This is a genomic window from Robertkochia marina (genome assembly GCF_004799345.1).
Classification (GTDB): Bacteria; Bacteroidota; Bacteroidia; order Flavobacteriales; family Flavobacteriaceae; genus Robertkochia; species Robertkochia marina.
The window spans coordinates 1,441,598-1,499,268 of record NZ_SSMC01000001.1 but is presented as its reverse complement, the minus strand read 5'-3'; the positions used below and the strand labels follow the sequence as shown (position 1 = coordinate 1,499,268).

The window sequence follows — 57,671 nt, the reverse complement described above, 5'->3', positions numbered from 1 at the left end:
CTAATTGTACTTGACGGGGTTGCCATTTCCAATACATCTGTAGGATCGGGTGTAGGTGGTGTTGTTCAACAGTCTCGTCTTAATGACATCAACCCTGAAGACATTGAATCGGTAACAGTATTGAAAGGTGCAGCAGCTGCTGCAGTTTGGGGTACCGGTGCTGCAAACGGGGTACTTGTTATCAAAACTAAAAGAGGTCGTGGTGCCGGAGGCAGTCGCATGTCTGTAAACGTTAGATCGAGTGTAGCTTTTGACGAGATCAACGTAGAATGGGACAAACAAGACAAGTTCGGGCAAGGTCTAAGTGGAGCCTGGGCAGAAGATTTCGCACTATCCTGGGGAGATAAGATCGCCGATCGTCCCGGAGGAGCTGATGTATTTGACACCTCTGGAGAGTACTTTGAGGCAGATTCAGGAAACCTCATCTACCCTATCACAGAGAAAAGATCTCGAGAGGTTTTTAATGATGTGAACAGAGATCAGGTGTTCCAGACGGGAGTTACCTTAGACAACTCTGTAAGTATTGGTTTCAGTGGTGACAACAGCAACACCCTGTTATCACTTTCAAATCTTGACCAGGAAGGTATTATCCGTGGACAGTCTTCGTACAACAGAAAGACTTTCCGTTTGAATCACGAGGTGAACCTTACTGAAAAACTTACCGCTAGAATCAATACCAACTATTCGACCATCAAGTCGCAGCGTATACAGCAAGGTTCTAATATCAATGGTTTATACCTTGGATATTTAAGAACTGCTCCTGATTTTAACAATACGGATTATAAAGGAACTTACTACGATGCCAATGGGGTGGCTTTCCCTAATGCTCACAGAGCCTATCGTGGTAGTGTAGGTACCATTCCTGTTTATAACAACCCGGGATGGACCATCAATGAGCAGACCAACCCTAACCGTGTAGAGCGTTTTATCATCAACCCTGAAATTCAGTGGCAGATCACAGATAATATGATCTTTACAGGTCGTTACGGACTGGATTATTATACTGACGTAAGAGAAACGTACTTCCCTGCTAACTCTTCAGGTATTCCTGACGGTAATTATGCCCGTACAGAAATTGCTGAAAAGAATTCTACCTGGAACTTCTTCCTTTCATCTAACTACGATCTGGGAGAAGCTTTCAATCTGAGCTGGATCCTTGGTACGCAATTTGAAGAGTCTGATTATCACAGTATCGGAGGTACTTCAAATAATTTCACCAACCCATTCTTAGGCGACCTGAGATTATTTGGAAATGCAGATGCCGCAAACGAACTGCCATTCCTGTTCAAACAAAAAACTCGTAAGAACGGTGCTTATGCTGTAATTAACGCTGAGCTCTTCAACCAGTTATTCGTAGAATTAACAGGAAGATACGAGCGTCCTTCTACTGTAGAGGACAATGTATTTTACCCTTCTGCATCTTTAGGATGGGCTTTTAGTAACATCATTCCTGAAAACAATTTCCTTAGCTTTGGTAAGTTAAGAGCTTCTTACGGAGAGATCGGTATCGAGCCACAGCCTTATGCAACAAGAACAACTTTCGGTCCCGGAGGCGTTGGATCTTCATGGGGAGATTTCCTTGCTGCAGGTACCTATGGTAACCCGTTTACACGATCTACTACCTTAGGTAATCCTGACCTTACCATTGAGAGAATCAAAGAATTCGAGGTAGGAGCAGATTTCCGTTTCTTCAACAATTACATGACGCTTGGATTCACCTACTATGACAGGGTTACTGAAGATGCGATCCTGCCATTAGACCTGGCGCCTTCTTCAGGATTCTCTAACGTACTTGCAAACGCTGCTGAGATCTCTAACAAAGGTATCGAGATCGATGCGAACGTGAACATATTCAACCAGGGAGATTTTAAATGGAGCGTGAACGCTAACTTCTCCCGTAACCGAAACATCGTTGAGAGTCTGAGCGGGGTGCAGTCTGTATTCCTAAACGGATTTACAGGAGCTTCTTCACGAGTTGTAGAAGGTGAGCCTTTTGGAGCTCTTTGGGGTGGAAGATTACTCCGGGATGCTGAAGGCAACCTTGATCTCGATGCAAACGGTTTCCCACAACTTGATCCTGAAGCCGGTTTGATCGGAGATCCTAACCCGGACTGGAGAGGTGGTCTTGGAACTACCATTTCATGGAAAGGCCTTACGCTTTCTGCCTTATTCGAGACCTTCCAGGGTAATGAAATGTGGGCAGGAACCAAGGGAGTGTTGAACTATTTCGGTATCAGCCCGGAAACTGCCAACGAAACCACAGCACCAACTGACCTTGTAAACGCTTCCGGTACAGTTATCCCGGCAGGAACCACCTTCCGTGGTAATATCGGAGATTTCGGTGCAGGTCCTGTTGCTCTTGATCAGTCTTGGTATTTAGGTCTTGCCAGTGGATTTGCTTCATCGCACGAGCTTTATATAGAAGACGCTTCATGGACTCGTCTCCGTGAATTATCTTTATTCTATAGCCTGCCAACCAACATGATGGAATCAATCGGTTTCAGAAGTGCTGAAATTGGTGTAACCGGTAGAAACCTGGTTCTATGGACAGATTTCGAAGGAGTTGATCCTGACCTGAACTTAACTGGTGCTTCCAAAGGACGTGGTCTTGACTACTTTACCAATCCAGGAACCAGATCATACCTGTTTACTTTAAGACTTGGACTTTAAAAAAATAAAATGATACGCATGAAAAAAATAATTTATTCAGCTTTAGCAGTTTCGGGGCTATTATTAGGTAGCTGTTCCGATTACACTGACGGGCTAAATGTAGATCCGAACAACTTTACCGACTCTCCCGGGAATTTAGTACTGGGGCAGGTAGGTCTTTCTGTGGCTTCACTTTCTGAAAGTCAGCCTTCCAGATATGCCGCGATATTTACCGACCAGTTCTCTGGTTGTGACAGACAGTATGAGCAGTATGAAGCTTATGTAGTAACTGCACAGGATTTTGATGATTCCTGGGATGATATCTACGCAGACGGAATTGCACAGGCCAAATTCGTACGTGAAAAAGCTATAGAAGAAGGTGACGCTCAGTTAGAAGGTGCTGCCATGATCCTTGAAGCCCTGCTTTTCGGAGAAACCGCCGCGCTTTACGGAAACGTGCCTTTCTCTGAGGCCGGAGATCCTTTTGAATTTCCAAACCCTAGTTATGACAGTCAGACCGAGGTTCTTAACGGAGTGCAGGCAATGCTTTCTGAGGGAATCAACAAAGTCGGATCTTCTCAGGTATTGCTTAATGCCGTAGGTGTTTTCGCTACCAACGATGCCACCTGGGCTGAAGTTGCTCATAGCTTGAAAGCTCGTTACTACCTGATCGCAGGAGACTATCCAAATGCTCTTGCAGAAGCCCAATTAGGGATCTCTTCTCCAACCGGGAACCTGGAGGCCTTCCATACGGAAACCAACGGACAAGAGAATTCTTATTACCAGTTTATTGTAGAGCAACGTGCCGGGTACCTGGCCTTGTGTAATAATCCATTATTGCTTCGTTTAATGAATGGCACTACCCCTCGTGCACTCGCCACTCCGGGAGATGCTGAGCGTCTTGCTGTTTATTTTAACGACGATTTTACCGAGCCTAACACCGCTGCCGGAGGAATTTTTGCCGCCGATGCCAACTTCCCGATCGTTTCATGGATCGAAACCAAACTGATCCAGGCAGAAGCGGCCGCAAGAACCGGTGGTGATGCCCTGACTCCATTCAACGAAGTACGTGCTTACCTGGAAGCTACTTACGGAGGAAGCTTTCCGGCTTCATCTTCAAGCGGACAACAGTTGATTACTGAGATCCTTGAAGAGAAGTACATGTCTTTACCCGGATCACTTCAGGTATTCCACGATATGAGAAGAACGGATGACATTCTGGGAACTTTAAAGGGTAGTGGTTCTTCTATCCCTCAGCGTTTCCTTTACCCACAGGTAGAGATCAACGCTAATGAGAACTTCCCGGGTCTGGAGGACTTGTTTACTCCTACTCCGGTTAACCAATAGGATCCAAACACCGATCAATATTTAAATTAGCTTGATAAAGCCATCTCTGAACTTTCAGGGATGGCTTTTTTATTTCACTTACCAATATATTTGACATTTTTTTCCTACATTTAAGAAGGAATAATACCTTATGAACTCCTTCTTGTTCAAAAATCTTAGACCTGTCATCTTCACAGTGCTCTTCTTTTTACTGATGAGCTGTTCTAACTACAACAGCGATACAACTACAACCCCTAATGACTTCACCTCTATGCCCGGAGAAGAGATCATTGGCCAGATTGGTTTGGCTGTTGCCGAATTATCATCAGGCCATGCTTCAAGAATAGGCAGTACATTTTCAGATCAGATATCTTTCTGTGCCAGGTGTTGCGGACCACCCTATGAATCCTATACTGTGTCTCCCCCCGACTTTGATGTTATATGGTCTAATGCGTATACCGATGGCATAGCAAATTCAGTTTACGTACGAGAATATGCCGTTGCTAATGGTGACACCATCCTTGAAGGGGTCGCTATGATACTGCAGGCCATGCTCTTTGGAGAAATGGCTGCACTATTTGGTGACATTCCGTTTTCCGAGGCTGGGAATCCTCTTCAATACCCACATCCCAGGTATGACCCCCAGCATTTGGTTTTTAGCGGGATACAACAAATGCTATCAGAGGCAATCGCCAAAGTGGATTCTGCTCCAGTATCCATTTCTCAGATGGAGGTTTTCACATCCAATGAGGCCAGGTGGGCTTCGATAGCTCATAGCCTGAAAGCACGATATTACCTGATCACTAAAGATTACAACAATGCCCTTCTGGAGGCTCAGAGGGGAATTGGAGCTCCCAATGGGGGCCTTTTAATCAATCATAGTAACACTGAGGGCGCAAAAAATCTTTACTTTCAGTACACCGTAGAACAAAGAAAGGGCCATATTGGTACTTGTAACAACCCCTTGTTATTCCGATTCTTAAACGACACCCAACCAAGAATTATCTACACCCCCGGAGACCAGAGTAGACTATACCATTATTTTGATGTTGATGCCTCCGTACTCAATACGAACCCGGGAGGCCTTATTGCTGCTGATGCAAATTTCCCGGTGATCTCCTGGGTAGAAACCAAACTGATCGAAGCGGAGGCAGCAGCCAGAACCGGAGGGGATGCCCTAACCCCATTTAATGAGGTGCGAGCACATCTGGAAGCTACCTATGAAGGGCATTTCCCAATCTCATCAACTACCGATACAACACTTTTGATCACTGAGATCCTTGAAGAAAAATACATCTCAATGCCCCTATCGATTCAAACGTTCCATGATGCAAGAAGAACAAATGACATCCTGGGCACCCTCAAAGGAGATCATTCTACCATTCCCCAGCGATTTTTGTATCCCCAAGCAGAGATCGATGCCAATGAGAACTTTCCCGGAATTCAGGATCTGTTTACACCAACCTCAGTCAATCAATAGGATGCAATCTCCTTTCTTAATTTATGTTAGCCAGGTCAAGGAATACCCGATCAGGGAGACTTTTTTATGCCAAAAAGCCAAATGAATTAGATGAATTCGCAATAACCACCTGCTGCACCATAGCGTATTTATGTATCTTTGCCCCATGAAGAACGACTACCAGATCTTTGGCATCAGGGCTGTGATCGAAGCGGTGAACGCAGGCAAAACCATCGACAAAGTATTTATCCAAAAAGGGTTGAAAGGCCCTTTATTTGCAGAATTGCAAACCCTGCTCCAAACACAGGGCATCTCTGCCTCTTATGTTCCCGTAGAGAAGCTAAACCGCATTACCCGAAAGAATCACCAGGGTGTTGTAGCGAATATTTCTCCGGTAGATTTTCACGACCTGGAGAATCTGGTCATGAATGTTGTGGAAAGCAGAGAAACTCCCTTGTTTTTGTTATTGGATCAGCTTTCTGACGTTCGTAATTTCGGGGCTATCATTAGAACTGCTGAATGTACCGGGGTTCATGGGATCATTATTCAAAAAAAGGGCGCTGCACCCGTTACTGCCGACACCGTTAAAACTTCGGCCGGCGCAGTATTCAGAGTTCCCATCTGTCGTACCGACCACATCAAAGACGCCGTATATTACCTTCAGGCATCCGGCATAAAAGTTATCGGGGCTACTGAAAAAACTGAGAACAGCATTTTTGATATAGATTTAAAAGAACCGCTTGCTATTGTGATGGGGGCAGAAGACAATGGCATATCGTCTTCGGTATTAAAGATCCTGGATGACAGAGCCTCCCTACCACTTAAAGGAGCTATTGGCAGTTTAAATGTGTCTGTTGCCTGTGGCGCTTTCTTATACGAGGTGGTGCGACAACGCAGTTAATTACTTTTTTTCAGCATTTTTGTTCTCACGATAGTGATACCGTACCTCTAACCCCGGATCCTTGTCGCCCTCCCGGGTTTCTTCGGGAATATGCTCTATAAAATTGCCTTCCTCATCGAAGTGTTTCATGAAAGGATCTTCTTCCTCCTTGTAATCTTCCCGCTCCCAATGATAACGAACCGGCTTCAACACCTCATTTTTAAAGAACAACGACAGGATAAATCCGGCAATGCCACCAGACAGGTGACCCTCCCACGAGATCTTATCATCAACAGGAAGCACATACCATATCATACTGCCATAAAGAAAAACCACCAGTAAAGACAAGGCCATCAACCTGTAATTACGCGCGAACAGCCCTTTAAAAAATATAAAACTCACCAACATATAGATCACCCCACTGGCACCTATGTGCCATGCAGGTCGGGCAAGGATCCAGGTGAATATTCCGCTCATTAACAATCCCCAACCCAACACCTTCCAGGCAATACGATTGTAAAAATAGAACAAGGCCGTACTGAGTATGATCAATGGCAGGGTATTGTGATACAGGTGTTCTACCGAGCTATGCACAAACGGGCTCAGCACTATACCGGGCAAACCTTTGATCGACCTTGGATAAACGCCCCAGTGATTCAGATACCATCCGGATTCCAGTTCGATCCAGTATACGCTCCAGATGGCAATACCAAAGAAAAGAGGTATGATCAGGTACCACAAACTAAACGAAAGCTCCTGTTTTTGTTTCATATCACGGGTCGAACTCATGAACTCTAAAAATAATAAAATAAACCACCTGCCCCATCCCCTGCATCAGAAGTATTACAAATGCCATCAGAGTCAATTTTATTGTAATTTTAGACCATGAATCAACCTCTTGCAGAACGCATACGTCCACAACACCTGGAAGAATACATCAGTCAGCAACACCTGGTGGGTCCCACGGGTTCCCTGACCAATCAAATTAAAAAAGGCATTATCCCTTCGCTCATATTCTGGGGTCCTCCCGGGACCGGAAAAACCACCCTGGCCCAGATCATAGCCTCTGAAAGCGGACGACCTTTTTACACCTTAAGCGCCATCAACAGCGGTGTAAAAGACGTGCGTGAGGTTATTGATAAGGCCAAGCAGAGCGGCGGACTTTTTACCGCTAAGAATCCACTTTTATTTATCGATGAGATACACCGTTTCAGCAAATCTCAACAAGACTCACTTCTTGGCGCGGTTGAAAAGGGATGGGTTACGTTGATCGGTGCCACCACCGAAAACCCAAGTTTCGAGGTTATACCCGCCCTGCTTTCCCGGTGTCAGGTATACACCCTTAATGCCTTTGGAAAAGACGACCTGGAAAATCTGCTGAAAAGGGCCATGCACAGCGATGCGCAGATGTCTCAAAAGAATATTGAGCTCAACGAAAGTGAAGCCCTTATAAAACTATCAGGTGGCGACGGACGAAAATTGCTGAACATCTTCGAACTGGTCGTAAATGCCCTTGATGAAGACCCGATAGTGATCACCAATGATAAAGTACTTCAACTGGTTCAAAAAAACACTGTGCGCTACGATAAGACCGGGGAACAACATTACGATATCATTTCCGCCTTCATAAAATCCATCAGGGGCAGCGATCCTAACGGGGCGGTGTATTGGCTTGCCCGAATGATTGAAGGAGGAGAAGATGTGAAATTCATTGCCAGAAGACTGTTAATCCTGGCTTCAGAAGACATCGGCAACGCCAACCCTACGGCCCTTGTCATCGCCAACAACACCTTTCAGGCGGTTACCACCATCGGTTATCCGGAAGCCCGTATCGTACTTAGTCAATGTGCTACCTATCTGGCTACCTCCCCCAAGAGCAATGCGGCTTACCTGGCAATCAATAAAGCCATACAAACGGTAAAACAAACCGGAGATCTTTCGGTGCCTCTGCACCTTAGAAACGCCCCGACAAAACTGATGAAGGAATTAGGCTATGGCGATGATTACAAATACGCCCATGATTATCCTATGAATTTCGCAGCCCAGGAATTTCTACCGGAGGAACTTAGCAACACTACCTTTTATGAACCCGGCAATAATGCCAGAGAACAGTCTCAAAAGGAATTTCTATCTAAAAGATGGAAAGGGAAGTACGGCTATTAAAATTTAACATGAAAAGTCTCTTTTACCAGGGTGTCATTCTCATAGTATTCAGCGATCCAGGTACCATTATCCGATTTGTAAAGCAAGCCGTCTTTGCCAACAATGGCAAAGGTATTCTCCTTCCCTGTTTTTCGCACCTTAAAGCGAACGGCAGGACTCATATCGACCAATTGAAAGCCATTCTCTAAAGGTTGGGCATAAAGCACCTCGGGTTGGGCTGTATTATCGGCAATAACCTCTGCGGCCCGGGTTGTGGTATTATCCACGGCAATTTCCGTTTCTTCAATATTCTCGGCATTGTACGGTACATCCATCCCCTCCCCTTCGGCAGAAACGGTATCAACCGCTGCAGTGCTTTCTGCATTCAATTCTTCTGTTGAAGGCTGGTACTGGTAGTTCAACTTCTCAATATCTTTGAAAGCCATCTTAAAAGCCTCATGAAAGGAAGGTTCAAACTCTTTGATCTTGCTTCTGCCCTCCCCTGTGGTTACCACTGCATTACCTCTGCAATCTCTTAACACAAAAACCACCCGGGTGGTCAGCATTCCGGATTCATCCAAAAGGTCAGCTTTTAGAGCCTTACAAAGGTCATTGGCTAAAAATTCCGGCTGTTGTCCTTCAAAATAAACCTCAAAACCTTCTTTTTCCAACAAGAACTTGGTAAGGGTATTCAACCTATGCTGGTTCTCCTGTCGTTGAAACTCGTACTTACGAGGTACAATAACGTATTGAAAGTCATTAAGCGAAGTTGATTGAGCACTGGTAACCGTGGTTACTATAAGCGCGAACAAGACTAAAAAGAGATGTTTCATGAAGTGGTTTATCTGGAGCCCGGTAAAATATAATTAATTCCAAACTGCACTGATGCCTGGTTAGCTTTTGCCAGGTTGGTGAATTCCACCAAATTATCAGCGAGCAAATAGACGTTAAAATTAGCAAAATGCGTTGAAATACCAAGCCCGAGATTATAATAAGAATATGGGTCTACGGTATAGGTGAATTTAGAACGCAGCCAATTGAATACTCGTCGGTAATAAAAGGCTGTCAGGGCTGCATTGATATGCTGAGGCCTTTTAACGGCATAAAGTTGTAATCCCACTGAATTTTCATAGCCGGTATCATCTATGTCACAATCACACTTAAAGGTTTTACGGTAATTCAGATTCCCAAAATTATGTATTACAGCTCCGTTAAATTTCACAGGGCGAAAGGAAGTGAAATTCCTTGAGATCGTATCCAGTGGCAGCTGCTCTTCCAGGTCTGCCTTCAGATCTTCCCAATAGTCATTTAAAAAATCATCATCGGTAGCCTGCCCGAATAAGAACTGAATACCTTCAAGTTGGTAAGCCCCTTTCAGGGTATAACTTTCGGTATCATTCTGATGAAACATCATCCCTATGTCAGTAATGCTTCCGGTATAGGTCCAGGAGGAATTAGGAGTATAGGTAAAGCCAACATCGAGGCCAACCCCGTAATTACCCCCAAAAAAACTGTTGGGTGCAATGGCCTGAAAAAATTCGGATACGTTGTCAATGTCTCTATCCCAGAGCGAAGCATACCCTGAGGTATTGAGAGCCATATCGGCAATAACATTATGTGAATATATATTTTGCGTTCCCGGAACAGTGATAAACAGACCTTCGTTATTATTAGACGACCAGTGTATCATACTGCTGTATACTTTGAACCGAGCACCTGCCGTCCAGTCGGAATTAAAACGATGATTCACCCCAAAGTGCAGAGTGGTAAAGATCTCACCCTGTACATTGAGATCCCGGAGTTCATATTCCCTTCCTGTATTTCCTGCATTCCCTTCATACGCCAGGTAGGCCAGGTCTTCAGGCCAGTAATTGTAGAGGTCGAATTCCTGGTAGATCCCAAAACTGAAAAAATCCTTACTGTTTTCGCCCTTGCCCTTAAACCCCGCAAACAAGATCTCTACCTGTTGATTCATGTCAATGATATCATTCCTGTTGAGACTGTATAGTACATCCCGTACTTTGATATTAAAATTCACCCCATTATCTGCAAAGAGGTCATAGGCATTAAAACCACTGCTGCCAAAGCCCAGAGAAATTCCTGAAAGAAAGGGTACCCCTACATACCCGCGTTGATGGATCTGTGCCCCGGGATTGATCATTACCTGTTGCGGTATTTCCCTGAAATTATACAGTAACTGTTTGTTCTGGGATCGCAAGGGTAAGATGAAGGCACAAAGCAGCCCTATGTAAAGTAAGGTCTTGATCATTCAAACTCCATATAAAAAATTGCACTGGATTGAAATTTGATAGAGCCTTCAGAGGTATTGCTTAAGGGAGGATTGCCGGGCAACAAACTGATCTCTGCGGAGATCGAAAAAGTATTTTTAAGGATCCCGATCTGACTTTCATCAAAATAGATCAGGGTAACCACTTCCTTGGGTGACCCATCATAAGGGGGAATAAAAACCATAATAGTATATAGGGGAGCTCCATTGGCATCCCGGAAAATGATCTCTGCCTCAAAAGCCCTTTCCACCAAATTGGTATGTACGAGGGTGAACTCTGCAGCCCTGAGATTCTGATCAAAAAAGTCTTGCGAAAACAGGTCGGCCTGTGTTGAATCTACATAAGAGTTGGAATTTTCCGGATCGAACTCATCGAAATCGGAAGCCAGAAAATCAAAATACACAAGGCTTACCTCTATGGCCGGCTCGAGCACGAATTGATCCTTTTGGTCAAAATCAACATCTTTAACACAGGCATTGGATAGAAGCCCAATGAAAAGCAACCCCGTTAAGAAATATATATACCCCTGTCTCATCATACTTTTATAAACGTTATTTCTAAAACGCCTATTGCATGATCATAATAACTTTTTTATTTCCAGGAGGTTACCAATAGATTGAATATGCCCTGGTACGGTTTCGCCCTCCGGGTTAAAATAAAGGGCATGCATACCTGCATTCAGCGCTCCGAGAACATCGGCTTCAAAACTATCACCAATCATTAATGATCGTTCCGGGCGTGCTCCGGCGCGTTTCATGGCTAACTTAAAGATATAGGGGTTGGGCTTCTTAACACCGGCCATTTCAGAATTGACCACCACCTTAAAATAATGGTCGATCCCTGAATTTACTAATTTTCCTTCCTGGACATTTGCAAAACCGTTGGTTATGATATGCAATTTATAGGTTTGGTCAAGGTAAGATAAAATCGTACCGGTTTCCTTAAAAAGATGATTAAAGGTAGGTAAATACGTTAAATAGTCGTTCGCTATTTCCTTGATTAACAAATCGTTGCAAGGGTATTTTAACTCATCAAAAGCCGACCTCAACCGTATATATCTCAGCTCGGTTTTAGTGAGTCTGTTTTCCCGAAACATGCGCCAGAATTTCAGGTTTAAAGGCACATACACGTGGAGAAAATCATCAAGATCGAGAGCCAGTTCACGTTCTTCAAAGATCTTCTTAAAGGCCAAAGCAGAGTTTTTTTCAAAATCCCAAAGGGTGTGATCAAGGTCGAAGAAAATATGCTCTATCTGGTCTTTCATCTATGTAGTCGTTATTAGCTCTTTATACAGGGCCGTCATACTGTTATACTCGGTAAAATTGAGCACATCATTAGAGAAGACCATTACGAAAGTTCCGTTAACCTTCTCTACTTCCTCCCTGATAGATTTGATCTTTTCCCTTGCCCGTTTAATATTTCTGAATTGATACAAGGCAGAGTAAATTACAGCCACCGGATTGATCAAGACAGGTAACTGTTCTTCAAAGCTGATATCATAAAAATAAAAAGGAGTGCAGGTTCCGGCTCGAAACCCTACCTCATCGGGATATCCCATAGAATAATCTTCATTAAACTCAGCATCGACAACTGAACGATACGTTTCCGGTATCTGAAGTCTGTTGAAGCGCTGTCTGACCCTTTTTACCGGTCGGTTAATGAAGTTGATCAATCTTTTCCTTTCTTTTTTAAGAAGCTCCAGATCATTAAATGACATATAAGAAGCCATCAGTGAAACGATACTGTAATCGGCTACAGATTTGACCAGGGTTTTTACGATGGGTTTATATACCGAAATGTTCTTGTCATAATGCGAATAGTCTCCTAACAAGAAAAAATACATGGCCTGCACGTTATTTTGTTTGTGCAGTCGGGTTAGCTCATCAAAAACATCGTTGGGATCCTTTTGAATGCCCAGTAACACCGCATACCGCTTCACAAATTCACGAAACCGGAATCTCGAAAGATCCAGAAGAGTTCCTCCCAGGGTACGCAACATCCCCTTTTTACGGTAACGAAAAATAACCGGAACATCGATCACCGGAGTAAACACAGGTGATTTAAGTGGGAGCTCCATCTGAGGAAACTTATCCTGCAATTGAGCCTTAAACCGTTCTACCCAAATATCTACCACGGGCAGATCAAGAAAACCGTGTTTCCCGGCTAAACTTTCAGATGCAGGAAACCGCCCGTGATCATCTTTTACATGGGGTAAATACTCTTCATACCTGGTGATAAGGTAAAAACTGGCTGCAAAAATATCAAAAGGAAGACTACTCTTCTCTGAAGCCGAAAAAAAGCAGGGTACACCATCCCAGTCTGATACATTGATGTCGATATCCGAGATCCCATCATCAAATAAAAGGTCGTGACTTCGAACAAAGAATTCACTCTGCAAGGGCTGCCTTGCATAGGATAATTTTGGTCCGGAATGGGCTATGAAATCTTCTACGCGGGTGGTCAGATCAACATCGGTCTGAAGCATGCGTTTAAAGATATGCTTCATGATATATCGCAACCTGGGGGTGATCTTATAGGTGTAAACTAATACCATGTCAGAGAAGTCCTTCGTCTGCAAAGCTATAATATTCTTTTTCGGTTACAATAAGATGATCGAGTAATTTTATGTCAAGGCTGCCCGCTGCCGTCGAGAACTTGGAAGTAAGTCGTTTATCCGCCTCACTGGGCACCAGGGTGCCGGAAGGATGATTATGCGCCAGGATAATGGCTGTAGCATTGACTTCAAGTGCATACTTCAACGCCAGCCGAACATCAACAAGGGTACCGGTAATACCTCCCTTACTCAATTGCTGATGGCGAATAATACGATTGGAATTATTGAGGTACAACACCCAGAATTCTTCATGAGGAAGCTCCCCCATAAATGGCTGCAAATAACGAAATGCTGAATTACTGTTTACAATACGGAAACGCTCGGGTAATGCTTCTGCTGCCCTTCTTCTGCCCAGCTCGAGGGCCGCAATAATTCCCACGGCTTTAGCCTCTCCGACCCCGTGAAAAGACATGAGTTTTGACAAGGGTAATCTGCCCAGGGCATTCAGGTTATAATCGGTGGTGGCCAGGATCTTTTTAGAAAGGCTTACCGCACTATCCTTATCACTGCCACTACCTATAATGATTGCCAGCAGTTCAGCATCACTCAAGGCCATCCTTCCCTTCAGACGAAGCTTTTCACGCGGACGATCATCCAGGCTCCAACTTTTAATTGAGAAGGAATCAGACTTATTTCGCATCTAATAAATATAACAAACTTCAGTATAATGTTGTAATTTTCTTTCAATTAAAGCACGACCTATGAAATCTCTGTTTGAACCCGGCATCAAGGAAGAAATTATATCAAGGATGAATTCTTTAAGCCCCGGCTCACAACCTCAATGGGGCAGTATGGATGTTGCCCAGATGTTAAAGCACCTTAAAAAAACCATGAAGGTAGCTACCGGAGAAACCCAATTAAGTCAGCCACCATGGTATTTTAAGCTCATGATGCCATTCTACCGATCTTTGCTGTATAATGATAAACCCTGGAAACAGAGCTTGCCCACTGCCAGAGAATTAAGAATGACCGATCCGGAAAACTTTGAAAATGAGCAAAGAGAATTAAAGGAAACCATCAACACCTTTCTGCAGCTGCCATTTCCTGATGGCAAATTAAAACACCCGGTTTTCGGGTGGCTCAGCAAAGAACAATGGGGCAAGATGCAATACAAGCACCTCGATCATCATTTCCGTCAGTTCGGAGTCTAGCTATTAGAGCCTTGAAGTAATGCTTTCCAGGTTTAACCCTCCGTAGTTACCACTGCTCATAAGCAGCAGGGCTGTATCTCGAAGCGATGTATTTAGAAGAAATTCTTTAAATGCGTCCGGATCGGTAAATACCTCCAGGTCGGTTCTGCCAAAGGCTTCCTTTATATCGGCCGGGGCAATGGGATCTAATTTTTTCAGCGCTACTGCATCGGGAGAATAAAACACCACAGCCCTATCAGCCCTGTCCAGTGCACTTTTATATTCCTTAATGAAATCTGTGTTAAGGCTGCTGTAGGTATGAAGTTCCAGGCAAGCCAATACCGTCTTGTTCGGGTATTGCTCTTTAACAGCATTTGTGGTTGCCTGCACCTTACTCGGTGCATGGGCAAAATCTTTAAAAATAACACTGCCGTTCTTTTCAGCCAGTTTCTCCAATCGTTTCGAGGCTCCCTTAAAACTACCGATAGCCTCATAAAACTCATCCTCGTCAATTCCCATATGCTGACAGATCCATTTGGCTCCGGCCAGGTTGTTCAGGTTATGCCTTCCAAATACCTCCACCGGCATAGGCCCTTCATTGGTTTCCAGGTAGGTCTCGCCATCTTCAACAAAATACTCAGGAGTGGTGTATCCTATCTTTCTGATCGTATTTTCTGAGGCTTGCACGATCTCATGAAGCGTGGTGTCTTCCTGGTTGTAGGTAAGACTTCCTCCTTTTACAATAGAGTCTATAAAGATCCGGAACTGCTCCACATAATTATCCCAGGTAGGAAATACATTGATGTGGTCCCAGGCAATACCGCTCAACAAAGCAATATTCGGTTTGTAAAGATGAAATTTAGGACGTCGGTCGATAGGCGAAGACAGGTACTCATCACCCTCAAGTACAATGAATTCATTGCTGTCTGTTAGTTTTACCATGGTATCAAAGCCTTCTAACTGGGCTCCGACCATGTAATCAACATCAACGCCATGATAGTGCAGCACATGAAGGATCATTGAAGTAATGGTGGTTTTTCCATGACTACCTCCAATGACCACCCTGGTCTTATTCTTAGATTGTTCATAAAGAAATTCAGGATAGGAATACACCTTCAAACCCATTTCCCGGGCAGCCAGGAGTTCCGGATTATCCTCACGGGCATGCATTCCCAGTATCACCACATCGAGTTGGTTGGTGATCTTTTCCGGGAACCATCCTATTTGTTCAGGAAGCAGTCCCTTTGCTTCCAGTCTCGATCTGGAAGGTTCAAAAATGGCATCATCACTTCCTGTAACCTGATATCCTTTCTCATGCAAGGCCAATGCAAGGTTATGCATAGCACTCCCGCCGATGGCTATAAAATGAACTCTCACGTAAAATCCTGATTAAATTATTATGCCGGGTAAAGATATGAATTATGAAGTTTTCAGCAGTGCACACTTCATCTCTCCTTCCTTGAGATCCGGCCCTACGTTTTTGGGTAATTAAGATGGTTATTTTTTCAAATGTTTTGCAAAAAATCCCATCATGGCCTCATAAAGCGCTATACTGTTTTCTTCTTTAGCAAAACCGTGTCCTTCATCATAGCGTACCATGTAGGGCACATCAACTCCCCTGTCTCTTAACGCCATAACGATCTGATCTGATTCATCAATATTTACCCTGGGATCATTGGCCCCCTGCACTACAAAAAGCGGCTTTTTGATCTTGTCGATATGGAATACCGGAGATACCTCCTCCATAATTCGCTTTTCTTCTGGTATACTTTCATCATACCAGATCTCTTTAATGATCTTAAGATAGGGTTTCCAATAGGGGGGTATGGTTTTCATAAATGTGAAAATATTCGAAACCCCAACATAATCAACCCCACAGGCGTACAATTCGGGGGTTTTTGTAAGCCCTCTCAACACGGCATAACCTCCGTGACTTCCCCCATAGATCGCTGCTTTTTCAGGGGCTATCCAACCCTGATCGATCACATATTTTAATCCGTCTTCCACATCATCCATGGCTTTACGTCCGATCTGCTTAAACCCGGACTCTAAAAATGCCCGACCATAACCTCCTGAGATCCTGAAATTGACCTGCAGGGTCGCATACCCCCGGCTGGCAAACAACTGGGCTTCCGGATTAAAGCCCCAGCTATCACGTATACCCTGGGGACCTCCGTGAGGATTTACAATAACCGGCACTTTTGTGCCATTTGCTGCTTCCTTCGGAAGGGTAATGTAACCATGTATGATTATGCCATCGCGACTTTTAAAGGATATTGGTTTCATAGGCGACATATCCTCCTCCTTGAGTTGGGGCATAAGGTCATACAACAAGGTAAATGAATCTTGTTGAGTATCATAGGCATAATACGTGCCGTACAACTGATCGCTTTGAACCAGTATCAATAATTTATCTTCTTCATCGGTTATATCTGCGATCCTGTACTGATATCCTTTAAATTCATTTTGAATCCTTTCGTGCCAAACCTTATAGGTGTTACTAACCGGGATCACTACCCGCTTCTCACCTTCGTAAACGAAATAGTCTATCTCATAGTTTCGCTTTCTCGAGCGGGACATCCCTTTTACATCGTACTCTTCTGTGGAAAACACCTTTTCTAAAACAACATCCTTTTTAAGGTCATACCGCACTATCTCTGCCTTATCACTATCCAGGTTAGAGATCATATAGGCTTCATACGGATTTTCACTGCTGTAATTAAACCCGATAATACCAAAAGTGTCTTTCCAGTCAAGGCTCTTTACCTTCTCATAGTTTCCGGGAGAAGTCTCGTAATACAGGTCATTTAAAATACCTTCTCTCAATCTGGTAAAGCCGCGAAGATTCCCATCCTTATCAAAATCATAGCCCATGATGGGATTTTCAGGATCCTCATTGGTATACAGTTGCGTAAGTTCCCCTGTATTCACGTTTATTTTATAGGGTTCAAAGACCTGAGCATCGTTCTTGTTCAAAGAAATGATCATATGATCTTTATCCTCTTTAAGCTCATTAATCATTTGGGCCTTTACCCCTTCAAAAGGGGTTAACTCTTTTTGATCTTTTCCATCGGCATTTGCTGCGAAAAGATGGTAATTTTCATCGCCCCCTTTATCCATCATAAAGATCAGGCGTTCACTATTTGCCCAGGCATAAGCCCGCACCAGCTCTTCGCCTTCTTCCACCGCTTTGGTAATAGTACCGGTTTCCAGATCTTTTACGTAGATATGTCTCTTGTTATTTTCATCCTTCTCTCTATATGACAAATATTTACCATCAGGAGAAAATTGAAAAGCACTTGCTTTGGGTCTGGCAAAGTAATCTGAAACCGAATAGGCATACTCCCCCTCATCCAGGGCAGCCAGGGCTTTGAACTTCTCTTCAGAGGTTACCAGTTCCGGTTTTCCAGGAAGCTTTTGTTCCTTTATATTCTGCTCTGAATCCTTATCTGTTTTAGACTTCACTGTCATCGTTTTTCCTAAAATTTGATTACTATCTGCGGCTTCATGAAATCAGTGGGGCCCAACTTCATTTAACATGGCTTATAACCCCATCACGGCACGCTGCAAGTTAAGTGTCTTAAGCTGTGAAGCCAAATCCACATTCATATTAAAAAAGGCTGTGCAAAAAACCTGAACAGAAGGTTATTCTTTAATGTACCCCCATACCATGTTTGCGAATTGAAACAATACGCAGAGAATATTTCGAGGGATGAGAGCAGTAGAATGATAAACTCCCGGGAGAATTCAATACTGAGTATGAATAGCCTTATTTGTTAACGCCGGGCGGAGGAAATTCGCTAAAAGCTTTTTCGATGATCTTATACATTTTTTCATCCCGTTTTTCTGAGCTAAGCGACTCTTCATATTTCACCTCACATCGGGCCTGCCAGAATAAAGCGTCTTGTTTTACGTTCACAAGATCGAGAAAGATCATGCGCTTTACTACCGGATTTCCGGAGGCAGGTACCCCCACTGATATAGCGCCTCCCATGCTGTTACCAGTACCTCCGGCACCAATACTGACTGTACTGTTGGCCGGAACTTCCTGGAACATTTCACTCTTAATGTTTACAAAAAAGTCAGCATCCTCAACCTTTTCGGCTTTCTCAAAACCGTTAGCCTGTAGCACCTGATCAATGGCTCTTAAAGCTCTTCTTGTATCAAGTTCACCCAGACGTGTCTCCATGGGCGAATAAAAGGCATAGGTTTTGTATTTGGAGTAATCCTCCTCCTTATCATAGTCATAAACCACCTGAACACTGCTGCAGGAAGTTAAAAGGAAAACAATAAGAACCTTAAGACACTTCATTTTCAATGCTTTACTTAAATGTAAAGATTTTAAATGATTTACGGTAATAAGTTTCAGCGAGGAGTTTGAGGGACGAGTTTCAGGGACGAGTTTGAGAGGACCGAGCGTTTGAGAAAGGTCCGGTGGACCGTTTTAGCTAAGGGGCCAGCTGGCGCGCGTTCAAATAGGGAACAAGCCAGGAGTTTCAGGGACCAGTGCGGAACCAGGATTGAGTCAAGCTACATGCCTACATGCATACATCCCTACTTCCCCAATTCCCTAGGAATGAATAGTCTCTTCATTCAGCATATTCCAAAGCTTGTCTTTCAGCTCTTGTATACCTTGCTGAGCTACTGAGGATATAAAAATATGATCGAGGTCGTTCAAGCCCTCCTTTATCTCTGTGGCCAGCTCTTGTTTGAGTTCCTCATCAAGCATATCCGATTTGGTAATGGCCAGAAGACGTTGCTTATCGAGCATCTCAGGATTGTACTTCTTCAACTCATTGAGCAGGATACCATACTCTTTCACAACATCCTTACTATCGGCGGGCACCATGAAGAGCAAGGTTGAATTTCGCTCGATGTGACGCAGAAAATAATGCCCCAAACCTTTACCTTCAGAGGCACCCTCTATGATTCCCGGAATATCTGCCATCACGAACGACTGAAAGTCACGGTACTGTACGATCCCAAGGTTTGGTTTCAGGGTGGTGAATTCGTAATCGGCAATTTTTGGTTTCGCGGAAGTGATCACCGATAAAAGGGTTGACTTACCGGCATTGGGAAATCCTACCAGACCAACATCAGCCAGTACTTTCAATTCCAGGGTAATATTCATTTCCTCCCCGGGAAGTCCCGGTTGGGCATACCTCGGAGTTTGATTGGTAGACGTTTTAAAATGCCAGTTACCACGACCACCTTTTCCTCCTTTAACAAGCACCTTTTCTTCTCCGTGTTCGGTGACCTCCATGATCTTTTCTCCGGTATCGGTATTCTTCACCACCGTACCCAGAGGTACTTCCATATACACATCCTGCCCATCGGCTCCGGTACTTCGCTGCTTTCCGCCTGCCTCTCCGTGACCGGCTCTGAAGTGCCTTTTAAATTTAAAGTGAAAAAGGGTCCAAAGGTTCTTATTCCCTTTTAGAATAACGTGACCACCACGACCACCATCACCCCCATCGGGACCGCCCTTGGCGACATACTTTTCCCGGTGCAGGTGGGCAGACCCCTGCCCCCCTTTTCCTGAGGTGACGTATAATTTAACGTAGTCTACAAAATTTCCTTCGGTCATATGATCACGCTTCTGTTAAATAAAGAACCATTAAAGGGAGCCTTCTCAGACTCCCGCTTTTTTGTATAATGAGTCGATCACTGCACTCAATCGCTCTGTGATCTCTTCAATGCTTCCAATACCGTTTACCTTGTGCAACTTTTCCTGCTCCTGATAGTACTCCATCACCGGTGCGGTTTTCTCATTGTATTCCTGGAATCGGTTTCTGATCTTTTGTTCGTCCTGATCGTCACTTCGGCCACTTACCTTACCTCTTTCCAATAGTCTTTCTATAAGCACCTCATCATTAGCCTCCAGAGCAATAGTGGCATTGATCTTCATCTGCTTCGACTTCATAAGTTGATCCAGCGCCTCTGCCTGAGCCTTGGTTCTTGGGAAACCGTCAAAAATAAAGCCGTTTGCTTCCGGGTTCTTCTCCACCTCAGCATTCAGCATATCAATGGTAACGGCATCAGGAACCAACTCGCCCTTATCGATATACGATTTGGCCAGGGTACCAAGTTCTGTACCGTTCTTTATGTTGTAACGAAAAACATCTCCGGTTGAGATGTGTTTCAGGTCATACTTCTCTTTTAAAAAATTTGCCTGGGTTCCTTTTCCGGCACCAGGCTTGCCGAATAGCACTAAATTAATCATAGGTTTATCATTTAATTGATACACTTCAGGCAGGTTTCGTCCCAGTTCATTATAATCAAGACCATATCCAACGATAAAACGATCAGGGATCTCCATTCCTACGTAATCGATATTATACTCTCCCCGATACGTATCGGGCTTGTAGAACATAGAGGCAATTTTAAAACGTTTGACGTTTATTTCAGAAAACATCAGGATGAGTTCTTTTACCGTGGTACCGGTATCGATCACATCCTCAAGAATGATCACACTGCGACCTTCAACATCTGTTGGAACATCCAGCAGTGTTTCTACGATGCCCGTAGATGACAATCCTCTGTAAGAGCTCAGCTTAACAAAGCACACCTCGCAAGGTGCGTCATAATGTTTCATAAAATCTGAAGCAAACATAAACGCCCCGTTGAGAACCGCTATAAAAATGGGCACCTCATCCTTAAAATCAGCCTTTATCGCCGCTGCCATTTTTTGAATGGCTGCATCGATCTCTGCCGCTGATACGAAGGGTTTAAAATATTTGTCGTGAAGCTTGATCACCTACCTTAAAATTGTAAAGTTGCAAAGATATAATATTGAACGGTCCTAACGCCTGAAAAAGGCTGAAATTCATGCCCTTTTTCATAATTAAACGTATTTTTGCTCTTGAATTGAAAGAAGCATTCCATTCTAAACTAATAATAAAATTAATGAATTATTTTTCTTCTGATTTTAAGCTGGGAATCCTTGGAGGCGGACAGTTAGGTAAAATGCTGTTATACGACACCCGCCGCTTCGATATTCAAACAGTGGTTATGGACCCCAGCGCAGAAGCACCCTGTAAAATTGCATGTAATGAATTTATTCAGGGTGATCTCATGGACTTTGATGCCGTTTACCAATTCGGGAAAAAAGTTGATCTGCTAACCATAGAGATCGAAAATGTCAACGTTGACGCACTGGAAAAACTGGAAGATGAAGGTTTACCGGTTTACCCCTCCTCAGCTACCTTGAGAAGGATTCAGAACAAGGCTGTTCAAAAACTTTTCTACACAGACAACAACATACCCACAGCCCCCTTTACTCGTTTCGCCTACGCTGCAGAGATCGAAACCGCCCTGAAAAATGAATCCTTAAGCTTTCCGTTTGTATGGAAAAGTGCACGTTTCGGTTACGACGGACAGGGAGTAAAGATCATAAAGACCTGGTCTGATCTCGAAGGTATTCCGGCACAGGAATGTATCGCAGAAGAGATGATCCCCTTTAAAAACGAACTTGCTGTTATTGTAGCCAGAGATGTTAAGGGTAATGTAGCTACCTACCCGGTGGTGGAAATGGAGTTTCATCCGGAAGCCAACCAGGTTGAATATGTGATCTGCCCTGCCAGGATAGACAAAGAAGTGGTTAAAAAAGCCCAGTTGATAGCCCTGAAAGTATCTAAAGCCTATGAACATGTCGGGTTACTGGCTGTGGAAATGTTTCAAACCAAGGATGATAAGATCCTTGTTAATGAAGTTGCGCCAAGACCGCATAACAGTGGACACTATAGCATTGAAGCCAGCTACACCAACCAGTTCGAACAACACCTGCGGGCCATTCTCGGTTTACCTCTGGGTAAAACAGACAGCACGGTTGCAGGGGTTATGGTGAACCTGGTTGGAGAAGAAGGCTATGAAGGCCAGGTGAAATACGAACGTATCGAAGAGATCATGGCTATGGAAGGGGTTAACCCTCATATTTATGGCAAAAAGATCACCAGACCATTCCGCAAAATGGGGCACGTGACCATTGTTGATGAAAACATGGACGCTGCCCGTAAAAAAGCGGCCATTGTAAAACGAACTATCAAAGTAATTTCAGAAAAATAATATACCTCATGGCAACAATAGCTATCATTATGGGAAGCACCAGTGACCTTCCTGTTATGCAGGAGGCCATCGATGTCCTCAAAGAATTAAATATTTCCACCGAGGTAGATATTGTATCTGCCCACCGAACCCCTGAGAAAATGTTTGAATTTGGAAAATCAGCCCATAAGCGTGGGGTGAAAGCCATTATCGCCGGAGCCGGTGGCGCCGCCCACCTCCCGGGTATGGTAGCCTCCCTGTCGCCCCTGCCGGTTATAGGGGTTCCGGTAAAAAGCAGCAACTCAATAGACGGATGGGACTCTGTACTTTCTATTCTGCAAATGCCGGGAGGCGTTCCCGTAGCAACCGTAGCCTTAAACGGCGCTAAAAACGCAGGGATCCTTGCCGCTCAGATCGTTGGTGCGTCAGACCCTGAGGTTTTAGAACGCATCATTGCCTACAAGGAAGGGCTAAAAGAAAAAGTGATCAAGGGAGCCGCCCAGGTTAAGAAATAATCCCTTCGCTTTATTATTGGCCGGAAGCGTGATAAACCTTTAAAATCAGTCGCTTTTACGATCCCTTTGTCATCACTAAAAATCTGACAACATGAATCTCCTGAATAAACCATTTGATACTCCTTTTCAGACTCCTCCTTTCTCAAAAATAAAAACCCCCATGTTTCGGGAGGCAATTTTACAAGAGATCTCAAAAACCAGGAAGGAGATAGATCATATCACCAACAATCCGGAACCTCCTGATTTTAAAAATACCATAGAGGCACTGGATTTCTCGGGTGAACAACTGGAAGTGATCACCTCTGTTTTCTTTAACCTGAATAACGCAGAGACCTCCAAGGAAATGCAGGAGTTGGCCCAGGAACTCTCTCCTGCCCTTTCAGAATTCGCCAATGATATCAGGTTGAACAGCGATCTCTTTCAGCGCGTCAAGGCCGTTTATGATGCTAAAGACACCCTTGATCTGAACCCGGAGCAAGAGATGCTGCTCGATAAGAAGTATAAAAGCTTTTCGAGAAACGGAGCCAATCTCCCGGAAGCAAAAAAGAAAGAACTTCGGGAAATAGACCAGGAGCTCGCTAAACTATCACTAACCTTTGGTGAAAATGTGTTAGCAGAAACCAATGCCTATGAGCTTCATATTATGGAAGAAGAAGCCCTAAAAGGCTTACCGAAGTACGCTATGGATGCCGCAGCCGAAGAAGCAAAGAGCCGGAATAAGGAAGGGTGGGTTTTTACACTTAACTACCCCAGCTACATTCCATTCATGACCTATGCTGAAAATCGCGACCTGCGTAAAAAACTCCACCTTGCATTTTCAAGGAAAGGTTTTCAGGACAACGAGCATGACAACACCGATATTATCCTGAAGATCGTTAACCTCAGACACAAAAGAGCTCAATTACTGGGGTATCAAAGTCATGCACATTTCATTCTGGAAGAACGTATGGCCAAAACACCTGAAGAAGTAAATCGCTTTTTGGAAGACCTCCTGGAGAAGGCAAGTCCGGCCGCTAAAAGAGAATTTAAGCAACTCTCTGATTTTGCGCGGGAAACCGACAGCCTGGATCACCTGGAGAAATGGGATGGCGCCTATTACACCGAAAAGCTTAAGCAAAAGCTTTTTGAACTGGATGACGAAAAACTAAAACCTTATTTCCAACTCGAAAAGGTGATCAACGGAGTTTTCGATATTGCCGGAAAGCTTTATGGATTATACTTCACACCTGCTCCGGAGGTAGAGACCTATCATCAGGATGTAAAAGCATACAAGGTGGTGGACGAAAATGAAGAACTGGTTGCCATTTTTTATGCCGATTTCCACCCCAGAGAAGGGAAAAGAAACGGAGCCTGGATGACCTCTTTCAAACCGCAATACATGAGAGAAGGTAAAAATTCCAGACCTCACATTTCAATTGTGTGCAATTTCACCAAACCCACAGCTAACGAGCCCTCCTTACTGACCTTTAACGAAGTAACTACCTTATTCCACGAATTTGGGCATGCCCTGCACGGAATGCTGGCCAACACAGAGTATCCAAGTCTAAGCGGCACTAGCGTCTATTGGGATTTCGTTGAGCTTCCGAGCCAGGTATTAGAAAACTGGTGTTACGAGAAAGAGGCCCTGGAACTCTTTGCCCGGCATTATAAAACGGGGGAGATGATCCCGATGGATCTTGTTGAAAAGATCAAAGAATCGGCCACCTTTATGGAAGGCATGCAAACACTCCGACAACTGAGCTTTGGAATGCTCGATATGAGCTGGCATGGTTATGACCCCTCGGGTATTAAAGACGTTAAGGCCCACGAAAAGGCAGTGTTTGAAAAAACCGACCTCTACCCTGACAACCCGGAAACATGTATGAGTACAGCCTTTGCTCATATTTTTCAGGGCGGTTACTCAGCCGGCTATTACAGCTACAAATGGGCTGAAGTACTGGATGCAGACGCTTTCGAACTTTTTAAGGAGAAGGGTGTTTTTGACCGTGAAACTGCCATACGTTTTAAAGATCACGTATTATCACGCGGGGGCACCGAAGATCCGATGGAGCTCTACCGTCGCTTTAGAGGAAAAGACCCACAGCCTGAAGCCTTGCTTAAAAGGGCCGGATTATTAGAAAAATAAACTTAAAACCCCGCTTCTGCGGGGTTTTTTATTCCTGGTTTTGAGCCTCATCCCAGGCCAAAAAGCCTCCTTCAAGGTTGTAAACCTTTCGGTACCCTAAAGAATCCATAATGGCTGCAGCCCTGGCGCTTCTGCGTCCGGAACGACAATAAAGCAGTACGGCTTTATTTTTTCTGATCTTTGCAATACGCTCCGTAAAATCGTCTGTGTTCACATCTATGTTCAGCGCCTCAGGAAGATGACCTTCGGCGTATTCGCCCGGTGTTCTGACATCAACAAGAACTGCTTTCTTTTTTAAATTTTCAGGCACCTCATTGATCGGGATATTTCTTACCTGTGCCTGCAACCCCAGGCAGAAGAAAACAGATAACAAGAAAAAGAGTCGTTGCATTGGAATATTTTTTATTGATTCGTGTAAATTTACAAATTCAGTAATAGAAAAAAGGCGTACTGCCAACAAACTCTGATAATGGGGAAAGCAACTCTTGATCCTTCCAAATGGGTAGACCGATATGCAGACTACCTGTACAATTACACCATTGCCAAGGTGAATGATCAGATCCTGGCTGAAGACCTCGTACAGGAGACTTTTCTGGCCGGCCTGAAATCAGCCTCCGGCTTTAAAGGTGATGCCTCTGAACGCACCTGGCTGATCTCTATACTGAAAAGAAAGATCATTGACCATTACAGACGCTCCAATTCCCGAAAGGGAAAAGCTGAAGTAAAGATCAATTTCACCCAGGACGGTCAGCAGGAAGGCGACTGGCTGGAAGAAAGGGTTGCCGATGCGGGCCGCATTAATATTGAAGAAGAGATGCAAAATGAAGAATTAGGCATCGCCATCGAGGAGTGCATCGCAAAATTGCCTGAAAAACAGGCCCGCGTTTTCAGAATGAAGACCATTGAAGGCATAGAAACTGAAGACATTTGTAAAGAACTTAATATCACCCCGTCTAATTTGTGGGTGATCATTCACAGAGCCAGGACAGCCCTGATGAGTTGCCTGGAAAAAAATTGGTTTTAATCATACACCAACCACCTAAACAGATAAATAAATATGCTTATAAGTTGTACCCAGGCTTTAGAAATTTGCAACAAGGCTCAATATGATGAGGCCGGCAGCTGGCAAATTTTCAAATTAAAACTACACCATGTTTATTGCCGTAATTGCAAGGCCCATGCCGGTAAGAACGGAAAACTGACAGAATTATGCTCAAAGGCCGACCTTAAGTGTATGGATCATCAAAAGAAAGAAAAGCTCAAAGAAGAGATCGAAAAAAAGATCACCACAGACCGTTAAAAGACTTTAAGTAAAACCAACCAAAACAAAGGAAGACTTTCCACCACCAAACTACTGTAATACCCGGGCTGATTCCTTCCTGCGTTGCCCAACAGCAAAAGTGACGCTATTACCAATACTCCTTCTTTTATCCACACCTCTCCATTATCATTAGGAGAATTCCAAATGCCCAGCACCCAAAAAACCAGCAAAGACACATACCCTATTAGCCTTGCCCCCCTGACTCCGAATTGCTGAGGAAGTGTATACAAGGAAGGTTGATCAAGCTCAAGGTCACGTATTTCAAATGGAATGGTGATGGCCAGTATAAAAAGTGCTCTTCTAAACGCTTCGGTCATCAATTGATAATCGACCCTTAAACCGGCTTCCATGGCGGGAAGAATAACAGTTGCCAAAGCCCATACCACGGCTACCACATACACCTTAAGCCCCCTGATATTCCTCAGGTTACCTCTTAACCGCTGCAGGGGAAAAACATAAAAAAATACCAGCCCCCCGATCACCACTATACACAACAAAGCGTTTAAGGAAAAATAGGTAAGCAGGTAGGCGGCAACAATAAAGTTGAATGCACTAAACAATTGCATCCCCCGAAGATACCTCCCTTTTACCAAAATAAAATTATCAGCCAAAGGAGCATACTTGATAAAATTGTACCCCACCACCGAACCACAAAACAGACATAAGGTTAAATACAAAGGAGGCGTTATGTCAAAATACCAACCCGTCACATAACACAACACCGCAGCCGAAAGGGCTACATGAAGACTGCTATCGATATACAAATCAAGTATTTTTTTCAAAGTCCGTTTCCGGGTTTTCAACCCTGATTCCCTGAAGGTTAAACAAGGTGAAAAGTTTCGTTAAAGCGTACTCAAAAGTACTTTTAAAAACCAATTAAATACGTACTTTTGCGCAAAATTAAAATAACACATTTTAGTCACTTATAATGAGAACAGATTCTTTTGCTATTCGCCATATTGGCCCAAAAAAAGAAGATCTTTCAAAAATGCTTGAAAAGGTTGGTGTTGACAACATTGACCAGCTGATCTACGAAACCTTCCCCGATGGGATCAGACTTAACAGTGAACTGGACCTGCCGGAAGCCATGACAGAATATGAGTACCTGTCTCATATCCAGCAACTGGGAGACAAGAACAAGGTATTCCGTTCTTTTATTGGATTGGGGTATCACGAATCGATTCTTCCATCGGTGATTAAAAGAAATATTTTTGAAAATCCGGGTTGGTATACCGCCTACACTCCTTACCAGGCAGAGATCGCTCAGGGCCGTCTTGAAGCTCTTCTGAATTTCCAGACAGTGGTAAGTGACCTGACAGGAATGGAATTGGCAAACGCCTCGTTGCTCGATGAGAGTACGGCCGCAGCCGAGGCTATGACCATGCTGTTCAGCACCCGTGACAGAAAACAAAAGAAGGATGGCGCTGTAAAATTCTTTGTTTCTGAAGAAATACTTCCTCAAACCCTTTCTCTCCTTCAAACAAGAGCTTTACCCCTGGGTATTGAACTGGTAACAGGAGATCACAGAAACTTTGAACTCTCTGAAGACTTCTACGGGGCACTTCTTCAGTATCCCGGAAAAACCGGAGAGGTATTTGATTATTCCGAATTCACTGCCGGCGCCAACCAAAAAGGTATCCGCGTTGCTGTAGCTGCCGACATTTTAAGCCTTGTTAACCTGACTCCTCCGGGAGAATGGGGCGCAGAAGTTGTGGTAGGTACTACCCAACGTTTTGGTATCCCTCTTGGATACGGAGGGCCGCACGCTGCCTTCTTTGCAACCAAAGAAGCCTATAAAAGAAATATTCCCGGACGTATCATTGGAGTAACCAAGGACACAGACGGTAATTATGCCCTCAGAATGGCGCTGCAAACAAGAGAGCAGCACATCAAGAGAGATAAGGCCACCTCAAACATTTGTACCGCTCAGGTATTACTGGCCGTAATGGCAGGAATGTATGCCGTTTACCACGGTCCTGAAGGCCTGAAATATATTGCAGGAAAAGTACACCATCAAACCACAAGCCTGGCAATTGCTTTGGAGAAGATGGGTTACAAACAACTTAACGAAGTGTACTTTGACACCATCAGGGTAAAAGCAGATGCAGCAACAGTAAAAAATATTGCTGAACTGCAGAAAGTAAACTTTTACTACCCCGATGAATCAACGGTATCTGTTTCTCTGAATGAAACCGTTACCACCCAGGATCTGAACACCATTGTACAGATATTTGCGGATGCCGCCGGTAAAAATGCGGTAGCCGTTGAAAGTACAGAGGCCAGCTCAGTTATACCGGAAACATTGGTGAGAAAAAGCGCTTTCCTTGAAAACGCTGTTTTTAATCGTTACCATTCTGAGACCGAACTGATGCGTTACATTAAAAAACTGGAACGAAAAGATCTTTCTTTGAACCATTCCATGATCTCACTTGGTTCCTGTACGATGAAATTGAATGCCGCTTCAGAAATGCTGCCTCTTAGTAATCCACAATGGGGTAACATTCACCCTTTTGCCCCTGTTGACCAGGCGGAGGGCTACCACCAGGTATTAAAAGAACTGGAGCACCAACTTAATGTGATCACCGGTTTCCACGGTACTTCCCTTCAACCTAACTCAGGAGCCCAGGGAGAGTATGCCGGGTTGATGGTCATCATGGCATACCACCAGTCACGAGGGGAAGGGCATCGTAATATATGCCTTATCCCGGCATCAGCCCACGGTACGAACCCCGCATCTGCTGTTATGGCAGGGATGAAGGTGATCGTTACCAAAACAGATGAAAAAGGAAATATAGACATTGAAGATCTGCGTGAAAAAGCAGAGAAATACAAGGATGAATTGGCCGCCCTGATGGTAACCTATCCATCAACACACGGGGTTTTTGAATCGTCTATTAAAGAGATCACCCAGCTTATTCACGACAATGGCGGACAAGTATATATGGATGGTGCAAACATGAATGCTCAGGTTGGATTAACAAATCCTGCCACCATTGGAGCTGACGTCTGTCACCTGAACCTTCATAAAACCTTCGCTATACCTCACGGTGGAGGTGGCCCGGGGGTTGGTCCTATTTGTGTTGCAGAACACCTGACCACCTTCCTGCCAACTAACCCGGTTATTGCAACAGGAGGCGACCAGGCTATCACAGCCATATCTGCTGCTCCATGGGGTAGCGCTTATGTATGTCTTATTTCTTATGGATACATTAAAATGCTCGGATCTGCAGGCCTGAAACGCTCAACAGAAATGGCGATCCTGAATGCAAACTATATCAAGAACAAACTGGAAGGTCATTACCAGGTGCTTTACACCGGTGAATGCGGAAGAGCTGCGCACGAGCTTATTATTGATTGCCGCCCCTTCAAAGTGAATGGCATAGAAGTTACCGATATAGCGAAACGTCTCATGGACTACGGATTCCATGCTCCAACAGTTTCTTTCCCGGTAGCCGGCACCATAATGATAGAGCCTACTGAAAGTGAAAGCCTTGCCGAATTAGACAGGTTCTGCAATGCCATGATCGCGATCAGAGAGGAGATCGAAGAGGCCAGCGCCGAAGAGCCAAACAACGTACTTAAAAATGCACCTCACACCTTAAAAATGGTCACTGCAAACGAATGGAACTTCCCTTACAGCAGGGAAAAGGCAGCCTATCCATTAGAGTATGTGGCAGACAATAAGTTCTGGCCTACCGTTAGAAGAGTTGATGAAGCTTATGGAGATCGTAATCTGATGTGTACCTGCGCTCCTATCGAAGAGTATGCTGAAGCATTGTAACTACTTGTTTTTCATGCGCATATAACCAAAAAGCTCCTGTTTTCAACAGGAGCTTTTTTTATTCTCAGAACGTATTCTTGCGACTTGAACATCGTAGCACTTTTTACAAACAGCAACACCAAACTTCATCGTTTGATTAGCTTGCAGAAAATTTCGAAGTATGAACACCAGGATTAAAGGAACAGGATGCTATATCCCTTCACATGTAGAGACCAATGAAGAATTTGGCGAACACGAATTTCTGAATTCAGACGGCTCTGTATTCAACCATTCTAATGAGGTGATCATAAAAAAGTTTTCTTCGATCACAGGTATTGGAGAACGTCGCTATGTGACCCCCGAATACAAAACATCAGACATTGCGTATTTCGCAGCTGAAAGGGCCATTGACAATGCAAGGATCGATAAAGAAACTCTTGATTACATCATTGTTGCCCATAATTTTGGAGATGTCCAGCACGGAAGCACTCAAGGAGACACCCTCCCCAGCCTGGCTGCCAGAGTTAAAAACAAACTGGAGATCAAAAATCCAAAATGTGTTGCATACGATCTTATCTTCGGTTGTCCGGGATGGCTGGAAGGTCTTATCCAGGCACATGCATTCATTAAGGCCGGCTTGGCCAAAAGATGCCTGGTTATAGGCGCAGAAACACTTTCCAGAGTGGTCGACAAGCACGACCGGGACTCCATGATCTATTCTGACGGTGCCGGAGCAACAGTCGTAGAGGCATCAAACGAGAGCAATGGCATACTGGCCCACGAAACTGCTTCATTTACTCAAGAAGAGGCTTTTTTCCTGTTTTTTGGCAAGTCGTACAAAAAAGACGCTGCCGATACGCGGTATATTAAAATGCATGGACGAAAGATCTATGAATTTGCAATCACCCAGGTGCCAAAAGCCATGAAAGCCTGTTTTGACAAAACAGGAAGAGACATCAAGGACCTGAAAAAGATCTTTATTCATCAGGCCAATGAAAAAATGGATGAAGCCATCGTTGATCGATTTTTCCGCCTATACAACACCGAAACGCCTGAAAAGATCATGCCCATGAACATTGCCACCCTCGGCAACAGCTCCGTAGCAACCATACCAACCCTTTTTGATATGGTTACCAGGGGCGAGTTGATCGGACATGAGATCAAAAAAGGTGATTGCATTATGTTTGCCAGCGTAGGTGCCGGAATGAATATCAATGCCATGATCTACGAGGTTTAGGTTTTCTGGTTTTGACTTTTTATCGGTTTTGGCTTTAATACTTCCTATATTTGGAGCCTAATAAAAGCCCATGTACGAGAATACTTTTCCGGAAAAAAGATACCGGATCACCCTTGATTTTATAAAAGAAATTTCCCCGAAGGGCACAAAGATCCTTGACCTGGGAACGGAAAACCCTTTTGGAGAGATCCTTAAAAAGGAAGGCTATATTGTAGAGAATACACAGGGGGAAGACCTGGATGATGACCAAACGGCAGTGGCAACCACCAACGCCGACCTGGTAACTGCCCTGGAAATCTTTGAACACCTGCTATCACCCTACGAGGTACTTAAAAGCATAAAGGCCGATAAACTGATCGCCTCGGTACCCCTGAAACTTTGGTTCTCACCTGCCTATCAAAGCAAGACCGATCCCTGGGACCGTCACTACCACGAATTTGAAGACTGGCAGTTTGACTGGTTGCTGGAAAAAAGCGGGTGGACCATTAAAAAGAGAAAGCAATGGACTCATCCCGTGAACAAGATCGGAATAAGGCCTTTGCTCAGAAGGTTTACACCCCGCTATTATATGGTTTATGCTGAAAGAACCCGCTAGAACATGACAAGCCCGTTTACCTATAGTGTTGTAATTCCAGCCCATAACGAAGAAGAATTCCTCGCCGGTACCCTTGACTCTTTATTAAACCAAACGGTCGCACCCGAAGAGATCATTATCGTTGATGATAATTCAACCGATAGCACGCCCGATATTCTGAAAGAATACAGCACAAAGTCGACCCTAATCAGGGTGATCAACAAGTCTTCAGAGAACAAACATCTACCCGGGAGTAAAGTGGTCAGAACCTTTAACACCGGGTATGAGCAATTACAAAAGTCATGGGATGTGGTTGTAAAGCTGGATGCAGACCTCATTCTTCCTGAACATTATTTTGAAGAGATCTTAAATTGTTTTGCCCGGCAACCCAAAGCCGGGATCGTAGGCGGCTTTATATACGAAAAAACGGAAAAGGGAGCCTGGAAATTGAACCACCCCATGCATAAAGACCACGTACGCGGAGCCATCAAAAGTTACTCCCGAAGTTGCTTTGAAAAGATAGGAGGCTTACGTACTGCCATGGGCTGGGATACGGTTGATGAGCTTTTGGCAAGGTATCATGGTTTCGACATCATCACCCTGCCCGAATTAAAGGTAAAACACCTGAGACCTACAGGAAAGGCATACAACAAAAAAGCCCGGCTACTTCAAGGCGAGGCCATGTACCTCATGCGCTACGGGTGGTTGATCGCCGCCATCGCCTCAGCTAAAATGGCCTTTAAACAAGGAAAAATAAAGACATTCTTTGACAATATGGCGGGCTACCGAAATGCCGTTACAAAAAAAATTCCTCCGATGGTAACACCGGAGGAAGGTAAATTTATCAGACAGTATCGCTGGAAAGGCATGCGTTCTCAACTGCCCTTCTAGGTTTAAATTACTGGCCAAAGATCTCGGCGCGCACCTTTCCGGTTACCCCGCTGGGAAATGGAATACCCAGTAATACTGATATGGTAGGCGCTATATCAGGTATCTCTGACCTTAATGCAGAAGACCCTTTTGGTATTCCACTTCCGTACAAAATAAAAGGAACGTGGGTGTCATACACCCATGCCGTACCATGAGAAGTACCTCCCCGGCTATACCCCGAAGAGATCAGACCCGGGTTAAAAATGATACGCAGGTCGCCGGACAATTTAGGATGATATCCGTTTCGGGCTAATCGGGCTATTCCTTCCTGATACTCATTTTCCATCAACATTTTAGATGTATATACCTTTTCCACCTGATCGTAGGTGATTAATTCTTCAGCCAAAATTTCCTCAACCTCATCCTTATCAAAACCCAATGAGTCCAGCACCTCTTTCCGAAGGTAAATTTCTCCACCTCCAACGCGACGCAAGATACGTGAAGATCCGAACCTCGCTGTTGTAAACTCATTAATAGCGGCGATCATTTCTTTTGACTTAAAGAAGCCCCCGGGCATCTTGTTCGCTGTCAAATAGTTCGGGTTGTATGATGCTCCATGATCTGCGGTGAGAAATACCAGGTACTCCCCTTGCCCTATTTTTTTATCAAGAGTATGTAACAGACGTTCGAGATCCTTATCCAACCTGAGGTAGGTGTCTTCCGTTTCTACCGCCTTTACGCCCCATTTATGCCCCACATAATCAGTACTGGAATAACTAATCGACAGGAAATCTATATCAGCATCATCCCCCAGACTTTCTCCTTCCAGGGCCGCAATAGCAAAATCAGTGGTAAGACTGTTACCAAAAGGAGTTGCTTTTATAATATCATACCCTCCGTTATCTGCCCATAATTCGGGCAGGTCATATGGAAAAACCCTGCTGTCTTCTCTCTCGAAACGCGAATCATCGGGATTACTGCTGGTATAAGTATTTAGGTCATACAATGGCTCCCAAACTTTTTTATAGGCAGCGGCCGCCCCGCCCTTATTGAATTGATCAACCCAGGATGGAAGTGATTCCTTATAGTAAGAACTGGTGATCCATCTGCCTTCATCCTTCCCGTAAAACCAGTAAGCGTCGCCTGTAAACCCCGCTGGCAGGACTGCACCCCTGTCTTTAATGGCAATGGCTACTGTTTTACCACGGTAATTAGTATAAGCCCGCAACTCATCTGTTACAGTAGTCTTCATTAGCCGATGGGGCGACATTTGTCCGGCGTCACTTTTAGTACCTACCGGATCATAATTCGTGTCAGACACGCAATAAACCACCTTGTCGGTATAGACATCAAACCATTCATTACCGATGATGCCATGTTCAGAAGGTGTGGCACCGGTGTATACAGAAGCATGTCCCGGAGCCGTTGCCGTAGGGACATAATTGAAATGGTGGTTCTTAAAATTAAAGCCCTCGCCTACCAAACGCTTAAAACCGCCTTCTCCATAGCGGTTCCAATACCGGGTCAGGTAATCATAGCGCATTTGATCAACCACGATTCCCACCACTAATTTAGGTTGAACAGCAATGGAAGTTTCCTGAGAAAAGCCTTTGAACAAGAAGGCAAGCAAGCATATTGATGTAAATATTTTCTTCATGATATAATGATAGATTGAGAGACAAACATACAATATCTCAAAGAACGGAATTTTAAAATTCGGTTAAAACAGGGGTAAGCTAATTTTTCTTACTTTTAACGTCTATTAGCAAGTAAATGCAGTACCTGGAAAACTTCGGAAAATACTTTTTAATGCTGAAAGAGGTCTTCAGAAAACCCACCAAGTGGCCTATTATGAAGACCCTTATCCTGAAAGACATCGATGACCTGATCTACGGCTCTCTGGGTATTATCATTTTTATCTCCTTTTTTATAGGAGGAGTAGTGGCTATTCAAACAGCCTTAAATATAGACAGCCCGTTGATCCCGAAGTACCTGGTTGGTTTTACGACCCGACAGTCGGTGATCCTGGAATTTGCTCCCACCTTCTGCTCCATTATTATGGCCGGAAAAGTAGGTTCTTATATTACCTCCAGTATTGGTACCATGCGGGTAACTGAACAGATAGACGCTTTGGAGGTAATGGGGGTAAATTCTCTTAACTACCTGGTATTTCCCAAGATCATCGCCCTGCTTCTTTACCCATTTGTTATTGCCATTTCCATGTACCTGGGCATCCTGGGCGGATGGTTGGCGGCAGTAATGGGAGAGTACACGACGAGTGCTGATTTTATCAAAGGCTTGCAACTTGACTTCAAGCCCTTTCATGTATTATATGCTTTTGCCAAAACCATGGCTTTTGCTTTTATACTGGCCACCATACCATCTTTTTACGGATATTATATGAAGGGTGGAGCACTGGAAGTAGGAAAGGCCTCCACCACCTCCTTTGTATGGACCAGTGTGGTGATCATTATCGTTAATTACCTGCTAACACAAATGCTGCTCGGCTGATGATAGAAGTTAGAAACATACATAAAACCTTCGGAGAGAATCACGTTTTAAAAGGGATATCCACTCTTTTTGAACCGGGAAAGACCAACCTGATCATTGGTCAAAGCGGCTCAGGGAAAACGGTTTTTCTGAAATCGCTGTTGGGACTTCACCAGCCCGATGAAGGAGAGATCCTATACAGTAACAGGGTGTACTCTGAGATGAGTGAAGATCTGAAAAGAAATCTCCGACAGGAAATGGGTATGGTATTCCAGGGGAGCGCACTCTTCGATTCCATGACCGTGGTAGAAAATGTCATGTTCCCTCTGAAAATGTTCTCCAGTATGAGTGAATCAGAGATGAAAGACAGGGCAGATTTGGTTTTAAAAAGAGTGAATCTGAAAGATGCTCACCATCGACTTCCTGCAGAGATCTCCGGAGGGATGCAAAAACGGGTGGCCATTGCCAGAGCCATTGTCAATAAGCCCAAATATTTATTCTGCGACGAGCCCAACTCCGGCCTCGATCCAAAAACAGCCATCGTTATAGACAATCTCATTCATGAGATCACCGTAGAATATGACATCACTACAGTGATCAACACCCACGACATGAACTCTGTAATGGAGATCGGTGAGAAGATCGTATTTCTAAAAGACGGTCATAAAGCCTGGGAAGGCAGCAATAAGGAGATCTTCAAAACCGATAACGAAGCTGTAACCAACTTTGTATACTCCTCTGAGTTATTTAAGAAGGTAAGACAAATGTACCTGGAAGAGCGCAATTAACTGTCTATAGACACCTTTCCCGTCTTAATATTCGGGTTGCCTGTTCTTACTTTCAGCCAATCCAACATCTTTTTCATGTCTTGTTCCTGGCTTCTGGACGATTTCCCATTCTTCCATTTGATGTAGAATACAGGTATGGTATCTGTTTTACTGAAATTGGTTATGATCTCATTGGCAAACCCAACTTCTTCAACCCCTTCATATTGTAATCGTATCTCGTTAGAGATCTGCTCGAAGGGCACATCGTTATAGGCAAACTTTCGTAAACGCTCTACTTCATTTTCCAGTAAACTGATTCGCTGATCTTTGTTTGCGATCTCCTCTTTCTTAGCTTCATAAAGCTCCGTAACATATTGATAGCGCTCCGCATCATCACTCCTTCCTCCTTGTATTTGCAGGATGGCATCTTCGAGATACGGATACGAAGTCATTTGTTGCTTCCAGGTTTCAATTACCGTTGAAGGAATAGATTCATCACCCATAAAAAACAATTGAACTACAGAGTTTTCCCCATCGTTGAAGCTAATATTAGTAGCCCTGTCCATAAAGTATCCGCCCTGACTGAATTTATAGGGTTTAACGCTGGTATTTATAAACTCAGTTGCCTGCCTTTTAAAGATCGATTCCCGCCATACATTATAAAATGTATAGATCGCAGGAAGGGTCACCAGGACCGCCAAAATAGAGGCTATCTGCCCAATTCGCTTACGTTTTTTAGAATTTGCGTATCGCACCATTGGAAAACGCAGGTACTTAATGACAAGAAATGTAGCAATTCCAATAAAGATGGTATTAATGATAAACAGATACATGGCTCCCCCGGCATATTCCAGGTTACCGATAGCCAGACCAAAACCTACCGTACACAAAGGCGGCATCAGGGCAGTAGCAATAGCCACCCCAAAGATCACACTGGCTATGGTCCCTTTCTTAGCCCGGGCAATAACCAGGGCAAGCCCACCGAAAAATGCGATCAACACATCTCTCACATCCGGAGCAGTACGTGCCAGTAGTTCAGAGTTCTCATCCTGGAGAGGAAAGAACCTAAAAAAGAGAAAGGCCGTAATAATACTCAACCCTACCATGACCCCGAAATTCTTCAGGGACCTTCTTAAAAGATCAATATCGTTGATAGCGATGGCAAACCCGATCCCTAAGATCGGCCCCATTAACGGAGAAATAAGCATGGCCCCTATTACTACCGCCGTTGAATTGGCGTTAAGACCTACCGAAGCGATCAGGATTGAACAGATCAGGATCCAGGCCGTATGCCCTTTAAAAGGGATATCCTTCATAATTCCCTCCCGGGTATCAGCCTCATCGGTATTATCTCTGATATTGAGTAATTCCGAAAGAAAAGAACGGATCGACCCCAGAGCCGTACCCACGTCTTTCCTCACCTTGCGTTCCTCTTGCTTTTGTTTTTCAGAACCAGGATCCTTAGTTCCGGTTGCAGCAGTATCTGCTCCTACCGAAGCCTCTTCAGACTGATCACTCTTCGTAGCGGACGAATTATCATTTTGCATCATTCAGGTATTGATTTAAGTCTTTGGTTTACTATTCTTTGAATTTACCCGGTAAGGTTTTGACATCCTGTTCCTTTTCACGAGGATAGATCAACAAGGTATCTCCATGGTCTACCACAATATAATCACTCAACCCCCTTAGCACGACCTTTTTTCCTTCTGCCCCGTAAACGATATTCCCATCGGCTTCCTGAAAAACTACCTGAGCATTAATGGCTACATTTTCATCTTCCTGATGCGGTAATTCTTTGTAGAGCGAACCCCAGGTGCCGAGGTCGTTCCATTTAAAAGCTGCCGGCAGTACATAAATATTATCTGAAGGCTCCATGATAGCATAATCGATTGAGATATTAGCTGCTTCCGGATATCTTGAATCAATAAATCCACGTTCCTCCTTAGTATTATACAGATCAGCCCCCTCAGCGAACAGCGTATACATGACGGGCTGAAACTTCTGAAAGGCTTCAATGATCTGTTCTACACCCCAAATAAAGATCCCTGCATTCCAAAGATAACCTCCCTCTTCAAGATAGGCATTGGCTGTGTCCTGATCCGGCTTTTCATGAAACTGTTTTACCTTATAGAAATCGTCGTCTTGTTTCTGTTTGTCATATTGAATATATCCATATCCGGTATTTGCAAAATCAGGCTGCACCCCCAGCGTCATTAAAACATGATGTTCACTGCAGTATTTGTAGCACTTTTGAATATTATCAATAAATATATTTTCATTTTCTATCCAATGATCACTGGGAGCCACTGTCATCACTGCCTCCGGGTTTACCGCAGCGATCTTCATGGCTGCATACAGTATACAGGGAGCCGTATTGCGCATGGCAGGCTCGGTTAGCACCTGGTCATTTTCGATTTCAGGAAGTTGCTCCAGAACAAGATCAAGATATTTTTCATTGGTCAGGATCAAAATGTTCTCAGCAGGGACCACTCTTCTGAAACGCTCATAGGTAGTTTGCAGGAGGGTTTTCCCTACACCCAGCATATCGTGAAACTGTTTGGGAAATTGCTCTGAACTTACCGGCCAGAAACGGGAGCCAATTCCCCCGGCCATAATTACTGCGTAATAGTTATTATTCATTTCTAGTATAATTGCTAATCGGAAAGGAGCTCTACCTCTGCATTAGGTTGAAAAAGATAGATCTTTCCACTGGAAACCTCAATACATTCAAATCGCTTCACCCGCTTGTTCCCTTTTTTAAAGACCTTTCCGTTATAGATGCGAAAAAGACTCCCATGAGGTATCTCAAAGATATAATTTTTATCATTGTCAGGATCAAATGCCTTGAGAGCTACCGACAACCGGGCATCGGTATCACTGCTCGCCTTAGGATTTCTAAAGTGATTAGCTATTACAGGAAGCAAGGACGACGGGAAAATCTCAGGCCGTATATAGGGCAGCATCAATTGCTGAAAAACATATTTCCATTCCTGACCGTGAGGCTTAATATTTCTGCCAAACTTTTCAAACGCCACCAAATGTGCTATCTCATGAATGAGGGTAATTAGAAAACGATATTTATTCAGGTTGGCATTTACAGTGATCTGGTGCCAACCGTCAGGCATACGCCTGTAATCTCCATGACGGGTTACCCGCTCGTTCACCACCCTAAGATGCACCCCATTAGCCTTGATCAGTTCAAAACAGGGTGAAACAGCCCGTTCAGGCAAATATTTACCCAGAATCTCTTGCATAAACAGCGCTGTTAAGGAGTTGAGTTACTTACCTGCAACAATTTACCATTATAGAACTTGTGACCTGTCAAAGTAAAATGCGCAATATATTCGGCCATTTCAGAGGCGGTTATCGGCGCTTTATAACCCGGGAAAGCCTCTTCCAGCATTTCTGTCTGAACTGCTCCAAGGGCCAGCACATTAAAGGATATGCCTGAATCCTTATACTCTTCAGCCAATAACTCAGTCATAGTGATCACCGCCCCTTTTGCTGAACTATAGGCAGCAAGTCCCGGAAACTTCATGCTTCCCTGAACCCCTCCCATACTGCTAACGGTAACCACGTGGCCATCTTTATTCATAAATGGCAATACCGTTTTGGTTAACATGGCAACTCCAAATACATTAACCTTATACACCTGTTCCCAGTCGTCTGCCGATAATTGTTCAAAAGGCCTTGCGATCAGTAAACCGGCATTATTCACAAGCATATCTACCTTAATATTCTCCTGTTGAAGATAGTTTTCAAGGGTTTTCACAGAAGCCTCCTTTGTCAGATCAAAAGAAAAAGCCTCTACCCCTTTTAAATTCAGTTTTTTAACGGGTTGATCATTCCTGGAGAGTGCAATAACACGATGACCTCCTGCCGAAAATATCTTTACCATTTCAAGTCCGATACCCCGGCTGGTTCCTGTTATAACTATCGTTTTTCCCATGACATGTTTTGAGTAAAATTTTACAACATTTTAATTTCATTCGCATCACTGTTCACCATTCCCTCTACCATTGGTAGCATTTTGTTGATGAATAGTGCCATGTGGTCCGGATCCATCAGCTTAAACTCATCTCCCGGTTGATGATAGTGGTCAAAATTGGTGAAATCAAAGGTACAAACGGTTTGGGAAGGAATATTGAATGCTGTAAAAAACGGATAATTGTCTGAGCGTTTAAACAATTGCATCTTGCCTGCCTCCGGCAGAAATCCGATGAGCTCTTCACCGGCATAAGAATTCAGTTTTTCAGCCATATTGCTCTTCTCATACCCTGTTAAGTAAGCCAGATAATCGCGATTCATAGGCACTCCTATCATTTCGAAATTAAGCATCGTATACACCTGAACACCTTCCTTCTTCAATCGTGCTGCCAAATGCTTGCTACCCTTTAACCCCTTTTCCTCTGCAGAGAACAAGACGAACATAACGCTCCTCCTGTTATTTCCCCTCTCAGCAATTTGACGGGCTATTTCCATCACCGCAGTAGTTCCTGATGCATTGTCATTGGCTCCATTAGCAATTGAATCGCCATTTACAGGCTTAACTGTACCTACATGATCAAAATGCGCCCCAATGATCACCCACTCATCCTTCAGATCCTGATCCTTTCCTTCTATAACCCCAACGATATTGGTTGCTGTCTCTTCATAATTACTCAAGGTGTCCCGGTATGATGAATAAAACGGTGCTATGCCTGCCGATTCAAAATAACCTTCGATATACTGACCGGCCATTTCAATCCCCTCAGATCCTGTATCTCTTCCCTTCAACTCATCTGAAGCGAGATATTTCAGGATGGCACCAACACTTTCAGGAGTCGTTGGCGTAACGGCCTTTGAAATTGATGACCCTGTACTTTGGGCGATACACGTATTACCGCATGATATAATAATAAGCAGGATAAAGAAAAAGGTGAGTTTTTGCATTGTTTAATTGATTGATTTATGATCTAAATATAGCAAAAATCCCGCCTGAAGCGGGATTTTGGTTTTTATGACTGTCTCTATGAAAGCCCGAATCATCAGGCCAGCATCGTTACCGGATTTTCAAGATAGGCTTTAAGCGTTTGCAGGAACTGAGCTCCTGTTGCTCCGTCAACCGTTCTGTGGTCACATGCCAGGGTTACCTTCATCGTATTCCCAACCACGATCTCTCCGTTCTTAACCACCGGTTTTTCCACAATGGCACCAACAGACAAAATTGCTGAGTTAGGTTGATTTATGATTGAAGTGAACTCCTGAATTCCGAACATACCCAGGTTAGATACGGTAAATGTACTTCCTTCCATTTCCTGAGGAGTCAGTTTTTTATTTCGCGCTTTTCCAGCCAGGTCTTTCACCTGAGCTCCAATCTGGGTAAGCGTCATCTGATCGGTAAATCTAAGTACCGGCACTACCAGTCCTTCATCTACAGCAACAGCTACACCTACATGTACATGGCGGTTATAGCGAGTTACATTATCATCCCACGAGGTGTTCACCTGCGGATGTTTCTTAAGAGCCATGGCACATGCCTTAACCACCATATCATTGAAAGATACCTTGGTGTCAGGAAGTGCATTGATCTGACCTCTTGAAGCCATGGCATTACTCATATCCACCTCGATGGTAAGATAGTAATGTGGTGCAGTAAATTTAGACTCCGCAAGACGGCGTGCGATGGTTTTTCTCATCTGAGAATTTTTCACCTCTTCCACCATCTCTTCTCCGGCTGGCACGAATGAACTTACTGCAGCAGGTTGTGAAGCTGAAGTTGTTGCAGCAGCAGGGGCCGCCGCAGGAGCCTCTTCCTTATAGTTCTCGATATCTCGTTTAACAATTCTTCCGTTCTCACCACTTCCTTTAACCTTACCAAGATCAATACCACGATCTTCAGCCATTTTCTTTGCCAGGGGAGAAGCAAACACGCGCCCTCCTGAGGCTGAAGCATTGGTTGCAGCTGGAGTGGAAGCAGTATCGGCAGATGTTGCAGCCGGTGCTTCCTTAGCTGCCTCCGGTGCTTTTTCTTCAGCAGAGGCGCTCCCTGAAGCACTACCCTTAAGGGCCGCCAATACCTGGTCTACATCGGTACCTTCAGGACCAATGATAGCCAGAACATCATCAACAGGAGCTGATTGCCCTTCTTCAATACCAATATGAAGTAAGGTTCCGGAATGGAATGATTCAAACTCCATAGTAGCCTTATCGGTTTCTATTTCAGCAAGAATATCACCTTCCTCTACCTGGTCGCCAACGCTCTTAAGCCAACCGGCAACGGTACCTTCTTCCATGGTATCGCTAAGACGTGGCATGGTAACCACTTCAACACCTTCCGGCATTGACGCTCCTGAGGCTGCCTCCTGTTTTTGTTCAGTTGCAGCAGGAGCTGCTGATTCTGAAGGAGCAGCTTCCCCGGCTCCGTTAAGAAGTCCGGAAATATCTTCACCCTGTTCTCCTATAATGGCCAACAAAGAGTCAACCGGAGCTCCTTCGCCTTCCTGTATCCCGATATGCAAGAGCGTCCCTTCGTAAAAAGATTCAAACTCCATGGTTGCCTTATCAGTTTCAATTTCAGCAAGGATATCTCCTTCCTCAACTTTTTCTCCAACACTTTTTAACCACTTTGCAACAACACCTTCTTCCATGGTATCGCTCAAACGCGGCATTTTAACAACAACTGCCATGCTAATTATAGTTTATGTGGTAAAAACGGGTAATCTTCCTGTTCATATACGGTATCGTACATAACATTAGCTTCAGGCCATGGTGACTCTTCTGCGAACTTCTCACATTCTTTCACCAGGTCTTTAACCCGTTTATCGATCTCATCCACTTGTTTTTCAGAAGCGTACTTTTTCTCAAGGATAATATCTCTCACCTGAGTAATAGGGTCGATCTTCTTGTACTCTTCCACTTCTTCTTTAGTTCGGTAATGCTGGGCATCAGACATTGAGTGCCCGCGGTACCTGTATGTTTTCATTTCCAGGAAAGTTGGTCCTCCACCAGTTCTGGCACGCTCAGCTGCTTCTGATACAGCTTCAGCTACCTTCACCGGGTTCATCCCATCAACCGGGCTGCTCGGCATGTCATACCCAAGTCCGAGTTTCCATATTTCCTGCTCTTTTGCTGTTCTGGCTACAGAAGTACCCATTGCGTAACCATTATTCTCACAAATAAAAATTACGGGAAGGTTCCATAATACAGCAAGATTAAAGGCTTCATGCAGCGCTCCTTGACGAACTGCTCCATCACCCATATAACAAAGGGTCACCGAATCTCTTTTAAAATACTTATCGGCAAAGGCCAACCCGGCTCCTAAAGGAATCTGACCTCCTACAATACCGTGGCCACCGTAAAAGTTGTGCTCTTTTGAGAAAATATGCATTGAGCCTCCTAACCCCTGAGAGGTTCCTGTTCCTTTTCCGTACAACTCAGCCATTACTCTTTTAGGGTCTACCCCCATACCGATAGGCTGAACGTGATTTCTGTACGCAGTGATCAAACGGTCTTTCTTAATGTCAATAGCATGTAAAGACCCTGCCAGAACAGCTTCCTGTCCGTTGTATAGATGCAAAAACCCTCTTACTTTCTGTTGGATGTAAACCGCGGCCAGCTTATCTTCAAACTTTCTCCAAAACAGCATGTCTTCATACCATTTCAGATAAACTTGTTTTGTAACTTTTTTCATGAACAAATATTATTTTATGCAATAGCTTCAGGGGCAAAAAAACATCATTGTTGATCACTTCATTTTAACAATAAAAGTCACCTGCATTTTTTCGCAACTACAAAAGTAGTACTTTCAGTAAAAGTGAAAAAACGAAAAGAAGGTTTTAAAGGGTAAAATCCGTTTTATCCTGCAAGCTGTCTCCGGTAAATATAAGCGGCAACAATTGAGCTATTGAATTTACCTTGTAGATCTCAGAGATCTCCCCCATAAAATATATATCAATAGGAGTACTTTGCCGATGCTCATATTCTGTTAAAACCTGCCTGCAGGAACCACATGGAGGCACAGGTTCTTTGACTACCCGGTCATCGGCAGCTGCAGTAATAGCTAAGGCTTTTATTGCAATTCCCGGGTATACTGCGCCGGCCTGACTTACTGCCACCCTTTCGGCACAAAGTCCTGAAGGGAAGGCTGCATTTTCCTGGTTGTTGCCCAGCACCACAGCTCCGTTCTCAAGAAGCACTGCAGCACCTACACGGAACCTGGAATATGGGGCGTAGGCCTTTTTACGGGATTGGATGGCCTGGTGCATTAAGCCTATTATCGGTTCAGGAAGGCTGTCCAACTCAGGATAGACCTCAATAACCGTCTGCAATTCTATCTTCTTCAATATCTGATATTTAACTGCTAAATATAGGGAGTTCCCCGCGAATAACCATGAAGTTTATCAGATCTCAGACTTGTTGCAGAAAAACAAGCGTGACACCTCAACGTATTCCTATCGATTACTGCCCAGTAAGAATGTAAGTGAAAAACGAAGGGTATTCTCAAGCGGGTTTCGCACATTAGAGGTAGAAAACAGATAAGACAGGTCTATACTGGTTGCGTTAAACCGAAAGCCTGCTCCCAGCGTAAAGAATTGCCGCGCTCCTTTTTCTTCGCTTTCATGAAAATAACCTGACCTCAGAAAGAATGCTTCATTATAGGCGTATTCGGCGCCAAGGGCCCAGGTAACTTCTTTGAGCTCTTCACTAAACCCGTCGGGGGCATCACCGAATGAAGAGAATATTCCACTAAAAAAAGATTCGTTGTAATAATCATCGAGACTATCTATTCGCCCATCACCATTACTATCACTTGGCGTAGGCACTAACAACTTATTGAACTCCAGGTTGAGCCCTAATTGATTTTGTGCATCGAATATAAAATCAAATCCTCCCCCCAACTTCAGATTGGTTGGAAGGAAAGTATCACGGCCTTCTGCGTCATATTTGATCTTAGGCCCAACATTACTGACGTTAAAACCAAATTTCCACAGGCCATTAAACCGGTCGTAGGCTACTTCTTCCGACTCGTAGTAACCGGCAACGTCTACCGCAAAAGAAGATGCTGACCTGGCATCGATACCTTCTTCCTGCAGCTTGAGATCAGACCTTAAAAATCTCCCTGCTACGGCCATCGAGAAAGTTTCGCTCAGTTTCAAAGAATAAGAGGCATCAACGGCCAATTCATTGGGTCTTTCAATAATAGGACGTAAACCTTGAATAGCTTCCGCTTCAGAGATAAATTCTATGTCACCAAGACTGAAATACTTGATACTCGCCGCCCAGGCACTACGCTCATTTATGCGATGATATACAGTGGCATTCAAGAGTGCAATATCATTAACCAACTGGCTCAGATAAGGCGTATAACTAATACCAATTCCGGTAGTCTCAGGTGCAAAAGCATATTTCGCCGGATTCCATTGTTGAGAAAAAGCATCAGGCGTAGTGGTAGCCCCCAGTTCACCCATACCCCCTGCACGCGCATCGGCGGTGATCAATAAAAAAGGTACCCCGGTGGTTATGACTCGGGAATTAGGGTCACTTTGAGAAAAAACAGTATAACAGGTAAGCAGGAAACCAAGTAGCAGATAATAGTTTCTCATACAACGTTTTTATAAAAATTAAATGTAAATATACTCAGTATCAGAGCCTTACTTTTTCGACCTTCAACCTACTTATTACCATATAACGTAATAAAGCCGAAAATAATGTGTAAAAGTACACTTAATATATAATTCGTACAATGTATAAACTAAAACCACAGGCCTTCAGCCTCTGAAAATTCAGTAATATCAGCTCAACACTACTCAATTTTCCTTTTAACCACCTTATAAATTCATACTCAGGTACAATAAACAAAACCGAAATACGTTTTGACAACAACAGTAGAATGTTTGACAACATTAGCCGTACAATTTATATGAATTTAATTGACTTGAAATACTTAATTACTATATTGCGTACTGTTTTCAAGACAACTCAAATCTTAATTATGAGAAAGTATCTATCTAATGCATTATTGCTGGGCGCTGTAGCAATTGCGGGCTTTACGAGCTGTAACAGCTCTTCGTCAAAGAACGTTTCGAGAGCTACCGGCTGGCAGATCAATTCTAAAGATGGCGGCTTCCAGTACAACACCAACTTCACCGAACAGGAGACCGCGCCCGGTCTTGTATTCCTTGAGGGAGGAACCTTTACCCGAGGTAGAGTACAGGATGACGTAATGCACGACTGGAACAATTCACCTACACAAATGCACGTGCAATCGTTCTACATGGACGAAACCGAGGTAACCAATAAAATGTATATGGAGTACCTGGACTACCTGAAGAAGGTATATCCACCGGAAAATCCTGCTTACACAAATATTTATTATGGTGCCCTTCCTGACACCCTGGTTTGGAGAAATCGTCTGGGGTATAACGAGGTGATGACCAACAACTACCTGAGACACCCCGCCTATGCCGAATATCCGGTAGTTGGTGTGAACTGGGTACAGGCTGTTCAGTATTGCGAATGGCGTACAGACAGAGTAAACGAACACATTCTTGAAAGAGAAGGATATCTTGATCGCAACGTTAAATACCAGGTAACCACCGGAGAACTGGATGGAACTTTCAGCACTGAAACCTACCTGAACAGTCCAAGCAATGTTTACGGTGGTCAGATAGACTCACTTCAAGGAAAAGTAAAAAGAGATTCTACCAATGTTTTCGCAAAACGTTCCAGCGGTATCCTTATGCCTGCTTATCGTCTGCCTACTGAGACGGAGTGGGAATATGCTGCACAGGCCATCGTAGGATCAAGAGAATACAACAACTACAGAGGACGTAAAAAATATCCATGGGACGGTCAATATACCCGTTCAGGAAAGAGAAAATATCGTGGAGACCAGCTTGCCAACTTTAAGCAAGGTAAAGGTGATTATGGTGGAATTGCAGGATGGTCTGACGACATGGCCGACATTACTGCCGAGGTTAAATCATACCCTCCTAACGACTGGGGTCTTTACGACATGGCCGGTAACGTAGCCGAATGGGTAGCCGATGTTTATCGTCCGATCGTTGACGATGATGCAAACGATTTCAACTACTACCGTGGTAACGTTTATATGAAAACTGCCATCGATAAAGAAGGGAAAGTTGATATCGTATCCCAGAATGACATGCGTTACGACACCCTTCCAAACGGAAGAATTATCGCCAGAGACCTTCCGGGAGAGATCGCAATGGTTCCTGTTGACGAAAACGATACTTATCTGAGAACAAATTTTGATTCCAGTGATAACCGTGATTACCGCGATGGAGATCCAAGTTCTACACGTTATTTCAAGCAATTCGATATAGACGAAGAAGAAATAGATCCTTCTAAGCGTATGTACAATGCTCCGACCCACGAGATCAGACGTGATGAGGAAGGAAACATCATCAAACAATATGATGAGTCCAACACCCGTACCACCCTGATCAATGACGAAGTACGTGTATTTAAAGGAGGTTCCTGGAAAGACCGTGCATACTGGCTTGATCCAGCACAAAGAAGATACTTACCACAGTATATGGCCACCGATTACATTGGTTTCCGTTGCGCCATGTCGAGAGTTGGCTCAAAAGCAACCGAAAAGAAAACGCCAAGACACTAATTTTATTAAGTGTTCAATATAAAAGCCCTGAGAGATCAGGGCTTTTTTTTTATTTTTATCCCATGAGAACTGAAGACCTGCACAAGCTATTTCTGAACGCCTCAGGCGTATGTACCGATAGTCGAAACATTGAACACAATGCTATTTTCTTTGCCCTGAAAGGCGACAATTTTAACGGCAATGCATTTGCCCTCGAAGCCTTGAAACTGGGGGCATCCTACGCTGTAGTCGATGAAAATGTTGATCACAGTAATGTACGATTGATCAAGGTGAATAACGTGCTGAAAACGCTGCAGGAACTGGCGACTTTTCATAGAAAGTTTTTAGGCCTCCCCATCTTGGCCCTGACGGGAAGTAACGGAAAAACCACCACCAAGGAACTGATCAAAGCGGTGCTGTCAAAAAAATACCATACCGCAGCAACCCGGGGTAATTTCAACAACCATATCGGTGTGCCCTTAACGTTACTATCGTTTAATAAGAACACCCAGATCGGGATCGTGGAAATGGGCGCCAATCATCAAAAAGAAATTGAGGCGCTTTGCAATATCGCCCTGCCCGATTACGGACTGATCACGAATTACGGAAAGGCGCACCTGGAAGGCTTTGGCGGAGTCGAAGGGGTGATAAAGGGAAAAAGCGAAATGTATGATCACCTTATCAGCCATCATAAAACCATTTTCTACAATAGCTGTGATGACATTCAAAAAAGCAAGCTTTCCGAATACCAGAAAAAGTTTGCCTTTGGAAATTGCACCCCAACCGATTTTCATACTGAACTCCTCAAAGACGGATATTTCGTAAAGTTCAAAACCAAGGACGGTGTCATAAGCTCGAAGCTCACAGGAGACTACAACTATAACAATTTGGCACTGGCGGCAGCCATCGGTCATTACTTTGAGGTTACTCCTGAGGATATAAGATCAGCCCTGGAGTCTTATGTTCCTTCCAACAACAGGTCACAATTGATCTCCAAAAACGGAAAAGAGATCTTATTAGATGCTTACAACGCTAACCCCAGCAGCATGGAAGCAGCACTGCGGCATTTTGCCAATCACGCCCCTTCAGAAAAAAGATCGGTAATCCTTGGAGATATGTTCGAACTTGGCGAGGAAGCTGCTGATCTGCACCAGTACATTGCAGACCTGTGTGAACAATTAGGCCTTGAAAACATCTATCTTGTCGGGAAGCACTTTAGTTCCACCCAAACAAAGGCTAAAACCTTTGAAAATTTTGAGAAATTCAGCGCTTATATAAAATCAGAACCCCTTCAAACCCCACACCTGCTCATCAAAGGATCAAGAGGGATGGCACTGGAAAGGGTCCTTGAACTCATTTAGCAGCACAATCAGAAGATATTTAACCCTTCAACTGGCCGGCTTCTCCAATAAACGGAATATTGTTTTGAAGCCGGACCCTCATGGTTGATTCGATGTATTTTTCAACCTGAATAAACTTACTGGCTTGCAATGGGTTTACGGCCTTCTTCATTTTGTTGTAATATTTCAACTGAAGCTTTTCTATAGCCATGTTGTTTTTCAACAACCTTGTGGTCAGATCATCAGCCTGATCTGCAGAAAGACTTTCATAGTTTGCTGCATAGTCTTTCAGGATCTGATAGCGTTCCATACCCAATTTATTCTTTTCTCCTGTATAAGCATCATAAATGGGCCAGAAAACAGTAGCTTCATCATCGGGCAAGGCCATGTACATCATTAGCATGTCTTTTTTGTCTACCCCAAAAGCTTCCTGGATAAGCTTCGCTTCTTCATCATGAATTTGAGCGTATCCGGCAAAAGTGAACATAAAGGCCAGGATACATGAAATTTTTAGCAAGTGTTTCATTGTTTGCATTTTAATAATTAATACTTGAGAATGCATGGAAGGCAGACCATGGTTGGGATACTAAATATACACATTAAGATTCATTAATCATCATAACAGACTTACTTTCAATCATTTAGACGTTATGATAACCTTTCAAAAAAGAATACTTCGGTATTCGGGTACGTATCATTAATTTTAAATCATGAAACTAACCTTAAAATCCTTACTCCCGGAAAGATTATTACCTCTCCTCCTGCTTTCCTTTTTATCCATCATCTCATGTCAGAACGAAAGTGATGCCGCAAGCAGAGAAACCACCTCAGAAATTACGACTCCCGAATTCTACTATGGGGCCGACCTGTCTTATGTAAATGAAATGGAAGATTGCGGAGCTGTCTATAAGAACAGTGAAGGGGTCAGAAAAGACCCTTACGAGCTATTTGCTACTGCCGGCGCTAACCTGGTACGCTTGCGGCTGTGGCATACTCCAGAGTGGACCGATTACAGCACGCTGAAGGATGTGAAACGATCAATAGCCAGGGCCAAGGAATCGGGAATGAGAGTGCTCCTTGATTTCCACTATTCTGATGATTGGGCCGATCCTGCCAAACAGGAAATACCCAAAGCCTGGGAAGACCATATTGACGACACCGCTGCTCTCGGAAAACTGCTATACGACTACACTTACCAAACCCTAACTGAACTGAAGCGAGAAGATCTTCTTCCTGAAATGGTGCAGGTTGGTAATGAAATTAACGGAATGATCCTCAGGCAGGGTGAGGGTACCGGCTCCATAGACTGGGAGCGTAACAGCTATCTGATCAACACGGGTATAAAAGCGGTGCGGACCGTATCTATGGAGATCGACAGGCCCATCGAGATCATTCTGCATATTGCCCAACCTGAAAATGCCTTATGGTGGTTTCAAGATGCCACTGCGAACGGGGTCACCGATTTTGACTGGATCGGACTTTCGTATTACCCTAATTGGTCTGAATACAAATTTGACCGGCTTGGGGAAGTCCTGGCCGATTTAGTAGAAACCCATCGCAAAAAACTGATGATCGTGGAAACCGCTTACCCGTATACGCTTGACAATGCAGACCAGGCTAATAATATCCTGGGCACCGAAGCCTTGATTTCGGGATATCCTGCCAGCAAAGAAGGTCAGCTAAACTACCTGCTGGACCTGGAAAAGATCGTAAAGAACTCCGGCGGACAAGGACTTATTTACTGGGAACCTGCCTGGGTTTCCACCTCCTGCAGCACGAGATGGGGTGTTGGTTCTCATTGGGATAATGCCACTCTTTTTGACAACAATGGCAAACCGACACCGGGTATGGAGTTCTACCATAATAATCTGAAAAAAAAACCTTAAAAAGATATATCCCATTGCACACGAACCCGTACTTCATCGCTTACCGGGAAAGTAGGCCCTTGCAGTTCCAGCCAGGTTACCTCTGCAGTCAGTTTATTACGATGCCCGGCAAAAAACCAATTAACCCCTAGTCCGAGCTCTTTATGAAGGTTATTCTCCACATTAACCTCAGGAGTATACCAGGCATATCTCATAGCCGCCTCCAGGGGCTCAGGAATATCCGACCAAATCTGATGCAGGAAATATCCGGCCTGAAAATAACTTCCCTTCAGGATAGTGGTTTGCGCTAAAATTCTATCGTGAATTTCCTTGTAATGAGATTCATGCTGCCAGGAAAATCCGCGGTATTTAAAGGCGGTTTCCAACAAAAGTTGATTCACCCTGTACTGCCCTTCCTCTCCATCAGCAAAGCCCACCAGTTGACCACCGCCGGAAGTAGAGAACCTGGTATACGGACTTCTGTTCGTTACCCCTGCAAAAGCAATTAAGCCTTCAGGAGCTTCAGTCATGGAAAGGTCAGAGCCGGAAAAGCCCAACTCACGACCAAAAACATTCCATTGTAACCTACCTACATACATAAGATGCTCATCGTCATTGGTTGACTGCCCTCTTCCGGTACCCGTAAGCACGGAAATATTATAGCTCAGATCGAGTAATCTTTCCGGAAACAATCGGCCATAAAACTCCATTCCCTGCTGGCGGTCTACGGTAAAAGGTCGATTGATGATAGATCGGTCAACCAATTGCTGTTTTCCTGAAGATATTACCCGTTCTCTGGTAAAATAGGTTTTCCACTGCCCTATTTTGAGCTTAAAGAACTCCCATTTTTCAACCATCACCCGAAAATCAAGCAAATTACCTCCAACAACATCGTACTCCCAGTAATATTTCAACCAGGGCTTAAATCCGTGTCCACCTACCTTTAACCGGGCACGATTTACCTCAAATACATGAGTTTCAGTATCCGTAAAGTCTTCAAAAGTAATGGGATCCTGATCCTGTGGATAGGCATAGCGAAACTGCAACCTGGACTCTATATGCATTAAAAACTTATCATCAGCAGTACTGAATTGGAAGCCTTTTCCGGTATATTGAACTCTTGAAAAGTCAGGATCCAGCGTTTCCTGTGACAACACAGACAGAGGAAAAAATAATAATGTCAACAGCAAAGCACTGTCAACAATTGACGCGAATTTTAGTTTAGGAATATGCAATGTATATTTTTAATATGAGTTATTCAGTCTTAATTACCGGCATCTCTCCTGAACACAGTCTCCCCTTCTTTAATGGTTTCCAGTACTACGATATCTTTTAAGGTCATCGGATCAACCTTCAGCGGGTTCTTATCCAATATTACCAGGTCAGCAAGTTTTCCCGGAACGAGCGTACCCTTGCGATCTTCTTCAAAATGCTGCCATGCACTCCATTCGGTAATACATTTAAGGGCCTCATAAGGTGTTAGACGTTCTCCAGGGCCCATAACAGTTCCGGAACGGCTCACCCTGTTTACCGTGGTATGCATGATCATCATCAGGTTTGGAAGAGCCACAGGAGCATCGGTATGACTGGTTACCGGAACACCCTTATTCAATGCCGATTTGATCGGACTGATCTGCTGAGCCTTCTCGGGCCCTATAATTTCCTTGTACCAATCGCCCCAGTAAAAAGTATGCATTGGAAAAAGGGAAGCTACCATATCATATTTCTGTAAGCTGTCAAGCTGATCCATTCGAAGCAACTGCCCGTGAATTAATACGGTACGACGATCATCATTCCCATATTTTTCAGAGGCGTCCGCCACGGCCCGTATAAGCTGATCAGCAGCAGCATCTCCATTAGTATGCGCAAGCAATTGCCAGTTATTTGCAAAGGCCGAATCAACAACAGCTTGTACATCTTTATCATCAGGAATAGCCGGGTAGCCGCTATACCTCTCTTGCTGTCCATCAGGCGGAATCAGGTATGGCTCCGTTCTCCAGGCTGTTCGCCCCTGAGGAGAACCGTCCAGTGTTAATTTAATACCTCCTATACGGTAATGATCCTTATATCGTACCCCAACCCAATCGGTACGTAAATACTGCTGATAGGCGTAATCAATATAAGACACCACATCGATCTTTAATTTTCCCTGTTGTGCATAATCAACCAATTGTTCATGATTTTCCATCGCCCTGCCCTCCTGGGCCGTTGTATACCCATAGCTCAACACCATTTCCTGGGCCTTATCAAAATAATAAGATACCAAATCGGGCTCTACAGGACTAATGGCCTTGATCATGGCAGGAATGGCGGCCAACTCCTCCAAAACCCCATTAGGTTCTGAGGTACCTTCTACTCTTCTTATAACTCCTCCCTGAGGATCAGGGGTATCGGCATTATATCCTATTTTCTCTAAACCGGCACTATTCACTGAAGCAAAATGTCCCGATATATGAACAGCCATCACGGGTACATCTAAAGAGACCTTATCAAGATCTTCCTTTGTGGGATGTCTCTTTTCTGCCAGTACCGCATCGTCATATCCCATCCCGATGATCCAACCCTGGGTTTTATCGGTTCCGTTCTCCTCGTACCAACCAGTCATTTCTTTTATCAAGTCATCTATGGTATTCACCTGGCCATCAGGTTCGGCCAGCAAATTTGCACCTACAGCCTGCGCGCCCAAACCTCCGAAATGGACGTGACCATCTATAAAACCGGGAAGCATGGTCTTACCATTAAGATTCACCTCCGTGACCTTACCATCAAACTTCTCCCTGGCACCTGACAGGTTTCCCACGTAAACGATCTGCCCCTCTCTTTGTACCAGGGCCTCGGCATAGCGCGGAGAGGCTCCTTCCATCGTAATAATGTCACCTCCGTAATACATGGTCTGTTTTAAGGCATAGGGTTCTGCCTTCGCTTTTTGCTTTTCTTCCGATGGCGATTTACAGGACACCGTAAAGAGTAGAGATGCAAAGAGGGCACAATACAAAAATCTCATATGACTCAATTTTAGAAATTTGAATCAGCCCTATCCAGGGCTGATTAACAGTAATCAATTTACACATTTTCAGCATGTTGTGTAGATTTTTTCCTCTTAAAATCGAAATATACTGCCAAATTCCTTATCAGACCGTAACACCCGGATTAAAGCATCATCTTTATAGCACCAACCAACCTTATAACCAAATGATTAATATCTACCCACCCTTCAAACGGTATTTTCTGATTTTAACCCTGTTATTTTCAACATGCGTCATGATGGCTCAGCAAAACAATACTCCAGAATTAGGTGAGATCGCCTTTCTCGGGGTTTTCCATTTTGCCGGAACGAATGATATGGTTTCCTTGAATATAGACGACCTGAAATCAAAAAAACGGCAAGAGGAAATTCAAAGCCTTGTAGACAGCATGGTAGCATTAGAGCCTCACAAGGTGATCCTGGAATATCCTTACGGAAAAACAAAACTAGACTCTCTCTACGCAGAATATCGTAAAGGCAACCACCAACTTTCGATCAATGAAAGACAGCAATTGGGATTCAGAATTGCTCATAGGCTAGGACATGAACATATTTACGTAGCCGATCACCCTATGGATATTGGCTTTGGACCACTCATGAAATATCTGGAAGAGAGTGAGCAGACCTTCAAACTGGACACCCTGATAAAAGAGGCCAATACCCTGATGAGATCGTGGGAGAATCTTTACGAAAAGGGATCACTATCAGACCTTCTTTACACTATGAACGCTGCCGAATCTGATAACGAGAACAAGAACATTTACCTGGAAGTTTTCAATATCATGGGAGGTGATCAAAATAATTACGGGGTTAGTGTGGTTTCCAAATGGTGGGAGCGTAATTTTCATATCATGAAGAATATCGATCTGATCATGGAACCGAATGATCGTGCCCTGGTAATCTTCGGGCAGGGGCATACTGCCATCCTGAAGGACCTCTACCGTGGGAGATCAGATGTGAAGGTAATTGATGTACTGCCGTATTTGAGAGAATGATTTCTTTAGCGAGTGGAGAGTAGAGAGAAGAGAGAAGAGAGAAGAGAGAAGAGAGAAGAGAAGGAGGAGTTGGCCGGTTTTGGAATTTCCATTCGGCAACCCCTACACCGTAACCCGTAACCCGTAACCCGTAACCTAAAAAACTACCAATCAACAAAAGAAAGTCCGATGCCAAAAGTGGTTTGACGGTGGTTGTAGTCGATCATGGTTTCTCCATAACCGTGAAAGATCTGTGCATGCCCTCTAAGCGTACCTTTTATGGGGAATAAATAATTTAACTCAAGGCTCCCTTTATGATTGCCGAGTGAAAGATCAGTATGCAGTATACTGTAGAGGCTATGTTGTTTCCTGCTGTATACGAAGGTGGCATTAGCCCGACCCACAAAGTCGGTAATTTTAGGGTTTTCATCATCGGCGTCATCGATCCGAATCCAGGGACGAAGAAATAATTGCCAGTGATCGCTTTCCATTCCCAAATGAAAAATAATACGATTCCAGCTTCGGGAATATGGCAATGACCTCCCGTTAGACTGGTGATTAAACGACAAACCCATCATCCTGATGGCGGCAGAACCGAACTTAATTTTCATAGGAAAATTAAGCAGCAACTCCGGCTCATAATTCAATTCCCGAAAGGGTCTTGACAGCTCCTCATTATACACCTGCCAATGCGCCAGCTGGGTATAGGCCACCCACAGATCGCCGTGACCAAAGAACATATTGTGGAAGATCTTGGTTTTAAAACTGAATTGCAGGCGGGACTCTACCCTGTCATAGGCTGCAGGTTCAACAGCTCTGTAATCCGGGTTCTCACTAAAAGGCAGTGAATTGGGGCTGGTACTATAGCGCGCCAACAACATATAAATAGGTTTGTAAGAGGTGATGCGAAAGGTGCCTTTATCTGAAGAGGGAGATAACTGCCATTGCTCTTCCATGGTCTTAGTAACAATATCACGCACCCCGACGCTGTCAGATTGACCAAACAGGGAACAGGTGAAGGCCCACAAAACAATAGGAAAGATGAATCTGAAAGGCATTAGAACCGGAGTTGAATAAACTTGAAAAAAGCGTTTTTAAAAGAATGTTGAAATAATCCAGAAAGATAAGGAATCCTAAGTTGTGTTTAGACACCAAAACATTCGTCCATAATTTGAATGACCTTGAATTTGTCTGGATGAATGAATAGGTCCGACCCATAATGGAAGAGCGTAACGTTAACAAATCACCTGGAGTTGTATTAGAAGGCCACCCCCAAACTCAACCCCATCGGTATAGGCATAATTGCTTGGTCCTGTCGACTTTTAAATGGATATAAAGCAAAGACCCTGAATACCATTTTTTGTTTCACTAGAGGCTGAAGTCGGTATCCAACAAGAGGATACACATAATAGGGATGCGGTGACGAACCGTAAACCAAAGTTCCGCCAACGCCAACTTCCAGGAAGTGCTTTTTCTTCCCTAAAAGCCCGGAGAACCTTACGGGAAAAGTGACAAACTTTTCAGCGGGTTCTTGACAAGGCCCAAAAAAACAAAGTTGAAATTCTTCATTATAACCCACCCCCAATTGTCCGGCAAGTAGAACCCTGGAGTTTATTTCGAACAGGCGCTCATAGTTTACAGCTATCAAAGAAAGGTCTCCCAAAAAGCCGAGATATAAATTATTCAAAGGACGTTCAAAAATCAATTCCTCCTGCGTCTGTGACCAGGCGGATACACCAAACTGAAATATTAATAAGAGCAAGAATACAGACCGTTTCATTATTTAGAAAATTAAACATGTAAAGAGTTCACAGGACTAAAGGTAAGCCCCGGTAGAAATCGGATATCCCTTATTATTGATTTTCAATAAATCAGGACAGGTATAGCAGAAGGGGAAATACCCCCGGGGAACACGCTGCTTAACAAAATAGACGGACAATCTAAATACCACAAAGATTCACTACCATACCCATACACCACACTGAAAGCTTATCAATTAGTCCTTTATAAATCTTCTGCAACCTATCAACAAAAAAAGATCACTCCGTTTGAAATGCTTTTGACAGCCCCCAATCCACATCAAATGCTCCATCCAATACAATAAATCCAATACCTACAATCACAGCACCTGCTCCTGTGAAAATTAGCAAAGTCGGAAGCCAATCAACCTTGCGTTCTTCAACCTTAACGCCTGCCGCGGAGACTCCGATGAGTTTACTATTCGTTCTCATCCAGACGCTGTCCTGCGCCCAATAAACTGAATCTGCTATGATCCTTTTTTTACTTGAATTATTGACGGGCACAGTCGCCTTGTATTTAATGCCCTTATGGCTGACAAGGTCCTCATTTTGGTTTACTTCGCGGTAACTAAAGCACGAACTAAAAACAAGGAGCGTATAAACTGCCAATGCTAAACAACATATTCTGCGCATAACTATTAAGTTTTACAGATAAACCCTAACAGGTCCATCCGGGTTGAGTGTTCTACCAGCATACTAAATCAGCCAATTGAGAACATCCCGAAGCTACCTATACTTCCAAAAACAAGGGTCCTGAACTATTGATTTTCAATAAATCAGGAAAAAAATGTGTCAGGGATATCGAAAACCGGAAAAGGATGACTAATATGCCTTTTTCAAAGCGGTATATAGAGATGATTTGGATGAACCCGTTAA

51 protein-coding genes (1 of these 51 cut by a window edge) are annotated in these 57,671 nt (G+C 43.9%); 21 read left to right on the top strand and 30 right to left on the bottom strand.

Annotation, left to right across the window (positions count from 1 at the left end; all coding sequences use genetic code 11):
- The 4 genes from E7Z59_RS06220 to rlmB all read left to right on the top strand — a co-directional run.
- Positions 1-2,670 carry the 3' portion of a SusC/RagA family TonB-linked outer membrane protein gene (locus E7Z59_RS06220; RefSeq protein WP_136335408.1) on the top strand. The gene continues 537 nt to the left of window position 1, outside the view, so 2,670 of the gene's 3,207 nt are visible here — the last part of the coding sequence; its start codon lies off the left edge, out of view; the stop codon is at positions 2,668-2,670.
- Positions 2,671-2,688: 18 nt separating this feature from the next.
- Positions 2,689-3,996, top strand: a complete 1,308-nt coding sequence (locus E7Z59_RS06215) for a SusD/RagB family nutrient-binding outer membrane lipoprotein (protein ID WP_136335407.1) — start codon at positions 2,689-2,691, stop codon at positions 3,994-3,996.
- A 130-nt stretch (positions 3,997-4,126) separates the two neighbouring features.
- Positions 4,127-5,455, top strand: coding sequence for a SusD/RagB family nutrient-binding outer membrane lipoprotein (locus E7Z59_RS06210; protein ID WP_136335406.1), 1,329 nt, complete (start codon positions 4,127-4,129; stop codon positions 5,453-5,455).
- A 145-nt stretch (positions 5,456-5,600) separates the two neighbouring features.
- Complete coding sequence (gene rlmB / locus E7Z59_RS06205) at positions 5,601-6,335, top strand: 23S rRNA (guanosine(2251)-2'-O)-methyltransferase RlmB (RefSeq protein ID WP_136335405.1); 735 nt, start codon at positions 5,601-5,603, stop codon at positions 6,333-6,335.
- Here rlmB and E7Z59_RS06200 read toward each other — a convergent pair whose 3' ends face one another.
- Complete coding sequence (locus E7Z59_RS06200; protein WP_242015599.1) at positions 6,336-7,103, bottom strand: rhomboid family intramembrane serine protease; 768 nt, start codon at positions 7,101-7,103, stop codon at positions 6,336-6,338.
- Between the two features lie 96 nt (positions 7,104-7,199).
- Between E7Z59_RS06200 and E7Z59_RS06195 the strand changes: the two genes are divergently transcribed.
- Positions 7,200-8,477, top strand: coding sequence for a replication-associated recombination protein A (locus E7Z59_RS06195; protein ID WP_136335404.1), 1,278 nt, complete (start codon positions 7,200-7,202; stop codon positions 8,475-8,477).
- On the opposite strand, the gene E7Z59_RS06190 is transcribed toward E7Z59_RS06195, so the two are convergent.
- The 6 genes from E7Z59_RS06190 to radC are packed head-to-tail and all read right to left on the bottom strand — an operon-like array spanning position 8,474 to position 13,998.
- Entirely contained in the window at positions 8,474-9,289 is an 816-nt protein-coding gene (locus tag E7Z59_RS06190; protein ID WP_136335403.1) for a hypothetical protein, read from the bottom strand. The genes E7Z59_RS06195 and E7Z59_RS06190 overlap by 4 nt on opposite strands.
- Positions 9,290-9,297: 8 nt before the next feature.
- Positions 9,298-10,725, bottom strand: a complete 1,428-nt coding sequence (locus tag E7Z59_RS06185) for a DUF5723 family protein (RefSeq protein WP_136335402.1) — start codon at positions 10,723-10,725, stop codon at positions 9,298-9,300.
- On the bottom strand, positions 10,722-11,282 hold the full coding sequence (locus tag E7Z59_RS06180; RefSeq protein WP_136335401.1) for a hypothetical protein: 561 nt from the start codon (positions 11,280-11,282) through the stop codon (positions 10,722-10,724). Before E7Z59_RS06180 ends, E7Z59_RS06185 begins: the two co-directional genes overlap by 4 nt.
- Before the next feature lie 39 nt (positions 11,283-11,321).
- Entirely contained in the window at positions 11,322-12,008 is a 687-nt protein-coding gene (locus E7Z59_RS06175) for a YjjG family noncanonical pyrimidine nucleotidase (RefSeq protein WP_136335400.1), read from the bottom strand.
- Complete coding sequence (locus E7Z59_RS06170) at positions 12,009-13,322, bottom strand: polysaccharide deacetylase family protein (RefSeq protein ID WP_317130459.1); 1,314 nt, start codon at positions 13,320-13,322, stop codon at positions 12,009-12,011.
- On the bottom strand, positions 13,300-13,998 hold the full coding sequence (gene radC / locus E7Z59_RS06165; RefSeq protein ID WP_136335399.1) for a RadC family protein: 699 nt from the start codon (positions 13,996-13,998) through the stop codon (positions 13,300-13,302). The genes E7Z59_RS06170 and radC overlap by 23 nt, the downstream gene beginning before the upstream one ends.
- Positions 13,999-14,059: 61 nt before the next feature.
- Between radC and E7Z59_RS06160 the strand changes: the two genes are divergently transcribed.
- On the top strand, positions 14,060-14,509 hold the full coding sequence (locus E7Z59_RS06160) for a DUF1569 domain-containing protein (RefSeq protein ID WP_136335398.1): 450 nt from the start codon (positions 14,060-14,062) through the stop codon (positions 14,507-14,509).
- 3 nt (positions 14,510-14,512) lie between these two features.
- Here the strand turns inward: E7Z59_RS06160 and E7Z59_RS06155 are convergent, their stop codons facing one another.
- The 5 genes from E7Z59_RS06155 to E7Z59_RS06135 form a co-directional block, all read right to left on the bottom strand.
- A complete protein-coding gene (locus E7Z59_RS06155) occupies positions 14,513-15,865 on the bottom strand; it encodes a UDP-N-acetylmuramate--L-alanine ligase (protein ID WP_136335397.1) in 1,353 nt (450 codons plus the stop codon).
- Positions 15,866-15,985: 120 nt separating this feature from the next.
- Complete coding sequence (locus E7Z59_RS06150) at positions 15,986-17,959, bottom strand: S9 family peptidase (RefSeq protein ID WP_136335396.1); 1,974 nt, start codon at positions 17,957-17,959, stop codon at positions 15,986-15,988.
- Between the two features lie 298 nt (positions 17,960-18,257).
- Positions 18,258-18,800: a DUF4136 domain-containing protein gene (locus E7Z59_RS06145; RefSeq protein ID WP_136335395.1), complete on the bottom strand. Its 543-nt coding sequence runs from the start codon at positions 18,798-18,800 to the stop codon at positions 18,258-18,260.
- 258 nt (positions 18,801-19,058) lie between these two features.
- Positions 19,059-20,075, bottom strand: coding sequence for a GTPase ObgE (gene obgE, locus E7Z59_RS06140; RefSeq protein WP_136335394.1), 1,017 nt, complete (start codon positions 20,073-20,075; stop codon positions 19,059-19,061).
- 45 nt (positions 20,076-20,120) lie between these two features.
- On the bottom strand, positions 20,121-21,245 hold the full coding sequence (locus E7Z59_RS06135; protein WP_136335393.1) for an adenylate kinase: 1,125 nt from the start codon (positions 21,243-21,245) through the stop codon (positions 20,121-20,123).
- A gap of 149 nt (positions 21,246-21,394) precedes the next feature.
- On the opposite strand from E7Z59_RS06135, the gene E7Z59_RS06130 reads away from it, so the two are divergent.
- The 3 genes from E7Z59_RS06130 (at position 21,395) to E7Z59_RS06120 (ending at position 25,171) form a co-directional block, all read left to right on the top strand.
- Positions 21,395-22,552 (top strand): 5-(carboxyamino)imidazole ribonucleotide synthase, encoded by a 1,158-nt coding sequence (locus E7Z59_RS06130; protein ID WP_136335392.1) that lies wholly within the window; start codon positions 21,395-21,397, stop codon positions 22,550-22,552.
- 8 nt (positions 22,553-22,560) lie between these two features.
- A complete protein-coding gene (gene purE / locus E7Z59_RS06125) occupies positions 22,561-23,046 on the top strand; it encodes a 5-(carboxyamino)imidazole ribonucleotide mutase (protein ID WP_136335391.1) in 486 nt (161 codons plus the stop codon).
- A 91-nt stretch (positions 23,047-23,137) separates the two neighbouring features.
- Entirely contained in the window at positions 23,138-25,171 is a 2,034-nt protein-coding gene (locus E7Z59_RS06120; RefSeq protein ID WP_136335390.1) for a M3 family metallopeptidase, read from the top strand.
- 28 nt (positions 25,172-25,199) lie between these two features.
- On the opposite strand, the gene E7Z59_RS06115 is transcribed toward E7Z59_RS06120, so the two are convergent.
- Positions 25,200-25,562: a rhodanese-like domain-containing protein gene (locus E7Z59_RS06115; RefSeq protein WP_136335389.1), complete on the bottom strand. Its 363-nt coding sequence runs from the start codon at positions 25,560-25,562 to the stop codon at positions 25,200-25,202.
- Positions 25,563-25,640: 78 nt separating this feature from the next.
- Between E7Z59_RS06115 and E7Z59_RS06110 the strand changes: the two genes are divergently transcribed.
- Positions 25,641-26,195, top strand: coding sequence for a sigma-70 family RNA polymerase sigma factor (locus E7Z59_RS06110; RefSeq protein WP_136335388.1), 555 nt, complete (start codon positions 25,641-25,643; stop codon positions 26,193-26,195).
- A 33-nt stretch (positions 26,196-26,228) separates the two neighbouring features.
- Entirely contained in the window at positions 26,229-26,471 is a 243-nt protein-coding gene (locus E7Z59_RS06105) for a hypothetical protein (protein ID WP_136335387.1), read from the top strand.
- Here E7Z59_RS06105 and E7Z59_RS06100 read toward each other — a convergent pair.
- Entirely contained in the window at positions 26,468-27,274 is an 807-nt protein-coding gene (locus E7Z59_RS06100) for a UbiA prenyltransferase family protein (RefSeq protein WP_136335386.1), read from the bottom strand. The two genes, E7Z59_RS06105 and E7Z59_RS06100, sit on opposite strands and share 4 nt — an antisense overlap.
- Before the next feature lie 146 nt (positions 27,275-27,420).
- Here E7Z59_RS06100 and gcvP point away from each other — a divergent pair, with 146 nt between their 5' ends.
- From gcvP to E7Z59_RS06080, 4 genes are all read left to right on the top strand, one after another.
- A complete protein-coding gene (gene gcvP / locus E7Z59_RS06095) occupies positions 27,421-30,273 on the top strand; it encodes an aminomethyl-transferring glycine dehydrogenase (RefSeq protein ID WP_136335385.1) in 2,853 nt (950 codons plus the stop codon).
- Positions 30,274-30,433: 160 nt separating this feature from the next.
- The gene (locus E7Z59_RS06090; protein WP_136335384.1) at positions 30,434-31,489 is read left to right on the top strand and encodes a 3-oxoacyl-ACP synthase III family protein; all 1,056 of its coding nucleotides are present in this window, start codon (positions 30,434-30,436) and stop codon (positions 31,487-31,489) included.
- A 70-nt stretch (positions 31,490-31,559) separates the two neighbouring features.
- Positions 31,560-32,084: a class I SAM-dependent methyltransferase gene (locus E7Z59_RS06085; protein WP_136335383.1), complete on the top strand. Its 525-nt coding sequence runs from the start codon at positions 31,560-31,562 to the stop codon at positions 32,082-32,084.
- Between the two features lie 3 nt (positions 32,085-32,087).
- A complete protein-coding gene (locus E7Z59_RS06080) occupies positions 32,088-32,954 on the top strand; it encodes a glycosyltransferase family 2 protein (RefSeq protein WP_136335382.1) in 867 nt (288 codons plus the stop codon).
- Between the two features lie 7 nt (positions 32,955-32,961).
- Here E7Z59_RS06080 and pafA read toward each other — a convergent pair whose 3' ends face one another.
- Positions 32,962-34,590, bottom strand: a complete 1,629-nt coding sequence (gene pafA / locus E7Z59_RS06075) for an alkaline phosphatase PafA (protein ID WP_136335381.1) — start codon at positions 34,588-34,590, stop codon at positions 32,962-32,964.
- A 116-nt stretch (positions 34,591-34,706) separates the two neighbouring features.
- On the opposite strand from pafA, the gene E7Z59_RS06070 reads away from it, so the two are divergent.
- Positions 34,707-35,444 (top strand): MlaE family ABC transporter permease, encoded by a 738-nt coding sequence (locus E7Z59_RS06070; RefSeq protein WP_136335380.1) that lies wholly within the window; start codon positions 34,707-34,709, stop codon positions 35,442-35,444.
- Positions 35,444-36,211: an ABC transporter ATP-binding protein gene (locus E7Z59_RS06065; RefSeq protein ID WP_136335379.1), complete on the top strand. Its 768-nt coding sequence runs from the start codon at positions 35,444-35,446 to the stop codon at positions 36,209-36,211. The genes E7Z59_RS06070 and E7Z59_RS06065 overlap by 1 nt, the downstream gene beginning before the upstream one ends.
- Here the strand turns inward: E7Z59_RS06065 and E7Z59_RS06060 are convergent.
- From E7Z59_RS06060 to porV, 9 genes are all read right to left on the bottom strand, one after another.
- The gene (locus E7Z59_RS06060) at positions 36,208-37,740 is read right to left on the bottom strand and encodes a DUF389 domain-containing protein (protein ID WP_242015601.1); all 1,533 of its coding nucleotides are present in this window, start codon (positions 37,738-37,740) and stop codon (positions 36,208-36,210) included. The genes E7Z59_RS06065 and E7Z59_RS06060 overlap by 4 nt on opposite strands.
- A gap of 28 nt (positions 37,741-37,768) precedes the next feature.
- Complete coding sequence (locus E7Z59_RS06055; protein WP_136335378.1) at positions 37,769-38,830, bottom strand: mannose-1-phosphate guanylyltransferase; 1,062 nt, start codon at positions 38,828-38,830, stop codon at positions 37,769-37,771.
- A gap of 14 nt (positions 38,831-38,844) precedes the next feature.
- Positions 38,845-39,444, bottom strand: coding sequence for a SprT-like domain-containing protein (locus E7Z59_RS06050; protein ID WP_136335377.1), 600 nt, complete (start codon positions 39,442-39,444; stop codon positions 38,845-38,847).
- Positions 39,445-39,455: 11 nt separating this feature from the next.
- Complete coding sequence (locus tag E7Z59_RS06045; protein WP_136335376.1) at positions 39,456-40,139, bottom strand: SDR family NAD(P)-dependent oxidoreductase; 684 nt, start codon at positions 40,137-40,139, stop codon at positions 39,456-39,458.
- A 20-nt stretch (positions 40,140-40,159) separates the two neighbouring features.
- Positions 40,160-41,122, bottom strand: a complete 963-nt coding sequence (locus tag E7Z59_RS06040; protein WP_136335375.1) for a M28 family metallopeptidase — start codon at positions 41,120-41,122, stop codon at positions 40,160-40,162.
- A gap of 95 nt (positions 41,123-41,217) precedes the next feature.
- On the bottom strand, positions 41,218-42,858 hold the full coding sequence (locus E7Z59_RS06035; RefSeq protein ID WP_136335374.1) for a pyruvate dehydrogenase complex dihydrolipoamide acetyltransferase: 1,641 nt from the start codon (positions 42,856-42,858) through the stop codon (positions 41,218-41,220).
- A gap of 5 nt (positions 42,859-42,863) precedes the next feature.
- Positions 42,864-43,862 carry a pyruvate dehydrogenase (acetyl-transferring) E1 component subunit alpha gene (gene pdhA / locus E7Z59_RS06030; RefSeq protein WP_136335373.1) on the bottom strand — a complete coding sequence of 333 codons (999 nt, stop codon included), beginning with the start codon at positions 43,860-43,862 and terminating at the stop codon, positions 42,864-42,866.
- A gap of 145 nt (positions 43,863-44,007) precedes the next feature.
- Positions 44,008-44,514, bottom strand: coding sequence for a cytidine deaminase (locus E7Z59_RS06025; RefSeq protein WP_136335372.1), 507 nt, complete (start codon positions 44,512-44,514; stop codon positions 44,008-44,010).
- Between the two features lie 108 nt (positions 44,515-44,622).
- Positions 44,623-45,774 carry a type IX secretion system outer membrane channel protein PorV gene (gene porV / locus E7Z59_RS06020; RefSeq protein ID WP_136335371.1) on the bottom strand — a complete coding sequence of 384 codons (1,152 nt, stop codon included), beginning with the start codon at positions 45,772-45,774 and terminating at the stop codon, positions 44,623-44,625.
- A gap of 389 nt (positions 45,775-46,163) precedes the next feature.
- Here porV and gldJ point away from each other — a divergent pair, with 389 nt between their 5' ends.
- Both gldJ and E7Z59_RS06010 read left to right on the top strand, forming a co-directional pair.
- A complete protein-coding gene (gldJ, locus tag E7Z59_RS06015) occupies positions 46,164-47,813 on the top strand; it encodes a gliding motility lipoprotein GldJ (RefSeq protein WP_136335370.1) in 1,650 nt (549 codons plus the stop codon).
- Positions 47,814-47,875: 62 nt separating this feature from the next.
- Positions 47,876-49,153, top strand: coding sequence for a UDP-N-acetylmuramoyl-tripeptide--D-alanyl-D-alanine ligase (locus tag E7Z59_RS06010; protein ID WP_136335369.1), 1,278 nt, complete (start codon positions 47,876-47,878; stop codon positions 49,151-49,153).
- Positions 49,154-49,172: 19 nt separating this feature from the next.
- Here the strand turns inward: E7Z59_RS06010 and E7Z59_RS06005 are convergent, their stop codons facing one another.
- Complete coding sequence (locus E7Z59_RS06005) at positions 49,173-49,658, bottom strand: hypothetical protein (protein WP_136335368.1); 486 nt, start codon at positions 49,656-49,658, stop codon at positions 49,173-49,175.
- 184 nt (positions 49,659-49,842) lie between these two features.
- Here E7Z59_RS06005 and E7Z59_RS06000 point away from each other — a divergent pair, with 184 nt between their 5' ends.
- Positions 49,843-51,018: a glycoside hydrolase family 53 protein gene (locus E7Z59_RS06000; protein WP_136335367.1), complete on the top strand. Its 1,176-nt coding sequence runs from the start codon at positions 49,843-49,845 to the stop codon at positions 51,016-51,018.
- On the opposite strand, the gene E7Z59_RS05995 is transcribed toward E7Z59_RS06000, so the two are convergent.
- Positions 51,015-52,181 (bottom strand): porin, encoded by a 1,167-nt coding sequence (locus tag E7Z59_RS05995; RefSeq protein ID WP_244932696.1) that lies wholly within the window; start codon positions 52,179-52,181, stop codon positions 51,015-51,017. The two genes, E7Z59_RS06000 and E7Z59_RS05995, sit on opposite strands and share 4 nt — an antisense overlap.
- An 80-nt stretch (positions 52,182-52,261) precedes the next feature.
- Complete coding sequence (locus E7Z59_RS05990) at positions 52,262-54,001, bottom strand: amidohydrolase (protein ID WP_136335366.1); 1,740 nt, start codon at positions 53,999-54,001, stop codon at positions 52,262-52,264.
- Positions 54,002-54,258: 257 nt separating this feature from the next.
- Between E7Z59_RS05990 and E7Z59_RS05985 the strand changes: the two genes are divergently transcribed.
- A complete protein-coding gene (locus tag E7Z59_RS05985; protein ID WP_136335365.1) occupies positions 54,259-55,017 on the top strand; it encodes a DUF5694 domain-containing protein in 759 nt (252 codons plus the stop codon).
- Positions 55,018-55,160: 143 nt separating this feature from the next.
- Here the strand turns inward: E7Z59_RS05985 and E7Z59_RS05980 are convergent, their stop codons facing one another.
- From E7Z59_RS05980 to E7Z59_RS05970, 3 genes are all read right to left on the bottom strand, one after another.
- On the bottom strand, positions 55,161-56,054 hold the full coding sequence (locus E7Z59_RS05980) for a phospholipase A (protein ID WP_136335364.1): 894 nt from the start codon (positions 56,052-56,054) through the stop codon (positions 55,161-55,163).
- Positions 56,055-56,254: 200 nt separating this feature from the next.
- Positions 56,255-56,776, bottom strand: coding sequence for a hypothetical protein (locus E7Z59_RS05975; RefSeq protein WP_136335363.1), 522 nt, complete (start codon positions 56,774-56,776; stop codon positions 56,255-56,257).
- 259 nt (positions 56,777-57,035) lie between these two features.
- Positions 57,036-57,428 (bottom strand): hypothetical protein, encoded by a 393-nt coding sequence (locus E7Z59_RS05970; protein ID WP_136335362.1) that lies wholly within the window; start codon positions 57,426-57,428, stop codon positions 57,036-57,038.
- Positions 57,429-57,671 lie beyond the last annotated feature (243 nt).

Excerpts from the sequence above, each read along its gene's own strand:
- E7Z59_RS06215 (WP_136335407.1), top strand. The coding sequence starts at position 2,689 with ATGAAAAAAATAATTTATTCAGCTTTAGCAGTTTCGGGGCTATTATTA.
- E7Z59_RS06210 (WP_136335406.1), top strand. The coding sequence starts at position 4,127 with ATGAACTCCTTCTTGTTCAAAAATCTTAGACCTGTCATCTTCACAGTG.
- rlmB (WP_136335405.1), top strand. The coding sequence starts at position 5,601 with ATGAAGAACGACTACCAGATCTTTGGCATCAGGGCTGTGATCGAAGCG.
- E7Z59_RS06200 (WP_242015599.1), bottom strand. The coding sequence starts at position 7,103 with ATGAGTTCGACCCGTGATATGAAACAAAAACAGGAGCTTTCGTTTAGT.
- E7Z59_RS06195 (WP_136335404.1), top strand. The coding sequence starts at position 7,200 with ATGAATCAACCTCTTGCAGAACGCATACGTCCACAACACCTGGAAGAA.
- E7Z59_RS06190 (WP_136335403.1), bottom strand. The coding sequence starts at position 9,289 with ATGAAACATCTCTTTTTAGTCTTGTTCGCGCTTATAGTAACCACGGTT.
- E7Z59_RS06185 (WP_136335402.1), bottom strand. The coding sequence starts at position 10,725 with ATGATCAAGACCTTACTTTACATAGGGCTGCTTTGTGCCTTCATCTTA.
- E7Z59_RS06180 (WP_136335401.1), bottom strand. The coding sequence starts at position 11,282 with ATGATGAGACAGGGGTATATATATTTCTTAACGGGGTTGCTTTTCATT.
- E7Z59_RS06175 (WP_136335400.1), bottom strand. The coding sequence starts at position 12,008 with ATGAAAGACCAGATAGAGCATATTTTCTTCGACCTTGATCACACCCTT.
- radC (WP_136335399.1), bottom strand. The coding sequence starts at position 13,998 with ATGCGAAATAAGTCTGATTCCTTCTCAATTAAAAGTTGGAGCCTGGAT.
- E7Z59_RS06160 (WP_136335398.1), top strand. The coding sequence starts at position 14,060 with ATGAAATCTCTGTTTGAACCCGGCATCAAGGAAGAAATTATATCAAGG.
- E7Z59_RS06150 (WP_136335396.1), bottom strand. The coding sequence starts at position 17,959 with ATGACAGTGAAGTCTAAAACAGATAAGGATTCAGAGCAGAATATAAAG.
- E7Z59_RS06145 (WP_136335395.1), bottom strand. The coding sequence starts at position 18,800 with ATGAAGTGTCTTAAGGTTCTTATTGTTTTCCTTTTAACTTCCTGCAGC.
- obgE (WP_136335394.1), bottom strand. The coding sequence starts at position 20,075 with ATGACCGAAGGAAATTTTGTAGACTACGTTAAATTATACGTCACCTCA.
- E7Z59_RS06130 (WP_136335392.1), top strand. The coding sequence starts at position 21,395 with ATGAATTATTTTTCTTCTGATTTTAAGCTGGGAATCCTTGGAGGCGGA.
- purE (WP_136335391.1), top strand. The coding sequence starts at position 22,561 with ATGGCAACAATAGCTATCATTATGGGAAGCACCAGTGACCTTCCTGTT.
- E7Z59_RS06120 (WP_136335390.1), top strand. The coding sequence starts at position 23,138 with ATGAATCTCCTGAATAAACCATTTGATACTCCTTTTCAGACTCCTCCT.
- E7Z59_RS06115 (WP_136335389.1), bottom strand. The coding sequence starts at position 25,562 with ATGCAACGACTCTTTTTCTTGTTATCTGTTTTCTTCTGCCTGGGGTTG.
- E7Z59_RS06110 (WP_136335388.1), top strand. The coding sequence starts at position 25,641 with ATGGGGAAAGCAACTCTTGATCCTTCCAAATGGGTAGACCGATATGCA.
- E7Z59_RS06105 (WP_136335387.1), top strand. The coding sequence starts at position 26,229 with ATGCTTATAAGTTGTACCCAGGCTTTAGAAATTTGCAACAAGGCTCAA.
- gcvP (WP_136335385.1), top strand. The coding sequence starts at position 27,421 with ATGAGAACAGATTCTTTTGCTATTCGCCATATTGGCCCAAAAAAAGAA.
- E7Z59_RS06090 (WP_136335384.1), top strand. The coding sequence starts at position 30,434 with ATGAACACCAGGATTAAAGGAACAGGATGCTATATCCCTTCACATGTA.
- E7Z59_RS06085 (WP_136335383.1), top strand. The coding sequence starts at position 31,560 with ATGTACGAGAATACTTTTCCGGAAAAAAGATACCGGATCACCCTTGAT.
- E7Z59_RS06080 (WP_136335382.1), top strand. The coding sequence starts at position 32,088 with ATGACAAGCCCGTTTACCTATAGTGTTGTAATTCCAGCCCATAACGAA.
- pafA (WP_136335381.1), bottom strand. The coding sequence starts at position 34,590 with ATGAAGAAAATATTTACATCAATATGCTTGCTTGCCTTCTTGTTCAAA.
- E7Z59_RS06070 (WP_136335380.1), top strand. The coding sequence starts at position 34,707 with ATGCAGTACCTGGAAAACTTCGGAAAATACTTTTTAATGCTGAAAGAG.
- E7Z59_RS06065 (WP_136335379.1), top strand. The coding sequence starts at position 35,444 with ATGATAGAAGTTAGAAACATACATAAAACCTTCGGAGAGAATCACGTT.
- E7Z59_RS06060 (WP_242015601.1), bottom strand. The coding sequence starts at position 37,740 with ATGATGCAAAATGATAATTCGTCCGCTACGAAGAGTGATCAGTCTGAA.
- E7Z59_RS06055 (WP_136335378.1), bottom strand. The coding sequence starts at position 38,830 with ATGAATAATAACTATTACGCAGTAATTATGGCCGGGGGAATTGGCTCC.
- E7Z59_RS06050 (WP_136335377.1), bottom strand. The coding sequence starts at position 39,444 with ATGCAAGAGATTCTGGGTAAATATTTGCCTGAACGGGCTGTTTCACCC.
- E7Z59_RS06045 (WP_136335376.1), bottom strand. The coding sequence starts at position 40,139 with ATGGGAAAAACGATAGTTATAACAGGAACCAGCCGGGGTATCGGACTT.
- E7Z59_RS06040 (WP_136335375.1), bottom strand. The coding sequence starts at position 41,122 with ATGCAAAAACTCACCTTTTTCTTTATCCTGCTTATTATTATATCATGC.
- E7Z59_RS06035 (WP_136335374.1), bottom strand. The coding sequence starts at position 42,858 with ATGGCAGTTGTTGTTAAAATGCCGCGTTTGAGCGATACCATGGAAGAA.
- pdhA (WP_136335373.1), bottom strand. The coding sequence starts at position 43,862 with ATGAAAAAAGTTACAAAACAAGTTTATCTGAAATGGTATGAAGACATG.
- porV (WP_136335371.1), bottom strand. The coding sequence starts at position 45,774 with ATGAGAAACTATTATCTGCTACTTGGTTTCCTGCTTACCTGTTATACT.
- gldJ (WP_136335370.1), top strand. The coding sequence starts at position 46,164 with ATGAGAAAGTATCTATCTAATGCATTATTGCTGGGCGCTGTAGCAATT.
- E7Z59_RS06010 (WP_136335369.1), top strand. The coding sequence starts at position 47,876 with ATGAGAACTGAAGACCTGCACAAGCTATTTCTGAACGCCTCAGGCGTA.
- E7Z59_RS06005 (WP_136335368.1), bottom strand. The coding sequence starts at position 49,658 with ATGAAACACTTGCTAAAAATTTCATGTATCCTGGCCTTTATGTTCACT.
- E7Z59_RS06000 (WP_136335367.1), top strand. The coding sequence starts at position 49,843 with ATGAAACTAACCTTAAAATCCTTACTCCCGGAAAGATTATTACCTCTC.
- E7Z59_RS05990 (WP_136335366.1), bottom strand. The coding sequence starts at position 54,001 with ATGAGATTTTTGTATTGTGCCCTCTTTGCATCTCTACTCTTTACGGTG.
- E7Z59_RS05985 (WP_136335365.1), top strand. The coding sequence starts at position 54,259 with ATGATGGCTCAGCAAAACAATACTCCAGAATTAGGTGAGATCGCCTTT.
- E7Z59_RS05980 (WP_136335364.1), bottom strand. The coding sequence starts at position 56,054 with ATGCCTTTCAGATTCATCTTTCCTATTGTTTTGTGGGCCTTCACCTGT.
- E7Z59_RS05975 (WP_136335363.1), bottom strand. The coding sequence starts at position 56,776 with ATGAAACGGTCTGTATTCTTGCTCTTATTAATATTTCAGTTTGGTGTA.
- E7Z59_RS05970 (WP_136335362.1), bottom strand. The coding sequence starts at position 57,428 with ATGCGCAGAATATGTTGTTTAGCATTGGCAGTTTATACGCTCCTTGTT.